The sequence below is a fragment of the Acinetobacter vivianii genome (assembly GCF_014635885.1).
Classification (GTDB): domain Bacteria; phylum Pseudomonadota; class Gammaproteobacteria; order Pseudomonadales; family Moraxellaceae; genus Acinetobacter; species Acinetobacter vivianii.
Genome location: NZ_BMDR01000007.1, coordinates 115,343 through 173,013 on the forward strand (window position 1 = coordinate 115,343; position 57,671 = coordinate 173,013).

A 57,671-nucleotide genomic window follows, 5' to 3' on the forward strand; every position below is an offset into this window, starting at 1 on the left:
TAGGTAACTCTGCTACATCCAATACCGATAGTGCGACTGACCGTGCCGCACGTGCAGGCTCATCTGCAGTTCTTACCAATCCATTTATTGAGTTCGCAATCAAAAATCCTGATAAAGCTTCCACACGTCAAATTGTTGGACTGAACTTAAGCGCGGAAAAGGCTTTGGGTTTAATTACTTTTGGTTTGGAAAATGGTGCGGGAAAAAGTGGTATTAACTCACTTAGTGGTTATATGGAAATTGCTGCAACCACTGGTATTGCTAATGTAAATGGATTTGGAACAAGTCTAGTCGCAGGAGAGGCAGCAAAAGGAACCTTAAATCAGTCTGATGGCTATAATGCGATTACGGGTAGGGCTTGTTGTGTGATCGGGTTTCCAATCGGTTTCACGACAACCGCTTATGCTCTCAATTTAAGAGATAAGGCAACAGGTAGTAATATCTTAAAAGGAGATTTGGTTTTAGGGCAACAGCCTATTACTGGAAAACGTATTACCAGTGCAAATCTTACTGCTACTGCAAAGGTTCGTGATATTGAACTGAGTGGTAAACTGAGTGCAAAGGCGGCAGGAATAATCAATTTAGATAATAAAGATGCAAGTGGCCTTATTAAAAATTTAACGGTCGATGTAGCGATCAATGAGGATTTAGGCTTTTTCCACAAAGCCAACCTTAATGGTACGGCCGCATCACTCTCTTTACAGTCGCAGAATATTCAATGGAGTAATAATAAGTCTGTTTCGCAAAATGGCTGGTGGCTTGAGTTTACCAATCCAATCGATATCGGATTTATTCAGCCTACGCTGGCAGTCGATATCCCTAAAGCAACTTTAAATGAAGCATTTAAACAAGTTAGTGATTTCTTATATGCTAATCCTGTCCAATGTGGTGGAGTTCTTGCAGAAAACTGTTTGCTTGGCAATGCTATCCCTGTTGGTACAGTTGATTTAATTAATGCAACCCGCCCACAAATGGCGTTGACGAATTTAGAACTAGCCACTCAAAAATTTACGCCGAATTGCTATGGTACTTTGAAGTTCTGTTAGTTTAATTCGAAAAATAACTTAAGCAGCTCAGGCTGCTTTTCATCTATGCACTCATCGGAAAAATGTAACATATAGCCAGTTTGTTTTGCATTTGTGTAATTATTCGGCATAATAAATTGTGATGAGATAGACATGATTCGTCTATAGCTTGAGTGATGCTAGGAAGCAGTTTTTAAATCACTCAGAAGGATGAAAGAAAAAATATAACGTAGGTGCGGAGCATCGGGTATTTAGGAAGGTCAAGATGGCTATACTCCATATGGATTCATTTCAAAAGACTGTTTTAGCAAGTTTTATTGGACTATGTATCAGTCAATCTGCTTTTGCATTACAAGAACTCTCCGATGAAGGCTTAAGCCAAACGACGGGTGAAGGCATCGCGCTACTCCCACAAAATACATATATGATTTTTCAGGGTGAAAAAAATACCACAACAGGCACAGATTTACTTAATCGCCAATTAGATACGGGTTATATTAACTATGTTCCAGTCGGGCCTTTATCCCTTGCAGCAACAGATACAAATAAAAGTGGTAGTGTAGATGCGGGAGACCGCGCAGTAGGTAAAGCCGATTTATTTCTATACGGATTGGCGCTTTCTGCCTCAAATGCTGGTCGTTCAACCAATAATAATGAACGTGTAGGTTTAAATACTGCTGGAAATGCGATTAATGCAATTAGTAGCTGGGGATCGGCAAGTAATCCATGGATCTTAAAAGTGCAGTCGCAAGCCAATGTTCCTACCTTTACGCCAGATGGAAGTACACCGAATACCGATACAGGGCAAGTCACCTACATGGCTTTAGAAGCACCTTTGTATGAATATTATAATGATAATGCAACAGGTACGGGTGCCCCCACTGTGATTAAAACAGGGGCAGATCCTGTTGGTGCAAATGCTTATAACTTAAAACTTGGCTTATGGGCGGATGCCTTTGTTCGCAATCCAAATAAAGCGGATGGTGCCGCAGACCAGTTCCAGTATGGAAATAATGCTGGTTTAGTCGGCACGAGTATTGATCCTACTCGTGCGAATCGTCTGCGTTTGCAAGGGATATGGAATGGCTTTAGTTTAAATGGTAGTAATGTAAAAATATTCCAGACCTTAAATGGTGCGGGCAGCACGGGGGGCTTAAGTCCTTTTTATAACAACACATTGGGTATATCAGGTATTTTCCGTTTAAATAGTGGTGATGGTGCTAATTTAAAAGCAGGTATGACGATTAATACACCTACTTCTACAAAAATGGATACTTTGCCTACGCTGAGTGCTGGTCAAACTTGTACCGCTTGTGGGTCAGGAACAGACATCTGGACACCTCGTTATAGCCCAGAAGAAACCAGTAACCCTGGTGGAACAGGAGTGACGGAGTATCGTATCCGTAGTCAGACCACTAAAATAACATCAACGGGTAACTGGACTGCACCAACAGGCTTAAATGATCGTGTACTCCGTTTAAGTACTCGAGAGACAGCAGATACTGCGAATTTATCAACACCTGCGATTCAAGGTGGCAATGCACCTAGTTTTGATGCAAATGAAGGGATTTTTATTTATAACCTAAATACCAATCTAGTGTTGGGTAATTTATATCAGCCTGTGATTTTAGGTTCAGATGGCAAGAACTTTAGTCTGGAAGTTGCGCGTATTCCGAATAAAGAAAGTATTTATAAGCAAATCTATACCGATTACACAGGTGCAGATACGAGTTATAAAGGGTCTACCTGTAACGTTTATCAATGTGGTAGCAATATCAGCTTGGGTGGAAAAACTTATCAGGGTTCAAATGCTACACACAGTAGTATTGGCATTGGTACTGTCTATAGTAATGACGGTGGTAAAACACTTCAGGCATTTAAAGGGAATAGTACTCAGGATGCAGTTGGTATTTCTTTTGGGTCTTTAAACTCAGGCACAGTATCAAAAGATCAGTATTTCTATCAGTTACAAAATCAGCAACGGACCAGTGTTGGCTGTAGTGGATTTCTTTGTAGTGGTTATCGTTGGCAATATCGGACGAGTAGTGGTAGTACTACAGGAAATAATAGGGATTATGGTCTGAGATTTGATTCAACCAGCGGCGTAAATTGGGTCAACATTGATAGTACATCACTTTATGATCCATCTGTTTTAAATGCAGGTTATACACGCCAAGATGCAGGGAATAATAATCAAAAATTTGTGGTTCCAAATACTGGAGCATTACCTGATGCACGTATTGTAGATGGACGTTGGTATTCAACTACACCAAATGCGGATATTAATACTTATAAATTAAATACTGCTTCGCCAATCAATAATATGGGCTCGGCTGTAATTGATGGTGTCTTGATTCAGCATCTTAAAATTACGACAACTGGACTATAAAAGGAGTAATACGATGAAAAAAATCACAACTTTACTTCTTGTATTAGCCACAACGTTAACGCATGCCGAATTACAAAGTCTGGATAATGAGGCTTTACAGGCTGTTGAAGGTCAGGCAGGGGCGGATTTATCTCTCAAATTATCATTGAACCAGATTTATAACAGCACCACTGGAAAATATGAGTTTGATAATGGTCTGGGTGGTGTGTGTGAAAACTTGGCCTTTTGTCATCTTGGGATTTCGGTCAATAAACGTTTTGTCCAAAATGGCAATCAGCCTGTTAGTGATCCGACCCAAGCTAATCCAGCGAATAAAGTCTGGTTGGTCTTTAAAGGGATACAAGGAACTATTGATTTGCAAAAGTTAGGTCTGGATGGTGTTGACCTGATTTATAATGATGATGGTGGAGTTGCAAGAACTAAACCAGCAATGCAATTAAGCTTTGACCCAACCAAGCCAATTTTGATTCGTAATTTTGGTTTTAATGCCCTTGCCATCGAGCAAGATGATTTTACCAGTTACTATGATAGTAATGGAAAACTGGTCGAAGGGAATAATCCGACTACACCGCCAGCAAATGGCTATGGTTATTTAAAAGCACCGACATACGCTGCTGATCATCCTTCTGTGTATGACCGTAATAAAGAAACGGGATTTATGGGGTTAAAAATGAATGGTAATTTGGCGATTCAAGGAAATGTAATGATGTTTTCTTGCGATGCAAGCCATCCACGTTGCTAACCGGATATAAATTTCAAAGGATTGAAGCGATGAAAAAAAATAATGAAAATGCTAGGAATATAAGTTTTGCACTCAATACTTTAGCTGCAAGTATATTTTTTATTAGTCATTCTGCTTATGCCTTACAAGCGTTGGATGATAGTGCCTTACGTAGTGTAAATGGACAAGATGGTGTTCATATTGAAACCACCTATGACAAGATCCATGTAGATCAGTTTTTTTGGCAGGATGATGCAGGACGAGGAAGTTCTGATGCAGCGGGCACGACCTTAAAAGCAGTCGCTAATAATTTTAACATTCAGCAAAATGCATTAGGCAATCCACTTGGGACAACCTATAAGCTGAATACTGGTAGCAATGGCAATAAAACGGGTCTAGACATAGAGCTATCCTCAAATCCGTCTCTTATTACGATTGATTCATTTCAGATTTGTGACACCAATAGATGTAGTAGTGATATTGGTAATTTAGCCATTCAAACAACATCACCGCTGGACTTGAAGTTTAAAACGACGGACGGACTGTTTAGTAAAAGTAGTCAGGCTTCGTTAGAGTTAGGCCTTAAAAATGCCAATATTTATTTGGGTCAGACTTCAAATAATGAGTTGAATCAACTAGTTCTGAAAAATCTGAATTTTAACTTCTTGGGTAAAGGCGTGATGTTTGTCGATTCTGTTGAAGGGATCAAGCTACAAACCAATAATGCATTACTTACTGGCAATGCAGCAAATGCTTCATTGACCCAGACGCCGACGACTGATTATGGTTATGTCGATTTTACGCGTGTTAAAGATACAGGCAATGTTACAGCTGGAACCTACGCAGATGGAGGCGTAGCGACCAATGCTGGATTAAATTTAGAGTTTTTATTGAATAAAAAAGCAAATCCAGCTTCTCCTTATACGCTGGATGCAACCAATACGCCGTTAAATCAGCAAGCCAGTCCTGATAATAAGGCTAAAGGTTTAATTCGTGTCGGAGCCAATGGTCGTATGATCAATGGTTCTCTACAGTTACGTGGTATCAATGCAAGTAATGCAGCGAATCCTGCTTATGGAAGCAGCTATGGTAATCCTGAGGGAACCAATATTCTCGGCAGTACCACTGACGGAAATGCCATTATGGGGAAAACGGGTGTTGCATTCCGCATGAAGGCTGAATTTACTAAAGATAATGACTCCATGTTGGGGAGTGACGGAAAGGCGACAACGTTAGAAATTGGCGGTGCAGGATTAAATACCTATGGTTTTGAATTCGGTAATTTAACGGGTTTACAGTTAGGTAGCCGAGGCTCATTTGATACAGGGAATGTATATATCAATCTGGTTGATGCCCGTTCGGTATTTCTACCAGCAAACTATGTTTTCCAGACTTCTAAATTTGGTAATGGTAGTTTCTTAACTCGAGATGTGGATTATACGCAAAGTCTTCATACCCAAACAGGTACCACAAATCCTTATAGTCTGCTTGTGGCAATTCGGGGCGCAGAGTTTCAGGCAATTTCTCGACGTGGACGTTTTACCAACAGTGCAACCAGTAACCCTGAAAGTGGATATGCACCAATCACCAATCACACGGATAATAACTGGGGCTTAGCATTACCTTTTTATAACCTGAATGCCAATATGGCAATGTATGGGACTAAGGTAAATGCCAATGAGGCTTTCTATTTTGATAAAAATGGTGTGAAACATAGTGTTGGAAGCACGGGTGAAACGCCAAGATTGGGTTTTTCATTGGGTATGAGTACCACAGGCGTAGATCGTGATAGCAACTACAAGGCTTTGGGAAATAAAACCACTTCTATTCTGGTAATTGATGGCGCTCGAAACTATTACATGGGATTGCGTAATATTGATATGTTATTAAAAGGAACGGGAAGTCTCGGCCTCGAAAATGGCAGTTTTAACGCAACCCTCAAAGATATGCTCATCGTGATGGCAGCAGAAGTCGCCGCGGGTTATTTACCTGGTGCAACTTATACGGGTGGTGTTTCACCAAATAATAACTTTGCACTGAGTAATGATGTTTTATTTGGTTTAAAACTTCGTATCGGCGGAGATATGAATCTGTCTCTTATTCCAAATAACGAATATAAAGCGGATGGCTCAGGCAATGCCTTGAATATTGTCGGTGATCTTAAATTAAATGCAGCAAGCAATAACACGATTCAAATTAGTGATCCTGTGGATGGTTCAACTTTAGGCCTAGATAATATTCAGGGTGATGTTGCGTTTAACAACGCCATTAAGATCAGTCGAGATAGTTCAGGAGAAGGGGTAGCAAGCTTTAATGCTGGGCTAACGTTTAACCCGAATCGTACCACTGACGGTGTCTTTAGAACTCGAGATATTAACCTTTATGGCCCGAGTGGCGGTGCTCAGCGTTTAGGTGAAATGGCAATTACTGGTGGACGCTTAACCAGCCAATTTTCAATTATGCCTCGAAACTAAGGCATTTGATGGTGTAACAGTTGATGCTTCCACTTATCTGTCTAACGATAAAGTGATTGTGCGACGAGTGGGTTATGTTAAGCTGTAGTATATATTTTAAACATTTGTCTATGGATGAGGACAATGAATAAAAACAAGAAACTAGCGTGTTTGTCATTATTATTGTTAAGTCCATTAACAATGGCGATGCAACCGATGGATGATCAGAGTCTTTCAGCAACGACTGGACAAGACGGGTTGACCATTGGTGTACAGTCTAATGTCCAGTTCAATCAAATAGCAATCATTGATAATGATGGTCTGCCAAGTGGTGGCTATACGGGTCGTGCAGGTCTGGTGATTGCTGGGGTGGCAGGACAAGCTGTTGCAGCACCTGTAAAAGTGTCTGGATTAAATGGCAGTACCGAGACCACTTTCGGCTTGAAAGCAACCATTGATACAGATAAGGGGAATGCTGCTGCAAAAGGCGCTTTTGCGAATATTGGTTTGACTTTCGATAATAGTATTACAGGACTTCGAATTTCACCTTTTTCTATTTATACCGCAGGATCAAATTCGCTTTCTAATTTAAATGGAAGTAGCTATACACGTAATTCCATTTTTACGGCAGGGACTTTACTGAAAAATGATGTTAAAGAACTGTTGCGTGTAGGTGGTATCGATATCGTTTTTGCATCAAATAAACCAAGTATGAACATCCAGCTGGGTGCGGCACCACAAGGGCATATGATTATGTTTGATGGCGCAATTGAGTCCATCTGTGGTTCAGGGAATGGTTGTAATATTATGCTGGTTTCTGATTATACAACCTCTGGAAACGCAGCAACGACCGCTGTTGGCGCAAGTTTTAACTTTAAATTGACAGGACATAATGGTAGTCCTTTTGGGCTTAAAGGTTTCTATGCTGGTGTGTATGGTACAGAGGGAGCTGATAAGGGGGGGATTATTTTTGGCAATGCAGGTACAACAGATAAGTTTGATTTACAGTTGAATAATGTCCTGTTGGGTTCAAATGCAGCTCAACAGTCAGGTGTTTTTAATAATTTACCAAATGCTTCGATTGGAAATATTGGTATGACAGGGGCTTCAGTAACGAATTTAAAAATGAAAGTGAGTGGAATGTAATCTTGAATTGATTTTGGGTTTTCCAAAGCGGCTTAGGCCGCTTTTTTTAATTTAAAATCGAATTTCAGCCTTAGCTTTGCTTTAAGTGCTGAAGGATGTCTTCGAGTTGTTTGATCTTCTTTACCTGTCCCCAGAGTTGCTGGGCTTCAGGATACGCCTTGGTCATCATACCGAGCCATTGCTTATAACGTCCGACCATGCCAATTTCAGTCTTGTATTGTCCGCTTAGGAAGCGTAGCTGCAGGTCCACCAATTCAGGCCAAGACAGCAGCGCCTGATCCATATTTTGACGAATACATAAGGTTAAATCTGGTGTGGTTACTGCACCCCGACCAATCATTAAATCTTGGCAATGAGATTGTTCCAGACAGGCTTTTGCATGGGCATTGTTCCAGATTTCACCATTGGCAATAACATTGATTTTTAAGGCTTCGGTAATCGGTTGGATCTTTTCCCAATAGGCGGGTGGAGTATAACCATCTGCTTTGGTGCGTGCATGTACGGTGAGCCAGCTCGCACCTGCATCTTCAATGGCATGGGCATTATCCAAGGTGTGATTTTCATCAAGATAGCCCAAACGCATTTTTGCTGAAACTGGAATATGTGCAGGTACAGCATCACGAACGGCTTTGACTAATAGATGTACGGTTTCTGGCTCATCCAGTAACACAGAACCCCCACGATGGCGGTTTACTGTTTTGGCTGGACAACCAAAATTCAGATCAATCGCAGGTGCGCCCAGTTCAACCACTTTGGCTGCATTGGCAGCGAGCATCTCTGGGTTGTTGCCCAGAAATTGCACATGTACAGGCGTGCCAGCTGCGGTTTTACCGCCATTTTTTAGTTCTGGACAAAAGCTATAGTAGATATGATCTGGCTGAATGCTATCGGTAATACGGATAAACTCGGTCACGCACCAATCAAAACTGCCAACATGAGTGAGCACATCACGCATGATTGGATCAGTAAGACCTTCCATCGGAGCGAGTACAAGTTTCACGATTTTTACCTAGTTAAGCGAAAACAGCGTTATACGCATTTTCAGATAAGCTGTCTAGTTTTTATTAGCGTAGAAAAACTTAACGTCCTAATATCATTTCTAAAACAAATTTACTGCCCATAAAACCGATTGCAAGTAGGACAAAACCAGTAATGGTGAAACGAATTGCTTTACGTCCACGCCAGCCAAACTTGTAATGTCCGATCAATAATGCGCCGTATAAGAACCATGAAATGATACTAAATGCAGTTTTATGTGCGAGATGTTGGGCAAAAAAGTTATCAATGGTAAAGAAGCCGAACAATAATGCGGCTGTAAGCAGGCCAAATCCAGTAATAATCAAGTCAAATAATAATGACTCCATGACCTGAAATGGTGGAAGCAAATTCACCCAGATACGACGTTTTTGTTTCTTTTTTAGTTCTCGATCCTGAAACCAGAGCAGAACGGCATGAATGGTTGCCATGAGCAGCACAGCATAAGCAGACAGGGACAAAATGATATGTAAGTCCAGACCAAAACTATGTTGTTCAATAATTTGATTTGGCTGACTAAAAGCGAAACCCAAGATTAAGCCAAAAGCGGCTACAGGCGTTCCAATCAGGTTCAATGGCAGGATCGGGCGAATCAGGCTCAGGATCAGACTGAGTGCCAACATGAGTCCAGAAGTGAAGGACATTAGGTTGAATACATCATAATTCACCCCAATAGATGTCAGCATGTCTTGGGAAAGGACAGTTGCATGCAGCACCAGCCCTAAACCGACCATCAGGCCATAACACCAAAGATTTGGAGTACGTTTTGACATTAAACGAATAAACAAATACCAGAATGAACTGGTATAGGCGATAAGTGCCAAAATTGTGTAAACCAAGGGGAGACTGATCATGTCAAACCTTTTATAGGAGGATGAATAATATTCACCATATAAGATATAAATTCGCTTCGAACTACAGTATCCTATAGCATCTTATGCATAAATTTTCTATTTTAAGAAAGATTTTTTTGCAACTAGCCATTTTAAGCGGATTTCGCAATGTTTGATACCTTAACAGAACGACTCACACAGAGTTTAAGAAATGTTACTGGCTCAGGGCAGCTGACCGAAGACAATATTAAAGATACCCTACGTGAAGTACGTATGGCACTTCTTGAAGCCGATGTGGCGTTACCTGTAACTCGTGAATTTATCGCGAAGGTTAAGGAAGAAGCGCTCGGTCAAGAAGTCATGACTCAGCTTTCTCCTGGTCAGGCATTTGTAAAGATTGTCTATGATGAACTCACCAAGATGATGGGTGAGGCAAATGAAACATTAGATTTAAGTGCAAAACCACCAGTTGTTGTGCTTCTTGCCGGTTTGCAAGGTGCAGGTAAAACCACGACTGCTGCAAAATTGGCACGTTTCTTAAAAGAACGCCAAAAGAAAAAAGTAATGACGGTGTCTGCCGACGTTTATCGTCCAGCAGCGATCAAGCAGTTAGAAACAGTATCGAATGAAGTCGGTGTTGGTTTCATTCCATCTGAAGCATCTGAAAAGCCGATTGATATTGTGAATCGTGCGATTGAGCAGGCGAAAATCCAGTTTGCTGATGTTCTGATTGTCGATACAGCAGGTCGTTTACATGTCGATGAAGACATGATGGACGAGATCAAAGAATTACATGCGGCGGTGAAACCAACCGAGACCTTATTCGTTGTTGATGCAATGACGGGTCAGGATGCTGCCAATACTGCAAAAGCGTTTAATGATGCTTTAGCTTTAACTGGTGTGATTCTGACTAAAACGGATGGTGATGCACGCGGTGGTGCAGCACTTTCTGTTCGTGCCATTACTGGTAAGCCAATCAAGTTCTTGGGTATTGGTGAAAAACTGGATGCACTTGAGCCATTCCATCCAGATCGTGTTGCACAACGTATCTTGGGTATGGGTGACGTCCTTTCTTTAGTCGAAGAAGTTGAACGCAAAATCGACAAAGAAAAAGCCGAGAAAATGGCGAAAAAACTGCAAAAAGGCGGCAACTTCAACTTTGAAGATATGCTGATGCAGTTTGAGCAAATGAGTAAAATGGGCGGCATGATGGGCTTCCTCGACAAATTACCAGGCATGAGCAATGCGGGTATTCAGGACGCGATTGAAAAAGCCAATCCTGAAAAGCAAGTAAAGCGTATGGAAGCCATCATTCAGTCAATGACGATCAAAGAGCGTCGTAACCCTGATTTGATTAACCCAAGTCGTAAAAAACGTATTGCTGCCGGTTGTGGTATGGACGTTGCTGAAGTGAATAAACTGATCAAGCAACAGGCACAAATGGCGAAAATGATGAAGAAATTTGCGAATCCATCTGGTATGAGCAAAATGCTAAAATCATTGGGCAATATGCAAAAACAATTTGGTGGCGGTGGTGGTATGGGCCCTTTATTTGGTAGTAATGACCAGAAAAAGTAAGTTCTATCGACTTCCTGAAAAGGCGCGTAATGCGCCTTTTTTTATCCCCCTATTTTGAGTGGTGTTGTATAAAATTGATACAAAATATTAATGTTAAGAATAATTAAAAAAGCGCAATATATATTTCTAAGTTTATGTTTTTATTGAAAAATAGTGTTAAATATGTCACATAATTCAAAAAATAGTGTATTTATTCTGCATTGTGAAAATGCCGATCCAGATCAGCATTGGTATGGCTGGTTAGAACAACAACTGAAAAGCGATGAGCTTAGGGTTGAGCGTGTATTTCTTGCAGATGCCAGTCATCCAGAAGCAGAGATTTGGCAAACTTGTCTGGAAGCGCAATTAAAAGGGCTGAATGAGCGAAGTATCGTGGTGGCACATGGGCTTTCTTGTGTGGCGCTCTCACGATTTTTGGCTCAGAAATTGAAGCAAATGACCATCAAAGCGGGAATTTTTATTGCTGGTTTTAATGACCCGATTGCTCAACATCCAGAATTTAATGCTTTTATTCAAAATGCCCAGTTTGAGAGCGGCATTCTGAGAGCGAATATTCAGCGACGTCTGGTTTTCTTTTCCAGTAATGATCCTATGATTCCTGTGCCATTGATGTTTAAATTTTCAAACCTGCTCAATGCCCAGCTGATTGAGGTTGCTCAAGCTGGACATTTTCGTACAGAAGATGGCTTTAAGGAATTTCCACAGTTATTGCAGGCACTTCAAACTTTGCTTAAAGCTGAATTTAGCTGAACATAGTGTTTTAAACCTTGTAGAAGTAAATCTGATTCAACTTGAGGTTGATAATGACTGAGGAATTTAGCAAATAAAGCGGCGTCACCACCTGTTAAGATCAACTTTTTCGGGGATTGCTGCATGATTTGATCAATGGTACTGATCAGACCCAGCAATATACCGTGATGGACTGCATCGACCGTGTTATGACCCGGTTTTAAATTATCAAAGGCAGAGTCTGGAATTTTGATCCCTTTGGTATTCTGGATCAGCGAATCCCGTTGCAGATAGAGATTTGGCAGAATATAACCGCCGAGATGCTGTAAACCCTCAACTAGATCGATGGTCAGGGCAGTCCCGCAACCAATTACACAAAAGTTCTCATCTGGCTTTGCCATTGCCAAGACTTGCAACCAGCGGTCAATCCCGAGCTGACTGGGTACCTCATAACCACATTTCAGACCAGCATACTCTGCATGAACTTTGGCAAAGATAATCGGAATATCCAGAATATCAAGAATCATCTGGATACGTTGATTATTCTCTGAATCCAGTACGGAAGAAATACCAACCTGCGTCAGATTCTGATGACGAAAAAGCTGGATTAAACCCAGCAATAAATCGGCAGGCGATTGTAGGTGTAACTCGGCTGCGTGCTCAAGCACCTGATCGTTCTGTGTAATCCAGTATTTTAAACGGGTATTTCCAATATCAAGCCATAAACTTTTCATGAGCTCTTCCTATTCTCAAACTGAAGCGAGGCGTAAGCGACCTTGATAGAATTGCTGGATTTGATCGGTCTTGATCAATACCGCGCCTTCATTGGAGATACCTTGGAACAGTCCCTGAACTTTGCCTTGGGTATGCTCAAATTCCACGTGTTGATTGAGCCAAATCGCGTGGTGGTTAAAACGTTCTGCCAGATTATAACTGCCATGTTCAAACCATTGAGCAGCTTGCTGGATTGCCGTATAGAGTTCAGCAATTAATCCGATTCGGTCGATTGGATCTAAACCGAGCATTTGTAATGAGGTAATTTGCTGGTCAGCATTTTCCACAGGTGGCGTGGTTAAGTTGATGCCCACCCCAATAATCGCTTGATGAGTCGAAAGCGGCTCTACCAGAATGCCGCCCCATTTCCCTTGAGGACTATATAAATCGTTGGGCCATTTCACTTGTAGTTGAAGACCGTGTAAGCTCGGCATCTGTAGAATATTTAACGCAATTTCCAATGCCAGACGACCGTCTAGTGCTGTCTTGGTCTGGATCAGTGTGCTTAAATAAATGTTTCCTTCAGGAGAGGACCATGGTCGTTGATGTTGACCTCGACCTTGTGTTTGCTGCGCACTGCAAACCAGTCCTGTCGTAATGCCTTTTTCTGCAATTTCACGCATATCATCATTGGTTGATGTCGTGGTGGTCTTGAGTAAAACCACTTCGGGAAACTGATTTTTTGCGTTCAATAATTGTTGAAGCTGGCGGGTTGCGAAATCATCCATCATTTTTACAAGTAGCGTGGTCATTTGTTTATGGAGTTAATCATATATTTGCTGATTGGTGCAATTGCCGGATTTGCTGCGGGGCTATTTGGTGTGGGCGGTGGCTTAATTATTGTGCCGATTTTATATATTGTCTTCACGCAAATGAATTATGACCCGAATGTCATTATGCATATTGCAGTGGGTACATCGTTAGCAACCATTATTGTGACTTCAATCAGTTCGGTAACGGCCCATCATAAGAAAGGTGCAGTGCTTTGGCGTGTGTTCCGTAATCTTGCACCGGGGTTGGTGATAGGATCATTTTTGGGCGCTGGTATTGCCGACTTGATGTCAGGGCAGCATTTGCAACTGGTGATCGGTGTATTTGCAGTCTGGATGGCCTATAAGATGTTTAAAGGGGCCAATTCTGTGGTTGATCCAAATCGACACTTACCATCCGCACCGTTACAACTGGCTGCGGGTGGTGGCATTGGGGTAGCATCGGCGATTTTTGGTATCGGTGGTGGCAGCTTGACCGTTCCTTATCTGAATCGTCATGGTGTGGTGATGCAAAAAGCAGTGGCGACTTCGGCAGCGTGTGGATTGCCGATCGCTGTAGCAGGTGCATTGGGCTTTATGTGGTTTGGCGCCAAAGAACAGATTGAAGTACCGAATACCATTGGCTATGTTCATGTTTATGCATTTTTGGGCATTAGTGTCATGAGCTTTATCACCGCGAAATTTGGTGCCAAGGTTGCTCATCTTTTATCGCCAGCCATGTTGAAAAAATGCTTTGCAGGCTTATTGGTGGTGGTTGGGTGTTATTTCATCTACAAAGGGCTGATGTAGATATTAATTTGTTTTGTTAGTCATGAACTTCAAGAATGGATGAAGACGCTTATGTGCGTATTCATCCATGATTAAATTGCGATTGATTTAATATAAATAATATTTTTTGTGATTTATTCCATAAAGTTGTTTTCTGATCAGATGGATGGTTGGTGACTCATGGAAAATATAAATATTTGATAATAAAAATAGAAAAAATGATTTTTCATCTATTTTGAGAATGAATGGGTGCTTTTTCAGGACGATTGGCTTAAAAAGCAATAAAATTGTCAGACAATGATATAGAATTTATAGGGTGAGATCAGTTAAAACAAAAAAGCGTAAATAGCATTGGACAATGCGTATAACAAAGATAGCGAGGCGCTCATGAATCTCGAAGAGGCTGATAGTCTTTCTGAACAGATTGCAAAATATATTAGTGAACAAATTATTAGCGGTGAGCTGGTTGAAGGCGAACGTATTCAAGAGTTGCGCATTGCGAAAGAATTAGATGTCAGTCGCGGTTCTGTCCGTGAAGCATTGTTATTACTGGAACGTACTTATTTAATTGAGATTTTTCCAAGACGTGGTGCGATTGTATCTGAAATGTCGGCGCAACAGGTCAAAGCGCTATTTGATACTAATGTGATGGTTCTGGGGCATATCGTGCAACGCATTAGTGAAACTTGGCGTGTCAATGAAGCTGAGCATTTACAAGCTTTACTGGATCAATTGGTGGAGTTCGTCAGGGCGGGTGACATTGAAAAATTTTACGATGCAATCTTTAAATATTTAGCTGAACAACATGAAATGGTGGCAAATCCATATCTCATGCAATTTTATAAAGAACTGTTGCCTTCATTGCGCCGTAGCTATTTTCTCACCTTGAATACCTCGCGTCGGGAGCTACAAGAGTCATTTACCCTGTTTAAGCTGGTGATTGATGCTATTTTGATCCGAAAATCACAACAAGCTGCTTTATTTATGGAAGATTTTTGTCGACACTTGCGTAACCTTGTGTTGGAATCTCTGACACGTATGAAACAGATTGAATTGGCTTGGGCTAGACGCTCACGCCGCTAGTTAGGGCAGTATGCGTTTAAGTAGTTTAAAACTTTCAGGCTTTAAATCTTTCGCCGATAGTACAACATTAAATTTTAAGGCGAACCGAACTGCGGTTGTGGGGCCGAACGGTTGCGGTAAATCCAATGTTATTGATGCGATTCGCTGGGTCATGGGCGAGTCCAACGCACGTCAATTGCGTGGCGGCAGTATGCAGGATGTCATCTTTACAGGGACAGCCAAGCGTAAACCTGTCGGTGTTGCCAGTGTAGAACTTCGTTTTGACAATACCTATGGCAAATTGGGTGGGGCATATAACGCCTATAATGAGCTGGCCGTCCGTCGTCAGGTGACGCGTGAAGGGAAGTCGGAGTATTTCCTGAATGGTACGCGTTGTCGTCGTCGTGATATTACCGATATTTTCTTGGGTACAGGTTTAGGGCCGCGCTCTTATGCGGTGATTGAACAGGGCATGATTAACCGTCTGGTGGATGCCAAGCCTGAAGAAATGCGGGTCTTTATTGAAGAAGCCGCTGGGGTATCGCGTTATCAGGCACGTCGTCGCGAGACTTTACAGCACTTAGAACATACTGAACAAAATCTGGCACGTTTAGATGACATTGCCGCGGAATTGAAATCACAGCTGAGAAGCTTGAAGCGTCAATCTGAAGCTGCAATTCAATACAAAACCTTAGAAGGTCAGATCCGTACTTTAAAAATTGAGATTCTGTCTTTCCAAGCCAATCAAAGCCAAAAATTACAACAAGAATATACCCTTGAAATGACGGCATTGGGCGAACAATTTAAATTGGTTCGTTCTGAGTCACAGACGATTGAACATGATCTGGAAGCGACCAGTGCTTTATTTCAGCGCTTAATTCAGCAGTCTTCGCCATTGCAACAGGAGTGGCAGCAGGCAGAGAAAAAATTGGCTGAGTTGAAAATGACATTGGAACAAAAGCAGAGCCTGTTCCAGCAGAATAGCAGTAGTCTGGTACAGCTTGAACAGCAGAAAGTACAGACCAAAGAACGTTTACAGTTGTCTGAACTCCAGATCGAAACTTTATCTGCCCAGTTTGATGAGCAAAATGAAACATTATTGGCATTAGAACAGCAAACACAAACGGCCGAACAAAACGTGAGTGATGTTCAGGCCCAGCAAAAACAAGCACAACAGCAGTTTGAACAGCTCAAAGCACAGGTCGATAAGCAACAACAGCAAAAGTTGCAGATGGCCGCGCAAATTGAGCAGCTTGCCAAAAATGTGTTGCGAATCGAACAGCAAAAGCAAACGCTACAATCGCAAAGTGGTCAGATCCGAGCGCAGGTTCAAGATGAAGAACAGGCACAACTGGAACAATTGCAGCAACAACTTCATCAAGAGATAGTTGAGCTGGAAGCCGCTATTGAAGAACTACAGCAAAATTTACAGACGCAACAAGAACAACAACAGCTGGATAAGGCGGATGTGCAGACGCTTAAAACCGAAATACAAGTTTTACTGGCTGAACAAAAGAATTTGAATCAACTGGTAGCGAAACAAAGTCCAAAGCATCAGCAGAATACGCTTCGCTTGATGCAAAGCCTGCGTTTAACAGCGCAAGGTAAAAGCCATGCCAGTATCATTGAAAAGTTCTTAGCCAAATGGTTACAAGCGCATTTACTGGATGATGAACAGTCATTTCAAGAAGGTGTGGCTCGACAATTAAAGAATCCCTCCCAACCTCCCTTTGATAAAGGGAGGAGTTCCCCTCTTTTTCAAAGAGGGGTTAGGGGAGATTTAAAATATCTATCAGACTGGATTGAAGCCCCACAATCTTCATTATGGGCAAATGTTGCTGTGGCTGAGAGTCTGGCAATCGCCTTAGCGCATCAAGCAGAACTCCAGCAGACACAGTCGATTTTAACGCTGGATGGTTATCATGTTGGCGCAGATTGGGTGATTGGTCTGCATTACGATGAAGATAGCCAAAGTGCGCAAGGTATGTTGAGCCATCAAGTGCGTTTAGAGGAAATTGAGCTGCAACTTGCGGAGAAACAACCCAAGCTGCTTGAGCTGGAACAGCAATTTTCTCAACAGCAGCACACCTTGCAACAGCAACAACAACAGTTACAGCAACAACAGCAAAGTCTGAAACAAAAACAGAAAGAGCTGCAACAGTTAGATGTGCAAATTGCCAAATTGCAAAGTACAGCGCAGGCTTTTGTATTGCAGCAACAGCAACTGGCAGATCAACTTAAACAACTGGATCTACAGCTTGAAGAAGATGCGATGCAGCGTGATGATCTGGAAATTGATTTACATGCGCTTGCACTCAAATTAGAAGCGGTATTGCCGAATTATAAAACCTTGCAGTTTCAGGTAGAAAACCTGAATGAACAACTGGATGAACAACAACAACAGTTGCTTCAGCAGCAACAGCAACGTGAAAGTCTACGTCGCCAAACATCTCAGGCCAATCAGCAAATTGAGCTGTTAGAGAAAGATATTTCATTCTTAAAAACGCAGTATCATCAAATTATTGAACAAATTGAACAGGCAAAGAAATTTGTTGATCCGATTCAACTGGAACTGCCAAATTTAGAATCACAATTTCAGGAACAATTTCATCAAACTGAAAAATTGCAAAAAAACTGGAATGAATGGCAACTTGAACTGAATCAGATTCAAGAGAAACAGCAGCAGTTGACTGAACAGCGTCATCAAGCCCAGCAAAAAGATGAGCAGGTACGTGAACAGTTAGAGCAAAAGCGTTTGGCTTGGCAGGCAGCTAAATCGGATCGTGAACACTATCTGGAACAACTGAAAGAGTTGAATGCAGAAGCTTTATCTGATCTGTCGATTGAAATAAAAGATCATCAACAGAAACTGGAAAAAGCACAGCAGCAATTCGAAAAAATTGGTGCGGTCAATCTGGCAGCTTCGCAAGAATATGAGGAAGTATCACAGCGTTTTGATGAACTCAGTCATCAGATGCAGGACTTGCAGAATACGGTTGATCAACTGAAAGATGCCATGAAAAGCATTGATCAGGAAACCCGTAAGTTATTCATGACGACTTTTGATCAGGTCAATCAAGAGATGCAAGTCCTTTTCCCTAAAGTCTTTAATGGCGGGGAAGCGAGCTTAAGTCTTGAAGATGACTGGCAATCTGGTGTGAAATTGATGGCGCGTCCACCAGGTAAACGAAACAGTTCATTGGCTCTCTTATCGGGTGGTGAAAAAACCTTGACGGCATTGGCGCTGGTGTTTGCGATCTTTAGATTAAACCCTGCACCATTCTGTGTTTTGGATGAAGTTGATGCGCCTTTGGATGATGCCAACGTTCAGCGGTATTGTAATTTGGTAAAAGAGCTTTCTGAACAGGTGCAATTCATTTACATTACACATAATAAATTGGCGATGACAATGGCAACTGACTTACTGGGAGTGACCATGCCAGAGCCAGGCACATCAAAATTAGTGACTGTCGATTTAGAGCAGGCAAAAGAATACGGGTTAGTTGCGGAGTCATAGTATGGAAATGAATACAATAATAGGCATTGTTATCGCCGTTGTGATTATGCTCGTTGGTTTAATGATGCTTTTAAGAAAACCGAAACCAGTCGAGCCGTCATTAGAAGCGGATTTATATATTAATCCTGAAAGTCAGCAGCCTGTCATCCCTCGTCATGTACGAGATCAAGTTTTACCAGATGAAGTGGTCACCACAACTGAACGTGTTGAACCAAGTCTGAATACAGACGCGGTTGCGGTAGAGCCCTCAGTAGAAAAAACGGTTGAGACTGCAAATACCGCAGAAAAAACAGAAGCTGTGGTTTCAACAGAAGAAGTGGCTAAAGAAGAAACTGTTGAAGCAGTTGTAGAAACTGAAACTGTTCAAAAAGATGAGACCGTGACTGCTGAAGCAGAAACAACAGTCCTCTCTGAAAATGCAGAAGCTACAGAGAAAGCTGAGGAAAAGAAAACCGAAGCAGAACTCAGCTTGAACCCAAATATCGAAACGGTCGCAATTGAAGAGTTTGATGGCGAAAGTAATATTCTGGACGTGCATTTACACGAACAGCAACGCTACGACGATGAAAGTGCTTTAGCCACCGCAGAGCAGATCATTGCTCTGAATGTTTATCCGAATCCACGCCGTGCATTATCGGGTGATAAAGCACTCAAAGTCTTATTAAAATATGGCTTACGTTTCGGTGAAATGTCGTGCTTCCATCGTTATGAAAATACCGATGAACCAAGTGCCTTGATGTTCTCTGTATTGCGTATGACGGATAATGGCCCAGCTGGTTTTGATCTGGAAACCCTATCTGGTGAGCAGGTGCAAGGTCTTGCATTCTTCTTGGCATTACCAAACAGTAAGGCTGTTACGGGTTATGACATGATGACCAGTATTGCGGGTTTAATTGCGCGTGAAGTTGATGGTAAGGTCTATGATGAAAATAATCTGGAATTTACGCCGCAGTTAAAAGAACATTGGCGTCATCACGTGATTGATTATCGTCCAAATCAGGCGGCAGTTTAATTAGTTGTTTATTCAAAACTGATTAACATGTTTTTAAATTTGAAAATAAAGAACTTAACGGAGTCATGTTCGGTTCTCATCCTATTTTAGGTTAAACCTTCGGTCCGACTTACTTTTGTTTCGGCAAAAGTAAGCAAAACCATTGTCATCTGCAAAACCTGTTTACTTCTTTCATCAAAATTCTTTTATTGCAAAAACATTATTTTGCTTAAACCACGCAGGTTGCAGATGACATTTCTGAGTATCATATTTCATGTCTAACTCAGGTTCGATATACTAAATTTAGTAAAAATTATAGGGCGGTTTTTCCGCCCTTTTATATGGTGAAATTTAAATGGAACACAACTCAGTTATTGAGCAAATGCGTCAGTTAATTCAACTGATTGCAAAACATAATCATGCTTACTATGTGATGGATCAGCCTTCCATTTCAGACAGTGAATATGACCATTTATTTCATCAGCTGAAAGCTTTAGAACAACAATATCCAGACTGTATTCAAGCGGATACCCCCACCAATAAAGTCGGTGGACAAGCCTTATCAAAATTTGAAAGTGTCACTCATGCAGTGCCAATGTTGTCATTGGGCAATGTGTTTAATCAGGAAGACCTGTTTGCTTTTGCCCGTCGTATAGATGAACGTTTACCGAACCAGAAAGTCCAGTATGAAGTAGAGCTGAAACTGGATGGTTTAGCGATTTCACTGTGGTATGAAAATGGTGTGTTGGTTCGTGGTGTCACTCGTGGCGATGGCGAGACAGGCGAAGATATTACCCAGAATGTCAAAACCATTCGTAATTTACCCAAAGTATTATCAAGTCAGCATCAGGCGATTCCACAGTTTCTAGAAGTACGTGGTGAAGTATTGATGCCGAAGCAAGGCTTTGAAAAGCTCAATGCGGATCAGGAAGCCAAAGGCGATAAAACCTTTGCGAACCCACGTAATGCAGCGGCAGGTAGCTTAAGACAGCTCGATCCGAATATTGCAGCCTCACGTCCATTGGCGTTCTATGCCTATGGAATTGCGCAGTGTGTACCGAATCATGGATTGGAGACTATGCACGATAGTCTGCATTGGTTGACCAAGTTTGGTTTTGAAATTGCAGAACGTCAATTCCTGTGTGCTTCGATTGAGGAAGTACAACAACGCTATGAACAGATTCAACAAGAACGTCCAGATCTCAAGGTTGAAATTGATGGCATGGTGATTAAGGTCGACAGCCTTAAACAGCAACAACAATTAGGCTTCTTGAGTCGTGAACCGCGTTGGGCAACGGCCTATAAATTCCCAGCTCAGGCTGCACTCACCAAAGTTGAAAATATTGACTGGCAAGTGGGGCGTACAGGAACGCTAACGCCTGTTGCACGTTTAGCGCCAGTCTTTGTTGGTGGCGTGACGGTATCGAATGTGACCTTACATAACATTGGGGAAATTCACCGTTTAGATGTACGTGTTGGCGATACCGTAAGTGTTTACCGTACTGGCGATGTGATTCCAAAGGTCGAGAAGGTCTGGGCGGAGTTTCGTCCTGTGGATGCCGAGATGGTGCATCTTCCAGAAAATTGTCCAGTCTGTGATTCGCCTGTGGTCATGCCAGAAGGTGAGGCATTGGCACGTTGTTCAGGTGGTTTGTATTGTGCGGCACAGCGTATTGAAGCGATTCGTCATTTTGTATCACGTAAAGCCTTGGATATAGAGGGCTTAGGTGATCGTTGGGTAGAGTCACTTCTACATCTCGATCTACTCAAAGATGTCGCTGATATTTATCATTTGCATGAGCATCGTGACACTTTATTAACCATTGAAAAAATGGGTGAGAAATCGGTTCAGAACCTGATTGATGCGATTGAAGCCAGTAAGAAAACCACTTTGGCACGCTTTATTTATGCTTTGGGGATTCGTGGGGTGGGTGAGACCACTGCGCGTATGCTGGCGAATACGTTCCAGACGCTTGAGGCTCTGAAATCAGCGGATATTGAAGCGCTCAAGAAAACCCCTGATGTCGGTGATATTACTGCTGAATGGATTGCGGACTTCTTTCAGGCACCGCATAACATTGAGGTACTTGATCGTTTAATGGCAGCAGGTATTCATTGGGATGCACCAACCGCACCAACACGCCAACCCTTGAATGGTGAGAGTTGGGTGGTGACTGGAACGCTGGAAACCATGGGACGTGATGAGGCGACACAAAAGCTTCAAGCCTTGGGTGCTCGTGTGAGTGGTAGTGTTTCTAGCAAAACCAAATGTGTGGTTGCAGGCGAGAAAGCAGGTAGTAAGCTGGATAAAGCGCAGAAGTTAGATATTCGCGTGTTGAATGAACAAGAGTTCTTGGAATTTTTGGCGCAATACGAGGCTTAGATTTTAAAATAACAGATGAGGAAAATAACGGTGTCTTACTGAGTTCTCATCATATTTATAGATAAACCTTCGGTTCGACCTACTTTTGTTTTGGCAAAAGTAGGCAAAACCATTGTCATCCACAAAACCTGTTCATTTCCTACAATTGATCAATCAATCGCAGAAAAAATCTCTTTTCTTTATCACGCAGGTTGTGGATGACGTCTCCGAGTACCAAGTTTTAATTAGCTTTGAATGAATATATTGTTTTGAATCAAATATATTTTTTTACAATGCCGTCATCCAGCAATTGTTGGAAATGTTCACAGACACTTTCGCGCACATCGCGATATTCAATCCCTAAATCTTTCACGCTACGTTGTGAATTAAAATAGATGGGATAACCCATATTCAACTTTACAAATTGACGTGAATGACCGAGGATTGGCGCAACAAAAGAAAAAGCTGTTTTTGGCACAGTAAAGTGTGGGAATGGAAATTTATAGCCAAACTTCTGAGTAAGTGCCTTGCCCATATCCAATAAGCTTAATGTTCCACCACAAATAATATAGCGGCCGTGTGCATTTGGATTTAATGCCGCAGCGACATGTGCATCGGCAACATCACGAACATCGACAATCCCATTCCACATTGGCGGAACACCGAACAAGGTGGTGCCATTACCGAACTGTTGTAGTACTTCAATACTACCTGACTGACTGGCATCGGTCAGGGATGGCCCCATCACTAAAGCCGGGTTAATGCATACCAGATCCCAACGGTTTTGTTGCTCGGCCATTTCCCATGCTTTACGCTCGGCCATGACTTTTGAATAAGGATAGGGCTGGTGTGTTTCGCTACTGGTTGTGTTCCAGTGATTTTCATCAAACTCATTATTAGCGGTGTCTTGAATCTCAACTGCATCGCCATAGGTTGAGGCAATGCTTGATGTGAGTACGACACGTTTAACTGATTCAGTGCGATTAACGCTGTTCAAAACATTTTCTGTGCCTTTCACCGCAGGCTCAATGATATCTTTAACAGCATCTTTATAATTGGTGACAACGAAAGGCGATGCGGTATGAATCACGATCTCGCAATCTTTCATCGCTTCATCAAATGAACCTGATTCAAGCAAATCTGCTTTGAAAAACTGGATTTGTCCAGCTGATTGCTCTGCCAGATCATATAAATGCTGGATCTTATTTTTCTTTGATGGGTCACGTACAGTTGCATGAACTGTATGACCTTGATTCAACAGACGTTCAATAATCCAGCCTGCAATATAACCCGTCGCGCCAGTGACCAAAATTGGTTTGCTTTTATCCATTGTGGTTTCCACATTATGTTTTTGTGATTGCTGTTATTTACCGAATTTCGCTTAAACAAACAACAGCTGAGCAGTCATTTTTTATGATTTTTTGATCAAAACATCGGCGAAATAAGAAGCATTGCTAATGGTTACAAAAAATCAAACAAATGATTTTCAATAGAATTATCTCTTTTTAATGTGACAAATGATATGCAAAGGCTTATTTTATTTACATAAATTCAGTCAATTCGAACTGTAAATGCGTATGCTTCTCATTTTAATTTTATAAAAATCATAAACTTACACATATTTGTTTTTGCAATTCTGTTCTAACTTGACCATAATATTGTCATTCGATAGGAGTAAGTATTATGCGTGGCAATCCAGAAGTCATCGACTATTTAAATATGCTCATTGGCGGTGAATTGGCTGCTCGTGATCAATATTTAATTCATTCAAGAATGTACGAAGATTGGGGTCTGAACAAGATCTATGAGCGTATCGATCATGAAATGCAAGAAGAAGCATCTCATGCTGACGCAATCATTCGTCGTGTTTTGTTCCTTGGTGCTCAACCGAATATGAATCGTGAAGATATCAATGTCGGTACAGATGTTGTGAGTTGCTTAAAGGCCGATTTAGCACTTGAATATCATGTACGTGAAAAACTTGCGATTGGTATCAAACTATGTGAAGAAAAAGGCGACTTTATCAGCCGTGATATGTTACGCCAGCAACTTTCTGACACAGAAGAAGATCATACGTATTGGTTAGAAAAGCAATTACGTTTAATTGAATTGATTGGTCTACAAAATTATATTCAATCACAAATCTAATAAATTTCTGCACATGCAGTAATTAAAAAGGGAGCTTGCAATAAAGTTCCCTTTTTTATTTTGATCTGAAAAAATGCTGAAATGAAGGTTTAAAACTTTTTACTATAATTCACAAATAGGCGATCTTCACCAAAGTCATTGCCATGTTTCACGTTATAGTCAATACGGATGTATTGTAGCGAAACACCTTTAAGATAAGGCTGTTGCAATGCATAGTTGAGAATGAGATTGGACTCAGATTCATGATTTTTCTCACCATTGGCAGCTTTAAAATCATGTCCATAGACATATTTCACCATTGCATTTAGACCTGGCACATAATCTTTAAAATCGTAGCCATACATCAGGTGATAAGACTTTTCATTCTTTTTAAAGAAGCCTGTCGCGTTCCAGTTGATAAAATAGGTTTCCGGCAGAAAACCATCAGGTAACGGATAAGCTGACTCACCAATAATTTGTTGATAACCCATACCAAAAGACTGGTTATTCACTTTCAGCATTTCAAGCAAACCAATATTTTGAGCATCGATATCGAAGTTGTGACCATCATTCTTGGCATTAAAATATTTAAACTTGGAACTGAGACTAAAATTAGGCTGTTTCCACTGATGTTCTAATCCAACATAATGCTTGTTGTATAAGTCTTCTAAATTGCCAAAATAGTATTCTGCCTTCAATGATGGTGTGAGTTGATAACGCAAATCTAGATAATTTAGACCATCCGAATAAACGGTTTTGCCATTTGCGGTAAAGGAAAACTTTTTAAAATCTTCTTCATTGCGGGGTGACACTTTGGTCACTCGACCAATTTCGGCATAGAGCTGATCAGAAATTTGCGATTTTAAATTTGTCCCCCAATAAGAGGTGAGTAACTGGCGACTGGCATCCACCGCAGTTACAGGTAAGTCTAGCCAGAGTTCGCCCACACTTAATAAGGTTTTGTCATAACCAAGTTTCAGGGTCGCGCCATATTTTAAATAGTTAGATGCCTGTGATTGTGTTTGAACGTCAAAGGGCAGAACAGTATCAGCGACATGTTTATCTTTACTTAAGCGCACCGCATATTGCACCGAAGCATCTGCACCAATGGTGATCGGCTTATCTGCGATCTGTAGTGGTGTCTCCTGCATTTTGGATTTATAAAATAGGGATGCCGCTTGGGACCAACTGCCAGTATCTTTGAGATTTGGATTGTCAAAGTCTCGATTGATATAGGCATTCTTCAGGGTAAATTTCCATTCATCTTGAACAGTTTGAGTCGATTCTGCGGCAGCGAGTAGCGGGCTGTAAAAGCTCCCCATCACAAGCAGTGTAGAGGCCGTTAAGCCATGTGGTTTAAAGCGTGGTAATAAAGTCATAATCCATATCCAACGTAGGTGCGCCAGTCCTCGGCGCACTTATTTTTATTGCTGAGTCAGTGAAGCTTGTGTATCAAAGTTCGGTGCAGATTGTGCTGTCACTGAGGCTTTTAAATTGACCATAAAGATGGCAAGCGCAGCGATAATGCCTGGGATGGCAATCGCGAGAAAGTTCATTTGGTGAGGCAGTTCAAAGGTGAGCAAGGCACCCGTTAAGACAGGGCCAATGATGGCACCAATTCGTCCAATGCCTGAAGCCCAGCCCATGCCTGTTGAGCGTAATGCCGTCGGGTAGAATTGAGCGACAAAAGTATAGAGTAGAATTTGTGAGCCAATGGTTGCGGCACCAGCGATTGCAATCAAGCTATATAAAATAAATTGTGGACTATTAAAACCAAGCAGGATCAGGGCAGCCGCGCCAATCACGAACATACTGGTAATTACAGGTTTCAAATGGAATTTATCTGCCAGTGCACCGCCGCCAATCGCACCCACCATGCCTCCAATATTCAGTGCAAACAGGAATAACATACTGGCACCTAAAGAATAGCCTGCCTGTAACATCAGTTTTGGTAACCAGCTTCCCAAAGCATAGACCATCAATAAACACATAAAGAAGGCAATCCAAAACATGAAAGTACTAAAGCTACGACCTTGTTGGAACAGTGCACGGACAGGTGCTTCGGTGGTGGTACTTTCATTGAGAACCAGTTGGGTGTTGTTGGTTAATTCAGTTTCAGGTGCAATTTTAATGACGATCATTTTAGCTTGATCGTGATGATTCGATTTCACTAAAAATGCCAGAGATTCAGGCAGGAACTTCCAGATCACAGGCAACAGTAACAGGGGAATACCCGCAATTAAAAACATGATTTGCCAGCCCATATCTTTGACCAGCCATGCACCTAGTAAGGCTGAACTCATACCACCAATGGCATAGCCACTAAACATCAATGCAACCAAAGTGCTGCGGATTTTCTTCGGGGCATATTCAGTCATAAGGGCCACGACATTCGGCATCACACCACCAATGCCTAAGCCTGCAATAAAACGTAAAATTGCAAATTCAACTGGATTACTGGCAAAAGCACCGAGAAAGGTAAATCCGCTGAATAAGGTGACACAGATCAGAATGGTTTTCTTACGGCCCAGTTTGTCTGAGAGCGTGCCAAAAATCATGGCGCCAAACATCATACCAAAGAGTGCTGCACTGGCAAGCAATCCAGCTTGCACGGCAGTCAGTGACCATTGCTGCATCAGTAATGGCAGCGCCACACCATAAATCACCAGATCGTATCCATCAAAAATAATAATGATTAAACACCAAATTAAGACTTTCCAATGAAAAGCTGCAAAACGAGCTTTATCAATAATGTCATTAATATTGACCTTGTTTGTATCCATTGCTTCACCTCCGATTTGTGAAGTACAGGTTATTTTTTATTAAGCTATTTTGTTATTGGATCGGAGTCAAAAACCTAATTGATATATCTTTATGTCATTAAAGTATTGTGATTTTATTAATATAAACCATTGATAATTATTGTTTAAATTTAATTATTTGATTAGCTGTTAAAATTGAATTAAATATTAAATAGTGAGAATTTTGATGATTTTTTATGGCTTTTTAGCTGATTTTTAAATTGGGAAATCATGAGGTAAATAAACCCTCTGCTTTTAAATAAGGACATATTTTTATTTGAGTTGTTGAGATAAAAATACAGAAAATTTTATTTAGGGAGAAGATTTTATATTTGAAGGGGAATTTTTTGAGATGACTTGCTAACGCTTAAAAGTTTAACTTCATGATCAAAGTCTCTTTTATTCGCCAGCAAGCAGCAAGATCGTGTATTTATGAGTTGCTTTTGGTCGATTGTAGTGGGGAGGATTGAGAGAGAATAAGATGAGCAATGATCCCAATACAGATCCCCCAAAACACTGAACTTAAGCCTAGAAAATGCATCCCAGAAGCGGTAGAAAGAAAGGTAATCAGTGCAGCATCGCGGTGTTGAGGATTTTGCATGGCAGCAGTGATATTGGTTGCAATCGCTCCCAGCAAGGCTAAGCCTGCCAAAGCCGCAACCAGTTCTTTGGGCAATAAACTAAACAGCATGACAATACTACCAGCAAACAGTCCGCCGAGAATATAAAAAATCCCATTGGCGATCCCAGCGATATAACGCTTTTCTTTCAGTTCATGTGCATCTTTACCCATGCATAATGCCGCGGTAATCGAGGCGAGGACGATGGTAATACCGCCAACACAGGCAACCGCTAAAGAGGCAATACTGGTTGCACTGATAATGGGTTTGGCTGGCGTGTCATAACCACTCAGTTTCATGATCGCCATACCCGGCAAAAACTGACCTGACAGGCTGACCAAAATCAAGGGCAGGGCCAGATTTAAGGTGGAGTTCCATGACCATTCTGGGCTGATCCATTGTGGAACTGCCAGATTAAAACTCACTTCAACAGGATTCATTTTTCCCAAAAATAAACTGAGTAAGATTCCAGCTGCCAATACCCAGATCATAGTATAGCGAGGCATCAGCCGTTTTGCAATCAGAAATACCATCAGCATGCTAAACACAATCAAAGGCATACTATCTGAAGCAGTAAACAGATTGATCCCGAACTGGAACAGGATACCTGCCATCATTCCCGCAGCAACATCTTGAGGAATCCATTTCAGTAGTTTGTCGAAACAGCCTGTAATCCCAATCAGAAAAATCACAATTGCAGAAGTGATATAGGCCGCGACTGCTTCATTCAATGAAATATCAGGAAATAACGTGACCAATAACGCCGTCCCCGGTGCAGACCAAGCAGTAATGACGGGTGTTTTATATTTAATGGAGAGATAAATCCCCGCAACTGCCGCACCGATGGAAATGCCCCAAATCCATGACACCATCATGTCTGTAGAAACATTAGCGCGTTGCGCTGCCTGAAAGAAAATAATCAGTGGGCCAGAATAAGAAATTAGCACGGCAAGAAAGCCTGCAACCGTAGCTGAAATAGACCAGTCTTGTTTTAATGTTCTGAGTAAAGTTGTCATTCGGTGATGGCCTCCTTGCACATCTGAAACGAAAAAGATCAGGACTAACCCTGATCTCCACCTCCCACTGGGATGACGCTGCCAGTGATATAAGATGCATCATCAGATGCAAGAAAAACAATGGCTTTGACCTGTTCCTCGATACTGCCATAACGGCCCATAAAGGTACGGTCTATGGTTTGGTCGACGACCTGTTGCATCCAGTCTTTTTCATCCTGACTCAGTGGATTGCTATTGCGAGGCACTTTGCGAGGCGGTGCTTCAGTTCCACCTGTGGCAATGGCATTGACACGAATCCCGTCTTGGGCATGTTCAAATGCCAGCGATGCCGTTAGTGCATTAACTCCACCTTTGGCTGCTGAGTAGGGAATACGGTTAATCCCGCGAGTCGCAATTGAGGAAACATTTACAATCACACCAGCTTGTTGCTTGATCATTTCGGGTAACACTGCTCGACAACACCATAATGTTGGAAACAGCGAGCGATTCACTTCCTTGATAATTTCCTCTTCAGAAAACTCCTGAAAAGGTTTCATCCAGATTGCGCCACCGACATTGTTGATCAATACATCGACTCGACCAAAATGTTCAATCGCTTTTGCTACAACTGCTTGTGCACCCGCAAAGCTTTCAAGATCAGCTTGGATGGTGATGGCATCAGCACCCAATGCTTTGACTTCGATTAACACCTCTTCGACATAATCAGAACGATCTGCCAGAATCAGTTGCGCACCTTCGGCAGCCAGTTGTAGTGCAACTCCACGGCCAATGCCTTGAGCACTGCCAGTCACAATCACCACTTTATGCTTAAATCTTTGTGCTTGAGACATAAGTTAATTCTCCAGTAATCATCAATTCGCAGAGAACTTTTCGAACAGAAAATTGGCAGGTTTGATTTGTTCCGCATCTAACCAGCCACGGACTGCTTCGACCATTGGCACAGGGCCGCATAGGTAAATATCGACATCGCCCTTGTTTAGCCATTCAGTCTCAATATGTCCTGTGACATAGCCTTTACGTTCATGTTGACTATCTGGATGTGCAACCACAGTTCGATATTCAAACCAAGGGAATTTCGCTTGTAATTCAGCTAGTTTTTCCAAAGCCACCAGATCAAAATCGTTGGTCACGCCAAACACTAAACGGATCGGTTGGGCTGAACCTTTTTCTTCCAGTACGTGTAACATCGACATAAAGGGAGCGATACCCGTACCGCCTGCCAGCATCAGCACAGGGCGTGTCACATTACGTAGATAGAAACTACCGAATGGGCCTGTAAAAGTCATCTTGTCGCCCGCTTGTGCAGTTTTACTCAAGAAGTCGCTCATTTTGCCATTTGGGACATTACGAACCACAAAGCCTGTTAAACGGTTACCCGGCTTGGAACTAAAGGAATATGAACGGGTTTCGCCTGTTGCTGGAATACCAACATTGACATATTGTCCTGCAAGGAAATGGATATCGGGCTGGCCTTCATCCAGTTGAATATCAAAGGTAATAGTGGAATCAGATAGATTTTCAACGCGGGCTAAAGTCCCTTGAAAACTATGAATTTCAGTTTTACAAACATCAGATGATGCTTGAATCTGAAAGACTGCATCTGAGCTTGGGCGGCATTGGCACGCCAGAATATAACCTTGTTCCGCTTCTTCAGGCGTCAAGGCATCTTCAATATATGTTTCTTCTGGCATGTCGTAACTGCCAGATTCGCAGAAGGCACGGCAGGTACCACAGGCACCGTCACGACAGTCCAAAGGAATATTAATTTTTTGGCGATAAGCTGCATCGGATAGGGTTTCACCTTGCGCGACACTAATAAAACGTGTCACACCATCTTCAAATTGAAGTGCTACATTGTGGTTTGACATGAGACGTATCCTACAAAAATAATTTAAATTTGGGACCTCAGCCAAGAGTCCGTTTGACTGAGGAGACCTATTCTTTTAGAGGTGATAGATATCAATCACTTGATTGATATAGTCATTTTTAAGCACCACATATTTGCTCAGGATTTTCGGTTCATCACCCGAACAATCAATCACATAACGTGACATGCCAAAGTAGCTATAGGTGGTTTTATAGCGGAAGCTCAAGGTGTTCCAATTGAAGCGAACCGTGAGTTTATCTCCGTCACGCGCTACGATTTCAACGTTGGCAATATTGTGGCAAGTACGGGTATCAGGCATGGTGGCAGAGGAGCGTTCAGTTTTGATACGGAATACGCGGTCTTCCAAACCTTGACGATCTGGGTAATAAATCAGTGAGATTTCTGACTGCGGATCTTCGGTGAGTTGATCATTGTCATCCCAAGCTGGCATCCAGAAACTCGCTTCTGGCGCATAGCAACTGAGCCAGTCATCCCATTGTTCGTCATCTAAAAAACGTGCCTCGCGGTAGAGAAACTGGGCAATATTTTCCAAGCTGGTTTTGTCTTGATTGCTCATGCATTTTCTCCTTGAGCTGCGATTTCCTTCTCTGCGACAATGGCGTGTTTCATGGTATGCAACCAGTATTGATGTTGCGCAAGATACAAGCCTTCATCTTCGGTTTTGATTCCGCTCAACATCGGTTTGAGACCAATTTCATTGGCTGCATCATCAGGGCCATAAATCCAGTGTTTTGAACCGCGGCACATGTCATTCCATTCCAGCGCGATACCTGCATAACCTGCCTGACAGGCACGGAATTCTTCCAGATCATCAGGCGTGGCCATACCTGAGGCATTAAAGAAATCTTCATACTGGCGAATACGACGTGCGCGTGCTTCTGGGGCTTCACCTTTTGGTGCTATACAGTAAATCGTCACTTCAGTGCGATCGACTGAAATAGGACGCAATACACGAATTTGCGAACCGAATTGATCCATCAAATACACGTTTGGATAAAGACATAAGTTGCGCGAACGTTCGATCATCCATTTCGACATCGCTGCACCATATTTCTCGGTATATTCGTCTGCCTTCGGAAAGTTCGGACGATCTTCAGGATTGGCCCATTGTGTCCAAAGCAGCATATGACCATTTTCAAAACCATAAGAACCACCGCCTTGCTTACCCCAAGACCCAGCACTCATGGCACGAATGTTATCGGCAGCTTGTGTCTCTTTGCGGTGTTGCGTGGTTGCGGCATAGTTCCAGTGCACTGCTGAAACGTGATAACCATCGGCACCATTTTCAGCCGTTAGTTTCCAGTTTCCTTCATAGGTATAAGAGGAGGTGCCGCGTAGCACTTCTAGGCCATGGTCAGATTGATCAACAATCATGTCGATAATTTTGCTGGTTTCACCTAAGAACTCTTCAAGCGAAGGTACATCTGGATTGAGGCTGCCAAACAAGAAGCCTTTGTAATTCTCAAAACGGGCAACTTTTTTCAGGTCATGCGAACCATCCTGATTAAAGCAATCTGAGTAGCCCGCTTCACTTGGATCTTTGACTTTGAGCAATTTACCCGAATTGTTAAAAGTCCAGCCGTGGAAAGGACAAGTATAGGTTGCCTTGTTACCGCGCTTATGACGACAGAGTTGTGCGCCGCGGTGTGAGCAGGCGTTAATCATGGCATTCAGTTCGCCATTACGATTGCGGGCAATAATGATCGGTTGACGACCAATATGGGTGGTGTAGAAATCGTTGTTATTAGGAATCTGGCTTTCGTGCGCAAGATAAACCCAATTACCTTCGAAGATGTATTTCATTTCAAGATCAAATAAGGCTTGATCGGTAAACACTGAGCGATGAAGTTTAAATTCACCTGTGTCGATATTGTCTACAAGTAGTTCATCAATACGGTCAAGGTGGCTGGTATTGATTACAGGAATACGTGGCATGTCCGTTCTCCGACTTTCCAGATCTGTGGAAGTCACCGAGATGCTTTCAAAAGTCTCTCGATATCCTAAAGGGTTAAATTCTGTGTGAGTCTTTTCACTTGAACCGATAATGATGAATACGGGGCAGCAATCTCAGCGGGGCGATTCATATTTCATCGGTTTATCTCTTGTTTATACCTTAAAAGAATGAGTAAACTCTGTCTAAGACTGAATTTATATTTTTATATATCTTAAAGGTATGGAAACCGCATGGAATTACGTCATTTACGGTATTTTGTTGCTGTTGTTGAAGAGCAAAGCTTTACCAAGGCAGCAGAAAAATTATTTATTGCTCAACCGCCTTTGAGCCGACAGATCCAGAATCTGGAAGGTGAGCTGGGTATTCAATTATTTGAGCGTGGAAGTAGACCATTACAGACCACACCTGCTGGGCATTTCTTTTATCAGCACGCCGTTAAACTTTTGTCTAATGCTGAAGAAATTAAGAGTATGGCGAAACGTATTGGACTGATCGATCGCAGTGTCACGATTGGTTTTGTGGGATCGTTACTGTATGGCTTATTACCTCGAATCATCTATTTGTTTCGGCAGCAGCAACCTCATTTAAATATTCAACTGGTGGAAATGAGCACCACGGAGCAGTTGCAAGCTTTAAAAGAGGGCCGAATTGATGTGGGCTTTGGACGTCTGCGGATTAGTGATCCTGCGGTAAGACGGATTTTATTGCGTAAAGAGCGCTTGGTTGTGGCAGCACATACCAGCCATCCGATTGCGCAGCGGACGGAAGGGGTTTATCTGGCTGATCTGATTGATGAAAAGATGTTTATGTATCCCACATCTCCGAAGCCTAATTTTTCGACTCAACTGCTGAATATCTTTGCCGAGCATAGTTTAGTACCGAAAAATATGCATGAAGTGCGTGAAATCCAGCTGGCTTTAGGACTGGTGGCAGCGGGTGAAGGCTTGTGTGTGATTCCTGCCAGTGCCGATACTATTCGTTTTCCTCATTTAAATTATATTCCGATTCTGGACAATGGCGCGGTCAGCCCAATTTTTCTGACTGCACGGGCAATGGATCGTAGCGAAGACTTACAGCTGTTATTTGATTGCGTTTATCAGGTCTATGATCTGGAAGGGATTCCATATCAACGGACGGTGTTTACACTTGATCAAAATCCCATTGATGATTCGGTTGGTATTGATTTTTAAAGGATTAATGGTGAATAGTTTATAAAAATTAGTTTATTTTTCTGCCAATAAAATTTGCAATTTCTGGATAGAGATTGCAGATATTGACCTGTTTAACTGATTTTAATCTTTGCATGATAGGGATAACAACCAGCAAGGATGAAGAACATGGCAGGACAATATATTCAAGTAAAAACAGCGACTGGTAATCAATTTAAAGCTTATCTGGCAACTTCTGTAGATGGTAAAGGTCCAGGTATTGTGTTGTGCCAAGAAATCTTTGGTGTAAATCAGGCGATGCGGGAAAAGGCCGATTTACTTGCAGAAGAAGGTTATAGCGTTTTAGTACCCGACCTGTATTGGAGAATTGAGCCTGAAATTGAATTAGGTTATGGGAACGAAGATTTTCAACGCGCATTTGAGTTATATCAACAGTTTGATGAAAACTTAGGTGTTCAGGATATTCAAGATAGCCTCAATTTCTTAAAAACTCTGGATGTTTGTGATACCAACGTAGAACAGGCCGTGATTGGTTTTTGCTTAGGTGGAAAACTTGCTTATTTAGCTGCCTGCCGTATTCCTGAGCTTGCCTGCTCGGTGGCTTATTATGGGGTGGGCATCGAAAAAGCATTGGATGAAAGCCAGAATATTCAAGGAAAGTTGGTATTACATATCGCTGAACTAGATCAGTTCTCCCCAGAAAATGTCCGTACCACCATCCAAAACACGTTGCAGAAAGTGGCTAAAGCAGAGGTTTATGTTTACCCTCAAGTTGACCATGCTTTTGCCCGTCCAGCAGGTGAGCATTTTAATAAAGTTGCTGCACAATTTGCGCATGAAAGAACGATAACTGCGTTACGTAAAACAATTGGACCATCTTATGATCTGGCGGCACTCTGGGAAGAGCATATCCGTCATGAGTTTGATACCAGAGACGTTCCTGCAACGATGGCGACCATGGTTGCAGAGCCTTATGTTAACCATATCCCGACAATGACTGGTGGAGTGGGATACAAACAATTATCTCGTTTTTACCAATATCATTTTGTACATCAAAATCCCAAAGATATGAGTCTGACTCCAATTTCCCGTACAGTTGGAGCAACGCAAGTGGTCGATGAATTTATTATGAGTTTTACTCATGATGAAGAAATTGACTGGTTAATTCCAGGTATCGCTCCAACAGGAAAAAAGGTTCAAATTCCGATGCTTGGAATAATAAAATTCCGTGGACCGAAACTATGTCATGAACATATTTATTGGGATCAAGCCAGTGTTCTTGTGCAATTAGGGATTTTAAATCCACAAGGTTTACCCGTTGCTGGTGTTGAAACAGCACAAAAACTCATTGATGAATCCTTAGCTTCAAATACCTTGATGCCATCTTGGTCTTCAAGCGAAAGTAAATCTGTAGCTTAAGGAGAAGATGATGAATATTGATTTTGTAGGAAAAACGATCGTCGTTAGCGGTGGCGCTACGCTAATAGGGCAAGCCGTAGTAGACGCATTTATCCGTGCAGGCGCAAAGATTGCCATTCTTGATATTGACCCAGCAGGACAACAAATAGCAGATCTTCATATTGGCAAGGTTTTGTTTATCCAGACAGATTTAACAGATGATCAACAACTGAAAAAAGCCATTGAACAAGTCCAACAAAAATTTGGACAGATTCATGTTTTAGTTAATTTAGCTTGTACTTATTTAGATGATGGTTTTCAGTCTAGTCGACAAGACTGGCTGCAAGCTTTAGATATCAATTTAGTTTCTGCTGTTGAGTTAACGCGAGCCGTGTATTCCGATCTTAAAGAAACACAGGGTTCTATCGTTAATTTCACTTCAATTTCTGCTCAGTGTGCGCAAACAGGACGATGGCTATATCCCGTCTCAAAAGCAGCCATGCAAGCTTTAACTAAAAGTATGGCAATGGATTTTGCGAGTGATGGGGTACGTGTAAATTCTGTTTCCCCAGGTTGGACGTGGTCTCGTGTAATTGCAGAGGTCAGTGGTCAGGATCGTAAAAAAGCGGATCAAGTTGCGGCAGATTACCATCTTCTCGGACGTTTAGGTCATCCCGAGGAAGTTGCCAATGTGGTGTTATTCCTCAGTTCTACAGCAGCGAGTTTCGTAACAGGGGCAGATTACGCCGTGGATGGAGGCTACAGCGTGATGGGACCAGAACAAAATCGGCCTGCTATCCCGCGTTTAGCCAGCTGAATAGAGTTGAGTTAACGCATCTCAAGTTTAAACAAAATAAAGATTTTTCATGGAATGAATAAGGAATAAACACATGCGCAAAATAGCAATTGTTGGTGCTGGTCAAGCAGGTTTACAACTCGGTCTGGGGCTTTTGGATAAAGGCTATGAAGTGAGTTTATATACCAATCGCACTGCCGAACAAGTAAAAAATGGCAAAGTCATGTCGAGTCAATGTATGTTTCATACAGCCCTACAAACTGAACGGGATTTGGGACTAAACCAATGGGAGGAGCAGTGTCCTTCAGTTGAAGGAATCAGTATTACGTTGGTCCAGCCTGATAAGAAAGAAAAGGTTTTTAGTTGGAGTGCCCGTTTACAACGTTACGCACAGTCTGTAGATCAACGTGTCAAAATGCCTGTATGGATGGAAGAGTTTGAACGTCGAGGTGGTCGTCTGGTCATTCAGGATATTGGGCTGCCCGAGTTAGAGCAATTGGCAGATCAATATGAATTGGTGTTGCTGGCTGCTGGTAAAGGCGAGATTGTTAATCAGTTTAAACGCAATGATCAGCATAGCCCATTTCAACAACCTCAACGTGCATTGGCTTTGACCTATGTAAAGGGGATGAAGCCGATGTCTCCATACTCTCGCGTTGCATTTAACCTGATTCCCGGAGTAGGTGAGTATTTCTGCTTCCCAGCTCTGACAACGAGTGGGCCATGTGAAATCATGGTTTTTGAAGGGATTCCAAATGGCCCAATGGATTGCTGGCAGGATGTGAAAACACCAGACCAACATTTAGCAAAAAGTTTGGAAATTTTAGAAAAATATCTGCCATGGGAAGCTGAACGTTGTCGTCAAGTAGAGCTGACTGATGATGGTGGATGTATTGCAGGACGCTTTACTCCGACCGTACGTCATCCAGTATTGACCCTAGCTTCAGGCAAAAAAGTTTTTGGTATGGCTGATGCATTGGTGGTGAATGATCCGATTACAGGACAAGGTTCAAATAACGCAGCCAAGTGTAGCAAAGTTTATTATGAGGCAATTTTATCCCATGGTGATCAGATCTTTGATGAGACATGGATGACTCAAACTTTTGAGCACTATTGGGATTATGCACAAGATGTCGTGAATTGGACGAACAGTATGTTGCGCCCACCAGAACCACAAATGGTCGAGGCTTTAGTGGCTGCTTCTCAAAATCAAAGTATTGCTTCGCATATTGTGAATAATTTTGATGACCCTCGTGGTTTCTCTCCGTGGTGGTTTGACTCAACAGCAAGCGAACAGTTTTTAATGCAATTTAAACTTAATTGTGTAGCTTAAAAGGGGAGTTCAGCATGACGTACTCAGCCACTGATTTAGGTTTAAAAACAATAAATTGTAAAGAGCCTCGCAATATTCGTAATTTACTTGGACAGTTTGCTACAGGCGTCACTGTGATTACCACAAGAGGCCAAGATGGACGCAAGATTGGCATGACTGCAAACTCATTTTCTTCCTTGTCCTTAGATCCACCTTTAATCTTATGGAGCTTATCTAAAACTGCACCCAGCTTACCTGACTTTGTGGCAGCTTCACATTTTGCGATTCATGTATTAGGTCATCAACAGCATGATGTATCAGGACACTTTTCCAAAGGTGCCGAAGACAAATTTGCAAATATTGCCCACCAGATGTGTGATTTAGGGCTACCAATCCTTGAAGAAAGCTTGGCTACGCTGGTATGTCGGAATGTGAATCAATATGAAGGTGGTGACCATTTAATTTTTATCGGTGAAATCGAACATTACCGACAGACACAGGGTGATCCATTGGTTTTCCATGCGGGAAAATATCGTATTGCAGCCGAGCACCCTCAAACACTTTAGTGAAACAAGGGACTTTAAATGAATGAAATGTATTTGCTGATTTAGAGTTCCTTTAATTCATGCATTGATATGGTTGGAAAAATGCAATGCATCATATTTATACTAGGAAAATAGCGAATGGAAAAAGTATTGCAAAATAAAGTAGAAACAATTGATCTCTGGATTGGTGGTAAACGAATTACACCGATCAAAAATAATTACTTTAATGATTTAAATCCAGAAGATGATTCAATTTTTGCCAGAGTAGCCGAAGGTGAAAAGAACGATATTGAATATGCTGTACTCAATGCGCATGAGGCATTCAAAACATATCGTCATAGTCTGGCAAAAGAGCGAGAAGAATATTTACTGAAAACAGCTTTATTGGTAGAAAAATATCAAAAAGATTTTGTGAATATTTTAATCAAAGAGGTGGGTTCTCCGATAGGTAAAGCATTGTATGAAGTTGAATATGCAATAAATTGTCTCCGTGCGGCTGCTGGTATTGCCAGACGTATTAATGGGCAAACCTTGCCTTCTGATAATGTTGGTCGCTTCGCATTAACGATGCGTCAGCCTCTTGGAGTTGTTGGGGCCATTACGCCTTTTAATGTACCGTTATTAAAAAGTACCAAACTTAGTTCATCTCCATTAGCAACAGGCAATACAGTCGTACTTTTACCTTCTGAAGAAGCGCCTATGATTACTAGCTTATTGGTTGATATGTATCACGAAGCTGGCCTTCCACCAGGCACTGTAAATATGGTAACAGGTAAAGGCGCAATAATAGGGGATAGCCTAACAACTCATCCACTTGTTAAGGCGGTAATGTTCACGGGTTCCTCTCGTGTAGGGAAACATATTGGCGAATTGTGCGGTTCACGCATGAAGCGTTGTTTGTTAGAGCTAGGAGGGAAAAGTCCTTTAGTTATTCTTGAGGATGCTGATATTGAAGCCGCGGTAGATGCTGCCGTTTCTGGTCAATTTTTCTTTCAGGGACAGGCATGTATGGCTTCAAGCCGAATATATGTTGATAAAAAAATAGAGGCAAAATTTCTAAGTCGCTTTATTGAAAAAACCGAAGCACTGACTTTGGGCGATTTAGATGACCCAAATACTTTTGTTGGCCCGATTATTTCACAACGCCAACGTGATCGCATACAGCATCATATTCAGGATGCTTTTGAGAAAGGTGCAAAAATTCACACAGGTGGAGAATGGATTGGAAATCGTTGTAAACCGACGATTTTATCTGGAGTGAATGACACCATGAAAGTATTTCAAGAGGAGACATTTGGTCCAGTGACTTCAGTCTATTCAATCGATGGCTTAGATGAGGCAATTGAATGGGCAAATAAGAGTAACTATGGGTTATCTTCTGCGATTTTTACCAAGAATTTAAATCATGCATTTCGTTTTATGCAAGAAATTGAAGCTGGCATGGTGCATGTCAATGCCCCAACCATACTGGATGAGCCTCATGTTCCATTTGGTGGTGTAAAAGACAGTGGGTTTGGTCGTGAAGGAACAGATATCGATGTTGAAACATTGACAGAGTTAAAATGGGCAACTATAAATTTAACCTGATTGGATAATAACAGAATTTATGTGAATAAACTAAATCCAATAATTGGAAACTGAAAGTTTTATTATTAATTTTATTAAAACCAAGAGAGCTTTTTTATAGAAACTCTCTTTTGGTTTTTATATTAAAAGAATATTTGCTCTTTTAAAAGCTAAGATGTTGTTTAGTTTCAGAAGGAGTATGACCATAACGTTTTTTATATTCTTGAGAAAAACGTCCTAAATGGGTAAATCCCCATTTTAAGGCGATATCTGTAATACTTTGATTACCTTTAATGAGTTCGGAATGAACTTTTTTAAAACGTAGGTCTTTTAAATATTGCATAGGTGTCATATTTAAATATTTTTGAAAGCCTAAAAATAAACTTCGTACACTGACACCAGAGTGACGTGCTAATATTTCAGTGCTGATATTTTCATTTAAATGGTTGTGAATATAATCTTTTGCTAATTTTATAAAATGTGGGGAAATATATTTATCCTGAGTGTGGCATAGTTGAGAGTAATAACTGTGTGATTGCCCATATAACAATGCATTATAGATATTTGATTCAAACTGTTGCATGGCTAATGGATGATTTAAAGGGTGAGTTTCTGAATTAATGGCTTGTAATAACTGATGAAATAGCTGTAAAAAATATTGTCCATTGATATTGGAGAAATCTAATTGGGGAGCAAAAATAGGGGCATTTAAACTGTAATTTGCCAGATGATGTTGACAGTGGAGTAGAAGTTTATTTTTACAAATTTTCAAAACTATTTGGGGAGAATTTGCTTTCCACTTCATACGTAAAGGAAGGTCTGGTGATAATAAGGCTGCAATTTGCGGATAAGAAATAAACTTTTGTTGTTCATATTCAATTTCTGCATAACCATGACATGGGATCTGAATTAAATAAAAGTCCGTAAGGCTGTCAGGTTCAATATAGACATCTAAACCATATTCAAGACGGCTAATGGATAAATTTCCATATTGGAGATGATGTAATGACGAAACTGTTGAAGAAGACGAACAGGGCTTTAAGCGATGAGGCTTAAAAATATGAGAAACATTACGGTGAGTTTCGGATAAATCTGTATTTTGACAAATGAGTGATTTTTGAGAAAAATGCATATTTGACAAAGGGTCTAAAGATTGGATTCCATAACAAAGATTTAGAGACATAGCTTGTTCCTTTAGCTAAGTATTTATTTTTTCAATCAGCTTATCTAAAAATTAAAACTCCATGATAATTCAAGGTTTAGCTTTCAATAGGCTGATAGGATCGGTCAGGCATTTCGGTAGAATCTAGGTGAAATTAAAAGATTAAAAAAGGAGCTAAGATATAGCTCCAGTTACTTAGTTAACTTATAGATCGTAGCTACTTTTCTTCCAAATACCTCGATCTAACATTTTCTGGATTTGTGGTTCAATCACTTGAGTTTTATAGTCTGCGTGGTTACTTTGAGCCTGATGAAGATAAAGATTTTTTGGATAAATATTTTCTTTGTAAATTAATTGGGCACATTCAGTGCGTATGTCTTTCATCCAGTTGGAAACTTGAGAATGTGTCCGGTGATAGCGTAAAGCCTCAATATCAACGACACCAGAAACATAGGTTGAGCCATTCGTATCGCTTTGTTTACCCACAATACGACCTTTATAATCAACTATTTTTGATAAGCCTCCACCACAATCAATTGGCGCTAGGGTATTTTGATCTAAATACATCCCACCGATATTCGGTGCAACGACATACATATTATTTTCAAGTGCACGGGCACGATTTGAAATTTCAAAGATATCATTTTCTGTAAATGGTGTTGGCAAAGAAGCTCGATAGACAACCTCGGCACCATTCATTGCAAGGCCGCGTCCATTTTCAGGAAAGTTACCTTCCATGGCCATCATGATACCTAGACGGCCAATTTCAGTATCAACGACAGGCCAGAAAGACTGTAAGTTATAACCGTATTTTTCAACCCAGGCATCAAATAAATCATGTGGTGAAGCTGAACGCTCACAAGGTAAGAGGGCAGACATTTTATGATGTTTTAAAATAATCTTGCCTTGAGGATTAATAATAAATCCTACATTAAACATAATGCCAGGCCATTCAGGATCTTTGACTTTTGCTTGAGCCATAATAAACACATTGTGATGTTTAGCTAAGTTACCTAAGCGGTCAGTTTCTGGGCCTGGAATTTCTATAGCTCCGTCTTCTAGAAAATCAGCAATTGGTATGTCTAAGGCTTCATCATTAAACCCTTGTAATGCACCTTCTGGTAGAACTAATAGTTTGACGGGTAAGTCTAGAGAACTTAGCCATAATGCACCTGCAGTCAATTCTTCTAAATGTGAAATATTTTTCATTATATCTGCACGGGTTTTAATTCCCCAGATCGTTGGCACTAAACCGACTACACCATAAGGTTTAATCATAATAAACATCCTGTTTAAAATAAGAGTAAATAATATTTTTGGTTGAAAATTCATCATCCTGATAGTTAAGATATCAGCATGCTGATAATATTTCAAATGCTGGGAACAAAAAAAATATATCTTTATGTAAGTGGGTGAAAATGCTTAAGAGATAGAATTTTATTTTCATGTAAATAGGATTTTATTTAAAAAATAGTCTAAATATTTTGTTGTTAATTAAAGAGAAATTATAATGAAGTGGTTTTTCATGTTGGAGTTAATTTTTTATAGGCATGTTTAGGCAATGGAGTAGAAACTAAAAAGTTAAACAATATGGTTTTTTATGTCTAAAAATGTTGAGGGTGAGTATGTCTATAGGGTTTTAAGCATAGTTTCTATAAAATTTGACCGAAAATAATGGGTAAGTTTTTGATATATGGATGAATAATAAGTCTAAATCAAACTCTATAGCTGTAGTTAACCTTATTTTTGAATAAAAGCGAACCATTTACGCAATGTGTAAATTTCTTCTGAGGAAAAATGATGTTCCAGTTGTGCTTCCAGTTGTTCTATCGCATCAGATGATTGTTCTAAAATATGTAGACCATCTTTAGTAATTTCAATGCATTGCACTTTTTTGTTATGAGGATGAGCACTTTTTATAACAAACTCTAATTTTTCTAGTTTATTGATCATTAAGTTGACCGTTTGTGGCGTTAACGATGCATAACGTGCAATTTCTGCATTAGAGCAACCTGAGTAAACAGACACAATTTTTAGAATAGTAAATTGTGGGGGAGTCAATCCATAGTCTGATAATGCTTTTTCCATTTTTAAATGATAGGTATGGGCTGCTTGTCTGAGAAGAAAACCAAGATAGCCATGTTCAGGGCTAAACATATCTGTCGTGGTAGAGAATTTCTTTGCCATAATGTGAGTAAGCTCTTTCTTTTTAAATCAGTAATATAAGAATAAGAATGAATTGTCGTGCATTTTAGATTATTTTTTATTTAATACGATAGCGTTGTTGTAATAGATCATCTATTTAGAATAGCAACTAAGTGAATATGTTAAATGTGATTTTTAATAAATTACTATAATAAACAAATTCTTATATTGAGAGATTGTGGATGGTCTTCTGACCAAGATATGCCTTGAAGATTTGGCTCATTACAAAAGCTTTAAGAATATTGGAAGAAATTGCCCAAAATTTTTGAGCAATTTAAATAAGGCTCTAAACGAGATTTCATTGCCAGACAAAGTATAAAGAATGCTGCTATTTAACTTGTAAGCTTTTTAAATCCTTCAATACCTGATCTGCATGAGTTTGGGTATTAACGCTAGTATAGTGATACATTACTGCGCCTTGAGGACTAATTAGAAAACTCTCACGTTTGGCAATTTTGGTGATCCCCAAGTTACGAACAATGCCAAATTTAGTTGCAAGTTCACCTTTATCATCGGCAAGGATTGGGAAGGGTAAACCGAGTTTTTCTGAGAATTTTTGATGTGATGCAACATCATCCAGACTGACACCGAGTACCACGGCATTCGATTTTGTAAACTGTGGGTACAGCGACTTAAATTGGTTGGCTTCTTGAGTGCATCCTGCAGTGTTATCTTTAGGATAGAAATAAAGCACGACCCATTTACCTTTATATTGATTCAAGGTATGCCATTTGCCATTTTGGTCCTGTAATTTGAAGTCCGGTGCAGATTGCCCAACCCATTCTTTTTGTGCAGTATCTTGCTTTGAGAACAGCGTATTTTGTGCTGTACTGAGGGTCGGTGAAGCGAGTAGAAAAAGTGAACTGCATACTACTAGAACTTTGGACTTTATCGTATTCATCATTCTATTCTCAAAGTGTAATAGGCTTACTGTAGCAAATTTAAAACCTAAATGTGTTAGGAAATTCTTTATAGAACTTTTTTGATTGGTTCGACAATGCATAGTGAGTTGGGAACATGCATCAATAAAGTTAGAATTTAGGCCAATTGATTTACTTTATTGCAATTCACTTCACTAAAAATCACTGATTTTGGTTAGATCAATGAAACCCAGCTTATTGGTATGCTGGGTTTTTCTACCTTATACATTGATATTTAAAGCTGTTTCAGTTTTAGGCTTTTGTCCTTTGGCTTTTAAACTCAGTGCAATAAAGGCAATAAAAGTAGGTAATGAGAGAAGATAGAAAATACCACCAAGACTGATTTCATATGTAAAGATATAAGAACCGAAAAAGGCGCCTAGAATTGCTCCGAGGCGACCAATACCATGCATCCATGATACGCCTACTGCACGACAAACGGATGGATAGAAAAGTGCAGCGAGCGGTAATATTGAAGACTGAGCCCCTGTCAGTAATATACCGACTAAGAAAATACTGATACCTAGTAATAAAATACTGGAGCTAACGAAACCCGCAACAATAAACAAAATAAAAGCCATGAGATATGCATATTTTATCACTATAGTTGGGTTGAGCTTATCCATATACCAGCCCAAGATAACAGCACCAACCACACCACCTAAGGGAAAGAGAGATGCAATTAGACTAAACTGTTGTGTACTGAATCCAGCTGTTTTTAAGATCGTTGGCATCCAGCTGGTTAATAAATAAAATACTAACAGTCCCATGAAGCAGCACAGCCACAACATAACGGATCCCCATAGATATTGACCTAAAACAATTTTTATAGGACTTCCAGAATTATTTTTATCAACTTGAGCTAATTCAATGTTTACTTTCTCGGAAAAAGGTTGTCCTTGAATCTTTGCCAAGATATGTCGGGCTTTATGTTGTTGTCCTTTTTTCAACAGATAGGGTACGGATTCAGGGAGTTTGAATAGTAGGGCGATCACTAGAAATAATGGTGTAATCCCTCCTAAAATTAAAACTTTAGCCCAACCCAAACCTTCTAATAAATAAGCTGATAATAGGCCCCCACAAGAGATACCTAACATAAAGCCACAACCCACTAGCCCTGTTAGAAAAGCTTTACGTTTTGCAGGCATGTATTCTGAAACAATGGTACTGATATTGGGGGTAGCAGAACCTAAACCGATACCTGTAATAAAACGATAAATCATCAATTCCTGTGTAGAGGACGCAAACCCACAAAGAATCGTAAATATAGAAAATAGCAGGGTAGTAAACACAATGACGCCTTTGCGCCCAAACTTATCCGCCATTGGCCCTGAAATAATTGCGCCAATTGCCATCCCTACCAGTGCTGCACTTAATACAGGCGCTAACTCAGGTTTGGTAATGCTCCAGTCATCAAGTAAAGCAGGTGCAATAAAACCGATGATGCCTGTATCAAGACCATCGAAAAAAAATACTAGGAAACCCAGTACAAACACTAGCCATTGGAGTGGTGATAAATGATCACGATTAATGATCGTATTAACTTCAATTGTTTTCATATTTATTCCCTTAAATTAAAAAAACTGTTAACACTGTTGTGCAGGTGAAAATTAATTGCCTGAAATACATCATTTCCTTGTTGAGTATTTGGGTTACCTGATTGCGTTGAGTTTTTTATTTGTTAGAAGAACTGATCAAGCGACTTAAATATTTTGTTATCGCTGTTTTAGCTTTGGCTAATAAATAAAAACTTTCTAAGATTGAAACGTGGTTCAGCTTTTAGATCTATCCACTTTTTTTGAGTGCTATCCGTTTTGTGTAGTATTTTATTTGGAAAATAAAGCGGTTTGTGCTGTGCAGAGGCTAAATGTTTTGATTAAAAAGTGAGCTGGTAGGTGTTGAAACTTTAGACTTTACTGTATTTATCATGTTGATCTCAAAGTGCAATCATTCGTACGTTAGTAAATTTAAAAATCGTCTGATTATTTAAAAAGAAAAGGAAAATCAATGGATGTTGGTGCGGTTCTCATTAAATTAAAAATAAATACACAGGCAGAGGTCGAGGCTTGGCAGCAAGAAATTGAAAAACGCAAAGCAGAAGCAATTCAAACGCTTCAAGCTGAAGGTGTGAAAGTGGAATCGTGGTTTCAACTTGAGTTGAATGGAGAAAATTATTTACTTGCCTATACGCGAGCTAAAGATATTGCTCAGGCGCAACAGGTCGCGAAAAACAGTTCATTTGAAATTGATAGATATCATCAGCAATTTAAACAGCATTGGGAACAAGTCATTCCAACAAGATTATTGATCGATTTGGAAAATAATGATGAGAAAGAAACAGGTTATACTTCGAAGCAAGTTTGAATAATTAGGCAACAATGTGGAACAAAAGATTTTACTGATTACAGGATGGGGCGGTGGTGCCGAATTATTAAAACCGTTACATGAGGCTTTAGAGAAACAAGGACATGTGGTTGAGCGGATTGATATTTTTAATGCCTTGAATGATGACGTTTTACAACAGCATGTCGAACTTGCAGTGAAGTTTGATGTGATTATCGGATGGTCGCTTGGTGGACAACTGGCAACCATCTTGGTCAATCAAATACAACAACAATATGCTCAACAGAAAGTTTTAATCACTTTGGCTTCAAATCCCTGTTTTGTTGTTCAATCGGATTGGTCGGCAGCCATGCCTGTAGACACCTTTATGCAGTTTAAGCAGTCATTTGAACAGGATGCGATTACTACGCTAAAACGGTTTGGCTTATTGGTGTGTCAAGGTGCAAGTTCCGCAAAAAAAGACTTTTTAGCCATGCAGAAATTGATTCGCCCACAACCGATTGCATTGCTTAGGGATGGGTTACAGTTGCTGGAGCAATTAAATCTGGTTGAAATGTATAAAAATAATCAGGGTAGGCAGTTGCATGTGTTTGCTGAGCATGATGCTTTAGTTCCTTACCAAGTTATGTGTAATTTTGATAATTTGTCTGCAAAGAATTTATCTGTCGTTTCTTTTGAAGGGGCTTCACACGGTTTTCCATGCTTTATGGTTGAGCAGACTATGCAAATAATTGAGGATTTTCTGAATAAGAAGGTTTAATCTTGCTTGAATTGAGAGTTCTCGCAATTTATTTTAGATTTTGACAAGTTTAAGATATTTGCGAATTCTTTTTATAAGAGTTTATCCAAAAATTTGATACTCGATACGTCATTCACAACCTGCGTGGTTATTGTAAAAGTGATGAAGGTAGATGAGTAGATAAAATTAGATGGGTTTAAGAAGAGAACAGGTTTTGTGGATGACAAATGGTTTTGCCTACTTTTCCCGAAAGAAAAGTAGGTCGAGCCGAAGGCTTATACTGAAGAATGAGTTAGCTCTCGGTAAGACTCCGCTGTAACCAATATTTAATCTGACAAATGAGGATGGATGGATGACCGATTTATTTGATTTAGAACATATATGGCATCCTTATACTTCGATGTTAAATCCTCTGCCAACTTTTAAAGTCAAACGTGCCTATGGTGCGACCATCGAACTAGAAGATGGGCGAACTTTAGTCGATGGCATGTCGTCATGGTGGTGTGCGATTCATGGCTATAACCATCCTGAACTGAACCAAGCGGTTACAGATCAATTACAGAAGATGGCGCATATCATGTTCGGTGGTTTGACCCACGAACCTGCAATTGAATTAGGCAAATTATTATTAAAAATTACGCCGCCAAATTTGGACAAAATTTTCTATGCTGATTCAGGCTCGGTTTCAGTAGAAGTGGCTTTAAAAATGGCAGTTCAATACTGGACAGCACTGAATCAACCAGCGAAAGCCAACTTTATTACCACGCGTTCTGGATATCATGGTGATACCTGGAATGCGATGTCTGTGTGTGATCCAGTCACAGGGATGCATCAGATTTTTGGCACGAGTTTACCGAATCGAATTTTTGTCCCTGCGCCACAAAGTCGATTTGATGGAGAGTGGAATCCTCAAGATATTCAGGAACTGAAGCAACAGATTGAACAGCATCATCACAGTATTGCTGCACTGATTATTGAGCCGATTGTACAAGGTGCAGGCGGCATGCGTTTTTATCATCCTGAATATTTACGTCAAGCCAAAGCTTTATGTGAGCAATATAATTTATTGTTGATCTTTGATGAAATCGCAACAGGCTTTGGGCGTACAGGTAAAATGTTTGCTTGGGAACATGCACAAGTTGAACCCGATATTATGTGTATCGGTAAAGGTTTGACTGGTGGCTATATGACATTATCCGCAACATTAACCACCAAGCAGGTAGCTGAAACCATCAGTCGTGGTGAAGCGGGTGTATTTATGCATGGCCCCACCTTTATGGCAAATCCATTGGCTTGTGCGGTTGCATTAAGAAGTACCCAGTTATTGGTAGAGCAAGATTGGCAAGCGAATATTCAACGGATTGAAAAGATTCTGGCTGAACAATTAACCGATTTAGCTCAGCTTGACCATGTTGCAGATGTACGGGTTTTAGGGGCGATTGGGGTGGTGGAGTTAACCGCCAATGTTGATATGAAAACCTTACAGCAACAGTTTGTAGAACGTGGTATCTGGGTACGTCCATTTGGAAAATTGGTCTATGTGATGCCGCCGTATGTGATTAGCAATGATGAACTGAACTATTTATTAGCACAGCTGATTGAAGTGGTGAGAAATATGCAGGGAGTCAATACCAATGTCCTTGCTTGATCATTATGCCGAGCAGCTTGACCAGCTCAAACAACAAGGGAATTTCCGTCAATTTACGTCAAATCAACAGCAGGGAAAATGGATAACCATCCAAGATCGGACCATGTTGAATTTGGCATCCAATGATTATTTGGGCTTGGCTGCTGATTTAAGTTTAAGAGAAGAATTTCTCGATACATTGAAAATCGAACGTGCATTATTTAGTTCATCTTCTTCGCGCTTACTGACTGGTAATTTTGCAGAATATGAACAATTTGAAAATAGCCTAAGCAAAGCATTTGGTCGTGTTGCCTTATTATTCAACAGTGGCTATCACATGAATATCGGCATCCTACCTGCTTTGGCGGATAGTAAAACTGTGATTCTGGCTGATAAATTAGTGCATGCCAGTATGATTGATGGGATTCGGCTATCAACCGCTCAATATGTGCGTTACCAGCATAATGATTTACAGCATCTGGAACAATTATTGCAAAAGTATCATCAAGATGAGCAAATTGAACGCATTATTGTGGTGACTGAAAGTATCTTTAGTATGGATGGTGATGAGACTGATTTAGCGGCATTGGCTCAGCTAAAACAACGCTTTGCTAAAACTATGTTGTATGTGGATGAGGCGCATGCCATTGGCATAAGAGGCGAGCAAGGACTTGGCTGTGCCGAACAATATGGCGTACTGGATCAGATTGATTTTCTGGTGGGAACTTTCGGTAAAGCGATTGCTTCGGTGGGTGGTTATCTTATTTGTGATCCAATTATCCGTGACTATCTCATCAATAAAATGCGTCCACTGATTTTTAGTACCGCATTGCCGCCAATTTCAATGGCGTGGTCTGATTTTATCTTTAACAAAGTTTTGAACATGCAGAAACAGCGGCAGCACTTGGCTGAAATCAGTCAGTATTTACAGCAGGCAGTGATTGCAAAAGGTTTTTCAAGCCCGTCGAGTAGCCATATCATTCCGATTATTGTCGGGGAAAGCCAAGCTGCAATTGAAAAAGCTCGCTATGTGCAGCAACAGGGTTTTTATGCCATGCCAGTACGACCACCAACCGTACCGCAGAATAGTTCACGTTTACGTATCTCGTTGACCTCTATGGTACAAAAAAATGAATTGGAACAATTGGTGGAGTGTTTGTGAGCATTAATAAAGCACTGGTTGCGCAGCGTTTTGCCAAAGCAGGACAAAGCTATGTTGAGCATGCAGTTATACAAAAGCAAATTAGTGCACAGCTATTTGAATATCTCAAAGTTTATTGTCCGCAATCTTTAGCTTCTGTACTTGAGATTGGCTGTGGTTCAGGCAATTTAACCCATCTGTTTCAGTCTCATTTTCAAGTTGAACAACTGTTTTTAAATGACTTGTATGACGATGTTGAGCAGCATTTTTCAAGCGTCGACAAGATTAATTGGTTGATCGGTGATATTGAGCAACTGATTTTACCTCAGTCCTTGGATACTGTAATTTCCAGTTCAGCATTACAGTGGATGATTGATTTACCTGCTTTATTGCAGCGGATTCATTCTGCGTTAAAACCGAATGCCTATTTTTGTTTTTCTAGCTTTGGCCCTGACAATTTGACCGAAATTAAGCAGTTAACAGGACAAGGTTTAAATTATGTCGATTTGGATACTTTGCGACAGCAGCTTGAACAACAAGGTTTTGAAGTGCTGTTCATGCACCAAGATCATAAGCAGCGTTATTTTGATCATCCGAAATCGATATTGCAGCATTTAAAGGCGACAGGTGTAACGGCAACCGCAAAGTCGCATCGCTGGACCAAGCAATCCTTACAACAATTTTATTCAGATTATGAACAGTTTCATGATGAGCAGGGTTTTAGTCTGACTTATCATCCGATTTATGTGATTGCGCGGAGAACAGCATGAGTGCAGCAATTTATTTTGTCAGTGGTATTGATACTGAGATTGGTAAAACTTATGCCACAGGCTATCTCGCCAAGCTCTGGACAGAACGGGGGCAACGTGTCATTACCCAAAAGCTGGTACAAACGGGTAATGTCGATATCTCGGAAGATATCGAAAAACATCGTGAAATTATGGGGAGTGGCTGGTTTCAAGAAGACCATGACAAACTGACCATGCCTGAAATTTTTACTTATCCAGCCTCGCCCCATTTAGCGACGCGGTTGGACGGGCGAGATTTAGATTTTGCCAAGATTGAAGCAGCGACTAAACAACTTGCCCAGCGTTTTGATGTGGTACTTTTGGAAGGTGCGGGTGGTTTGATGGTGCCTTTAACCACTGAATTGTTGACCATTGATTATATTGTGCAACATCAATTTCCTGTGATTTTGGTGACTTCTGGGCGTTTGGGCAGTATTAATCATACTTTACTGAGTTTAGAGGCTTTAAAGCAGCGTGGTTTGAGCTTGCATGCTTTGGTGTATAACTTAAAGGATGAGTCGAAAGACCCGCTTATTTCAAAAGATACCGCAGATTATTTAAAGACTTATTTAGCAAAGCATTTTCCTGATGCTCAATGGGTTGAATTGGAAAAATTCTAATTTAATTCATTAAGTTTAGAATCTTATTCAATAGGGGAAACCGCAGTGTCTTCCCGAGTTTTCTCAAATGAATACCGCATGATCTTACTTTTCGAGGATGAAAAGTAACAAAAATCCTTTGTAGGGCTGACGGTATATCCTTATACCGCAGCCCTACGGGCGGCATCCATGCCGCCGTCACGATAGCTAATAGATTTTGGAAGCCATTTAACTAATAAATTTAAGGTGACTAACAATGAATAAAAATAATTTTATCTGTATGGCTCTGTGCCTATCAGGCCTAATCTCGACAACTCATGCTGCCGTACCAACAGATAAAACCATTATTAGTTGGATTACTAATTTTCAGGATTCAAATGCCAATCCACCTCAATCCATTCAGATCGATTCTACCGAAGCAGTGAAATTGATCTCGGGAGAAGAAGCTTATCTATCAGGTGTGAGTTTTGAAAATGCGGGACGTAATTTTTGGGCAGGTTATGTATTAACCCGTCCGAAATTAAAGCAGGCGCGAATCCTAAAAGCATTTGGTGGTCAATCGAATAGCTTCACAGTACATTCCACCGTGTATAAAGGTAAATCGATTCAGTTGGTGGAAATTGAAAGTGCAGGTTCAGGTCAGGGGACAGTTGAATCGAGTAAAAGTCTGGTTTATTTAAATCAATGGACGAGTAAGCTGATTGCAGAGGTCGAAGAATCTTCCTATGAAGGACGCTATGACGACAAGTTAGGTGCAGAGGATTGTAGAACTGGTCGGGATAATTCAGGCTATTTAAATGTGATGCCTTATTCGCCTTATGTGATTCAGACTACAGTCACAGGCAATGCCTGCAATAATAAACCGCAAGGCTATAAAGTAAGCAGCAAGCTGATTCCGATTGTGATCAGTGAAATAAAATAAAAAAAGCCAACAAGCGAACTTGTTAGCGCAGGAGTAAAATCTCATTATTGGAATAATTTCTTGTTTTTATTATCTAGTTATTACTGACGATGCCAATTTTAGTGACATTGGTTTGTTGAGCTAATGCCATCACCATCGCAATATTTTTATATTCCGCTTGAGCATCAGGTTTAAATTTAATTTGATCCTGATCGGCTTTTTGAGCTACAGATTCGAATAAAGCCTTAAGTGCCTGACGGTCAGCCACTGCTTGATCATTCCAGAAAATATGCCCTTGTGCATCGACACGCAGGTTAATGGTTTCTGGTGGTTTCTGATTCGTTGGCGGCGGCGGCGTACCATTTGGCAAGTTGATATTAATGGCATTATTCGGAATCGGGATGGTGATAATGAACATGATCAACAGGACCAACATGACATCAATCAAAGGTGTCATGTTGACGTCGAGCATCACATCTTCTTCATCATTTTTTGAACCCACATTCATACCCATGTGTGATTCCTCCTGTTATGGTGAAGTCGCAGGTGGAGTGGTGACAAATGCAATTTTGCCAATACCTGCTTGCTGAGTTGTACTAATTACCTGATCAATTGCTTCGTAATGGGTTAGTTGATCGCCACGAATATGAACTTCAGGCTGCGGACGTTTTTGCGCTTCAGCCTGTAAACGAGCAAGTAAAGTTTCTTTATTCGCCACATGTTGTTCATTCCAGAAAATATCGCCTGTTTTATTCACTGAAAGCTGAATATTTTGTGGTGTCGTGGCATAAGGCGTATTTTTCTCTTCAGGTAGTTTTACCGGAACCGTATGTGTGACCACTGGGACTGTGATTAAAAAGATAATCAGCAGCACCAGCATGATGTCGACCAGCGGCGTCGTGTTAATCGTTCCGATCACATCATCATCACTTTGATCTGAATTTATCATCATGCCCATAATGATGTTCCTTATTTAGAATCACGGTTTGGGTGATTACCGTTTAATTCACCGCTGAGTAAGACGGCGTGTAGATCTGATCCAAATGAACGGACATTGTCCATGACTGCTTTATTGCGACGGGTTAACCAGTTATAGCCCAGTACAGCAGGCACTGCGACTGCAAGACCAATCGCAGTCATAATCAATGCTTCGCCCACAGGGCCAGCCACTTTATCAATGGATGCTTGGCCTGAAATACCAATTGCAGTAAGGGCATGATAAATTCCCCAAACCGTTCCGAATAAGCCAACAAATGGCGCTGTTGAACCAACCGTTGCAAGGAAAGCTAGGCCATTACTGAGATGACTTTGCACCTTTTCAATGGCGCGCTGAATTGAAATGGTCACCCATGTATTGAAATCAATACGTTCTAATAAAGTGCCGTCATGATGTTTGGTCGAGCGAATACCTTTTTCTGCAATATAACGATAGCTACTGTTTGCATTTAAGCTGTCTGCCGCACTATTTAAAGATTCTGCTTCCCAGAAGTTACGTTCAGCTTCAGTGGCATGACGCTTGATTTTACTTTGCTGAAAGACTTTAGACAGAATGATGTACCACGTGCCAATCGACATCAGTACCAAGATAAATAAAGTCGATTTTGCAACTAAATCACCTTCACGCCAGAGCGCTTCTAAACCATAAGGGTTATGTACTTTTTCAGCTGTTGCTGGTAATGGCGGTGGTGTCGGTGCCGCTTGGTTTGTAGCATCTGTACTGACGCTGGTGACGGCTGTGGTTTGCGTGGTTTCATCTGCCCACACTGTTGCAACTGGGAGTAAGGTGGTACCTGCGATGAGGCCAATTGCTGCGATTCGTGAAATACGTTTTGCTGTGTTTTTCATCTTAAAATTCTCCAAAAAATTGTTTGTTCAATGCATTTATTTAGGAAATCGTGAATGGATATTCGATTTCGTACCATTCTTGTTGTGGTACACCATCTTTCATGGCTGCTTTAAAAGTACACAGGCTATAAGCCTTGATTGCTGCTTTATCTAAACTTTTACTGCCACTCGATTTTTTAACTTTTGAGTCAATCACCTTGCCAGAGGCATCGACCAATACACGAATACGTACAGTGCCTTCTTCCTCATTCATTAAGGCTTCACGCGGATATTCAGGTTTTTGACAACCCGCTTCACCTTCTGAAACACCACGTGAAATCCCTGCGGGTTTGGCAGGAGCAGCAGGCGCGGCTGATGCGACAGGCGCTGCAACTGGACTCGGGCTTGGTGTTGCGGGGGCAGGCGTTGGTGTTGCAACTGCTGTTTGGGTTGGTTGCGCTGGTGCCGGTTTTTGCACAGGCGTGGCTTTCTCCACCTGCTTTGGTTGATCTGGTATTTTTGCCACTTTCTCTACCATTTTCGGTGGCTCGGGTGGCTTTTCTTTTGGTTTTGGTTCCTCTGGTTTTGGAGGTGGTGGTTTGATGTCCTGAATAATCTGTAGTTCTACAGGCTTATCGACAGGCTTGGTAAAGTCAGTCGCTAAACTTGTCATCAGAATATAGGCGATAATGAGATGTAGAAATAACACCAGACCAATGCCAACTAGGCGTTTGGCAGGTTGATTTTCATTCTCAGAAAAGGGGATGCCCATAATTACTCCTGAAATTGCAATCATGGATTCATCGTTGTTTGGAGAAGAGCATCAATTTAAAAACTGATGCGGACCACTTTAATTTTTGATGAATCAGAGGATTACGGTGAACCACTGCGACATAAGCAATTTATGTTGCAGTGGAGAAACTTATTAAAATTTGTAGGTGCCTCTCAGGAAATATGCTCGACCCGTTACATCGCTATAGCGAGGGTCATAACCATATTGGAAGTTGTCTAATACATTCGATGCTGATGGTTCTGCATCAAATATATTTTTTATACCTGCGGTAAGCTCTAGATTTTTAAAGCCTTTATAGGTTCCTGAAACGTTGTACAAGGTATAGTCACTGACACGGTGGTTGTCATATTTATCATCACCCGTTTCATTCTGGTCTTTATAACCTCGGTAGAACTCTTGCTCGAATACCATTTTCCAGTTTTCATAGCTCCAATTTATATTTGCAACATGCTTCCAGCGTAAAATTGCAGGATCATCGTACTTGCCTGCATAGCTGTCCCAAACGCCACCTTTTTCTTCTTGTCGGTCATATTTAATAATATAGGTACCATCGATTCCGAAGCCAAAGCGGCCTGTTACCGTCATTGGAGTGAGGTAATTTAGGGCAAGGTCAATCCCTTGGGTTTTAACCCCACCCATATTGGTTAATGCACTATTGATATATTGAAGACGACCATCTTCTCCACGAATGAAGCGATCTGCATATTTTTCTGGATCACCAAAAATCATGGCTTCACCAATACTATTAACCAGACCGTCAATTTTGATGTTGTAATAGTCGGCAGAGAAAACCAGATTTTTAATCGGCTCTACTACAAAACCAGCCGTGATCGAGGTAGATTCTTCGGGTTGTAAGCCTTTGGTTCCGCCCTGAGTACGATAAAATTGCGTATTACATTCGGTCTTATATTGGTCTGAGATTGCTTGTCCATTCGGGCAAAGCACAGGATCATCGTATTTTGCTCCTGTATAGGTTTTACTTTGAGGTGCATTGATGTCATACAAACTTGGTGCACGGAAACCTGTACTGTAGGAGGTGCGGAACATTAATTGTTTTAAAGGTTCCCAACGGAAAGCTACTTTGGGATTGAAAGTGTCACCAAAATCACTGTATTTGTCATAACGAGCAGCAAGTTGGGCTTCTAGTGTTTTGGTAACAGGGATATGTAGCTCAGTAAAGAGGGCGGTGATATCGCGTTTGCCCTTACTTTCTGGTTTATCTGGATCAATACCACTTCCTGGAACTTGTCTCACAATCTCTGAGTTAACATTTGCTTTCCAGTCCTGAGAACTAAAGCTTCCCCCGAATGCAAAACCAACATCGCCAGCGGGAAGGGTATAAATTGGACGACTGACATTAAAGTCAAATGTCGTTGCAGTTAGAGTACCTTTATTGGTATCTCCCTTAACTTCGAATGATTGCCATATATTTTGATCTGCACTTGGACCAAATGGGTTCAGTTTCCCTGCATTTAAAGCAGCCTGTACTTGGCTCTGATTGAGATAGCCGCCAGCAAAACCATCTGTTGCTTCACTGCGTGCATAGGAGATTCCCGTGTTGATATCCCATCCATACGCTTCACCTTCTAAAGCAAGTAGCGCTCGATGTGATTCATTGACAGGATTGGATACACGATTGCCCGCTTGTGAACGTAAATAAAGTTCTAAAGGTTCTCCACTTAAACCACTGACAGCAGGAGTAATGCCATTTCCTGGGTAATAAGGACTTGTTGAGGGAAGCGTAACTGAACGACTGTAAACATCAGGAGCAATAGAAGTTGTCACTTCGTTACGTGAATAAATATATTCACCAATGGCATTAAAATTATCATTTAATTTGAATGTACCGCGTCCGAGTGCAGAAATCGTTTCTGATTTTGGAACGATACCGATCAATGCTTGCGTATTGAGATAGCACAGCTCACCATCTGAAACGGTATTCGGAGCATTATTACATTGAGTATTTGCATAAGGATTGCCTAGTTTTCCTGTTTTGGGATCACGAAAATTGGCTGGAAAACCATTGGCTGAACTTGCATCAATTCCTAATTCAGGAAGAAGTCCGCCTCGTTTACTGGCTTTACGATCACTTGCCATGATGTCATTTGAACGGCGGTAATCAATAACGCCCATCACATTAAAACCCTGCTCCTCCAAATCCCCATAGCCACCAAATATTGAGACATCTTGTTTATCACCGCCACTTTCTTCAGGCTGGATTAAACCCGCGCTGATATTTAATCCTTCAAAGGACTTTTTGGTAATGAAGTTGATTACACCTGCAATCGCATCTGCTCCATAAATTGCAGAAGCTCCATCACGGAGGATCTCAATACGATCAACCATCGCCATTGGAATAATATTCAGGTTGGTCGTTGATGTACTAAATGGGCTATACGCTAAACGGCGACCATTCAATAAAATCAAGGTCTTATCAGTACCTAAAGCACGTAAATTGGCCGATGAACCTTCGGTATTACTTGCACCCACATTTTGGGCGGTTGCGAAACCAGCTTGGTTAGCACTGACTTTGGTTAAAGCTTCTTCAACAGTGGTCACCCCTTGCTTGGCAAGGTCGTCGGCTTTAATAATTGTAATAGGCGAGGCGCTTTGTGCCGCAACGCCTTTGATCGAAGATCCTGTTACGGCGACCTTAACAACCTTGGTTGGTTTTTCCTCAGTGGTGGTTTCCGTATCGGCAGCATGTGCCATGGTCAGGCATAGCATACTTAAGCTCAATGTACTGAGTTTAAGCAGGGTTTTACCCGATTTTTGTGTGAAGTCTGGTGCAGCGAAGTTGGCTTTTTTCATTGTTTATTGAACCCCTAAATGGTTTGCCACTCTAAAATTAGATAAATCCGTTTTAGCAAGACCTGTGCCAAGCCCTATTTTTAGATTTCGCTTAATGTAGAATAAATTATGTAAAAGTGTTTTAGTTTTTATATATAAGCTTTTCATATTTTTACTAAATATTAAAAAACCAAAAATAATGAAGCGAGTGGAAGGTTGTCATAAAGTTACAAAATGAAGGTTCACAGATGATGCATTAAAATGAATCATAAAGTTTTATTTTTGCTTTTTTGTAGTGCAAATACTTTCCTATTTCAATAAAACATGTATTTTATTATTCTGATTTCATTGAAATAGGAAATAATATAAAAAAATATGATTTGGCATAAAGTTACTTTTATTTAAGATGCCTGAAAACCAGATTTGCTTTAAATAAGTATTGGTTAAAAAATAATCATGATTTTTTTATTTGAAAAGTGGCATGAAATTAGCAA

48 protein-coding genes (1 of these 48 cut by a window edge) are annotated in these 57,671 nt (G+C 40.9%); 26 read left to right on the forward strand and 22 right to left on the reverse strand.

Features of this window, described 5'->3' with window-relative positions; translation table 11 throughout:
• The 5 genes from IEV36_RS14535 to IEV36_RS14555 form a co-directional block, all read left to right on the forward strand.
• Positions 1 to 1,046: the 3' portion of a hypothetical protein gene (locus IEV36_RS14535; protein WP_005256216.1), read on the forward strand. The gene continues 340 nt to the left of window position 1, outside the view; only the last 1,046 of its 1,386 coding nucleotides appear in the window; its start codon lies off the left edge, out of view; its stop codon occupies positions 1,044 to 1,046.
• A gap of 244 nt (positions 1,047 to 1,290) precedes the next feature.
• On the forward strand, positions 1,291 to 3,414 hold the full coding sequence (locus IEV36_RS14540; protein WP_005256218.1) for a hypothetical protein: 2,124 nt from the start codon (positions 1,291 to 1,293) through the stop codon (positions 3,412 to 3,414).
• A 13-nt stretch (positions 3,415 to 3,427) separates the two neighbouring features.
• Positions 3,428 to 4,156, forward strand: a complete 729-nt coding sequence (locus tag IEV36_RS14545) for a DUF6160 family protein (RefSeq protein ID WP_005256220.1) — start codon at positions 3,428 to 3,430, stop codon at positions 4,154 to 4,156.
• A 29-nt stretch (positions 4,157 to 4,185) separates the two neighbouring features.
• A complete protein-coding gene (locus IEV36_RS14550; protein ID WP_005256222.1) occupies positions 4,186 to 6,609 on the forward strand; it encodes a DUF6160 family protein in 2,424 nt (807 codons plus the stop codon).
• A 123-nt stretch (positions 6,610 to 6,732) separates the two neighbouring features.
• Positions 6,733 to 7,734 carry a DUF6160 family protein gene (locus tag IEV36_RS14555; RefSeq protein ID WP_005256224.1) on the forward strand — a complete coding sequence of 334 codons (1,002 nt, stop codon included), beginning with the start codon at positions 6,733 to 6,735 and terminating at the stop codon, positions 7,732 to 7,734.
• A 70-nt stretch (positions 7,735 to 7,804) separates the two neighbouring features.
• On the opposite strand, the gene IEV36_RS14560 is transcribed toward IEV36_RS14555, so the two are convergent.
• Positions 7,805 to 8,734: a tRNA dihydrouridine synthase gene (locus IEV36_RS14560; protein ID WP_005256226.1), complete on the reverse strand. Its 930-nt coding sequence runs from the start codon at positions 8,732 to 8,734 to the stop codon at positions 7,805 to 7,807.
• Positions 8,735 to 8,813: 79 nt separating this feature from the next.
• Positions 8,814 to 9,623 carry a cytochrome C assembly family protein gene (locus IEV36_RS14565; protein ID WP_005256228.1) on the reverse strand — a complete coding sequence of 270 codons (810 nt, stop codon included), beginning with the start codon at positions 9,621 to 9,623 and terminating at the stop codon, positions 8,814 to 8,816.
• A gap of 147 nt (positions 9,624 to 9,770) precedes the next feature.
• Between IEV36_RS14565 and ffh the strand changes: the two genes are divergently transcribed.
• Both ffh and IEV36_RS14575 read left to right on the forward strand, forming a co-directional pair.
• Positions 9,771 to 11,180: a signal recognition particle protein gene (ffh, locus tag IEV36_RS14570; RefSeq protein ID WP_004770827.1), complete on the forward strand. Its 1,410-nt coding sequence runs from the start codon at positions 9,771 to 9,773 to the stop codon at positions 11,178 to 11,180.
• Positions 11,181 to 11,342: 162 nt separating this feature from the next.
• Complete coding sequence (locus tag IEV36_RS14575) at positions 11,343 to 11,930, forward strand: RBBP9/YdeN family alpha/beta hydrolase (protein WP_005256230.1); 588 nt, start codon at positions 11,343 to 11,345, stop codon at positions 11,928 to 11,930.
• On the opposite strand, the gene IEV36_RS14580 is transcribed toward IEV36_RS14575, so the two are convergent.
• Positions 11,900 to 12,643, reverse strand: coding sequence for a pantothenate kinase (locus IEV36_RS14580; RefSeq protein ID WP_005256231.1), 744 nt, complete (start codon positions 12,641 to 12,643; stop codon positions 11,900 to 11,902). The two genes, IEV36_RS14575 and IEV36_RS14580, sit on opposite strands and share 31 nt — an antisense overlap.
• 15 nt (positions 12,644 to 12,658) lie before the next feature.
• Positions 12,659 to 13,435: a biotin--[acetyl-CoA-carboxylase] ligase gene (locus tag IEV36_RS14585; RefSeq protein WP_004770833.1), complete on the reverse strand. Its 777-nt coding sequence runs from the start codon at positions 13,433 to 13,435 to the stop codon at positions 12,659 to 12,661.
• A 6-nt stretch (positions 13,436 to 13,441) separates the two neighbouring features.
• Here IEV36_RS14585 and IEV36_RS14590 point away from each other — a divergent pair, with 6 nt between their 5' ends.
• From IEV36_RS14590 to ligA, 5 genes are all read left to right on the forward strand, one after another.
• Positions 13,442 to 14,242, forward strand: a complete 801-nt coding sequence (locus IEV36_RS14590) for a sulfite exporter TauE/SafE family protein (protein WP_032863844.1) — start codon at positions 13,442 to 13,444, stop codon at positions 14,240 to 14,242.
• A 366-nt stretch (positions 14,243 to 14,608) separates the two neighbouring features.
• Entirely contained in the window at positions 14,609 to 15,304 is a 696-nt protein-coding gene (locus IEV36_RS14595; RefSeq protein WP_004770835.1) for a GntR family transcriptional regulator, read from the forward strand.
• 10 nt (positions 15,305 to 15,314) lie between these two features.
• Positions 15,315 to 18,800, forward strand: coding sequence for a chromosome segregation protein SMC (gene smc, locus IEV36_RS14600; protein ID WP_005256233.1), 3,486 nt, complete (start codon positions 15,315 to 15,317; stop codon positions 18,798 to 18,800).
• Between the two features lies 1 nt (position 18,801).
• Positions 18,802 to 19,812: a cell division protein ZipA C-terminal FtsZ-binding domain-containing protein gene (locus IEV36_RS14605; RefSeq protein WP_005256234.1), complete on the forward strand. Its 1,011-nt coding sequence runs from the start codon at positions 18,802 to 18,804 to the stop codon at positions 19,810 to 19,812.
• 334 nt (positions 19,813 to 20,146) lie between these two features.
• Positions 20,147 to 22,174, forward strand: a complete 2,028-nt coding sequence (gene ligA / locus IEV36_RS14610; protein WP_005256235.1) for an NAD-dependent DNA ligase LigA — start codon at positions 20,147 to 20,149, stop codon at positions 22,172 to 22,174.
• 253 nt (positions 22,175 to 22,427) lie between these two features.
• Here ligA and IEV36_RS14615 read toward each other — a convergent pair whose 3' ends face one another.
• Positions 22,428 to 23,483: an SDR family oxidoreductase gene (locus tag IEV36_RS14615; RefSeq protein WP_005256236.1), complete on the reverse strand. Its 1,056-nt coding sequence runs from the start codon at positions 23,481 to 23,483 to the stop codon at positions 22,428 to 22,430.
• A 353-nt stretch (positions 23,484 to 23,836) separates the two neighbouring features.
• Here IEV36_RS14615 and ftn point away from each other — a divergent pair, with 353 nt between their 5' ends.
• The gene (gene ftn, locus IEV36_RS14620; RefSeq protein WP_004770842.1) at positions 23,837 to 24,301 is read left to right on the forward strand and encodes a heteropolymeric bacterioferritin subunit Ftn; all 465 of its coding nucleotides are present in this window, start codon (positions 23,837 to 23,839) and stop codon (positions 24,299 to 24,301) included.
• 89 nt (positions 24,302 to 24,390) lie between these two features.
• On the opposite strand, the gene IEV36_RS14625 is transcribed toward ftn, so the two are convergent.
• From IEV36_RS14625 to benA, 7 genes are all read right to left on the reverse strand, one after another.
• Positions 24,391 to 25,659, reverse strand: a complete 1,269-nt coding sequence (locus IEV36_RS14625) for an OprD family outer membrane porin (protein WP_005256239.1) — start codon at positions 25,657 to 25,659, stop codon at positions 24,391 to 24,393.
• 45 nt (positions 25,660 to 25,704) lie between these two features.
• Positions 25,705 to 27,063, reverse strand: coding sequence for an aromatic acid/H+ symport family MFS transporter (locus tag IEV36_RS14630; RefSeq protein ID WP_005256240.1), 1,359 nt, complete (start codon positions 27,061 to 27,063; stop codon positions 25,705 to 25,707).
• 448 nt (positions 27,064 to 27,511) lie between these two features.
• Complete coding sequence (benE, locus tag IEV36_RS14635; protein WP_005256242.1) at positions 27,512 to 28,717, reverse strand: benzoate/H(+) symporter BenE; 1,206 nt, start codon at positions 28,715 to 28,717, stop codon at positions 27,512 to 27,514.
• A 44-nt stretch (positions 28,718 to 28,761) separates the two neighbouring features.
• The gene (benD, locus tag IEV36_RS14640; protein ID WP_005256244.1) at positions 28,762 to 29,547 is read right to left on the reverse strand and encodes a benzoate diol dehydrogenase BenD; all 786 of its coding nucleotides are present in this window, start codon (positions 29,545 to 29,547) and stop codon (positions 28,762 to 28,764) included.
• A gap of 21 nt (positions 29,548 to 29,568) precedes the next feature.
• Positions 29,569 to 30,585 (reverse strand): benzoate 1,2-dioxygenase electron transfer component BenC, encoded by a 1,017-nt coding sequence (benC, locus tag IEV36_RS14645; protein WP_005256251.1) that lies wholly within the window; start codon positions 30,583 to 30,585, stop codon positions 29,569 to 29,571.
• A gap of 75 nt (positions 30,586 to 30,660) precedes the next feature.
• Positions 30,661 to 31,161, reverse strand: a complete 501-nt coding sequence (gene benB, locus IEV36_RS14650) for a benzoate 1,2-dioxygenase small subunit (protein WP_005256253.1) — start codon at positions 31,159 to 31,161, stop codon at positions 30,661 to 30,663.
• Positions 31,158 to 32,540, reverse strand: coding sequence for a benzoate 1,2-dioxygenase large subunit (benA, locus tag IEV36_RS14655; protein WP_005256256.1), 1,383 nt, complete (start codon positions 32,538 to 32,540; stop codon positions 31,158 to 31,160). The genes benB and benA overlap by 4 nt, the downstream gene beginning before the upstream one ends.
• Positions 32,541 to 32,789: 249 nt before the next feature.
• Here benA and IEV36_RS14660 point away from each other — a divergent pair, with 249 nt between their 5' ends.
• The 6 genes from IEV36_RS14660 to IEV36_RS14685 all read left to right on the forward strand — a co-directional run bounded on the left by IEV36_RS14660 (position 32,790) and on the right by IEV36_RS14685 (position 39,366).
• Positions 32,790 to 33,749 (forward strand): LysR family transcriptional regulator, encoded by a 960-nt coding sequence (locus tag IEV36_RS14660; protein ID WP_004770853.1) that lies wholly within the window; start codon positions 32,790 to 32,792, stop codon positions 33,747 to 33,749.
• A 147-nt stretch (positions 33,750 to 33,896) separates the two neighbouring features.
• Positions 33,897 to 35,147 (forward strand): dienelactone hydrolase family protein, encoded by a 1,251-nt coding sequence (locus IEV36_RS14665; RefSeq protein WP_005256259.1) that lies wholly within the window; start codon positions 33,897 to 33,899, stop codon positions 35,145 to 35,147.
• Positions 35,148 to 35,157: 10 nt separating this feature from the next.
• Positions 35,158 to 35,943, forward strand: coding sequence for an SDR family oxidoreductase (locus IEV36_RS14670; protein WP_005256263.1), 786 nt, complete (start codon positions 35,158 to 35,160; stop codon positions 35,941 to 35,943).
• Between the two features lie 73 nt (positions 35,944 to 36,016).
• Entirely contained in the window at positions 36,017 to 37,255 is a 1,239-nt protein-coding gene (locus IEV36_RS14675; protein WP_005256264.1) for a styrene monooxygenase/indole monooxygenase family protein, read from the forward strand.
• Positions 37,256 to 37,269: 14 nt separating this feature from the next.
• Complete coding sequence (locus IEV36_RS14680) at positions 37,270 to 37,800, forward strand: flavin reductase family protein (RefSeq protein ID WP_005256266.1); 531 nt, start codon at positions 37,270 to 37,272, stop codon at positions 37,798 to 37,800.
• A 117-nt stretch (positions 37,801 to 37,917) separates the two neighbouring features.
• Positions 37,918 to 39,366, forward strand: coding sequence for an aldehyde dehydrogenase family protein (locus tag IEV36_RS14685; protein ID WP_005256268.1), 1,449 nt, complete (start codon positions 37,918 to 37,920; stop codon positions 39,364 to 39,366).
• Positions 39,367 to 39,508: 142 nt separating this feature from the next.
• Here the strand turns inward: IEV36_RS14685 and IEV36_RS14690 are convergent, their stop codons facing one another.
• The 5 genes from IEV36_RS14690 to IEV36_RS14710 all read right to left on the reverse strand — a co-directional run bounded on the left by IEV36_RS14690 (position 39,509) and on the right by IEV36_RS14710 (position 45,191).
• The gene (locus IEV36_RS14690; protein WP_005256269.1) at positions 39,509 to 40,528 is read right to left on the reverse strand and encodes an AraC family transcriptional regulator; all 1,020 of its coding nucleotides are present in this window, start codon (positions 40,526 to 40,528) and stop codon (positions 39,509 to 39,511) included.
• 183 nt (positions 40,529 to 40,711) lie between these two features.
• Positions 40,712 to 41,785, reverse strand: coding sequence for a nitrilase-related carbon-nitrogen hydrolase (locus IEV36_RS14695; RefSeq protein WP_005256270.1), 1,074 nt, complete (start codon positions 41,783 to 41,785; stop codon positions 40,712 to 40,714).
• A gap of 462 nt (positions 41,786 to 42,247) precedes the next feature.
• Positions 42,248 to 42,694: a MarR family winged helix-turn-helix transcriptional regulator gene (locus IEV36_RS14700; protein ID WP_005256271.1), complete on the reverse strand. Its 447-nt coding sequence runs from the start codon at positions 42,692 to 42,694 to the stop codon at positions 42,248 to 42,250.
• Between the two features lie 346 nt (positions 42,695 to 43,040).
• Positions 43,041 to 43,616, reverse strand: coding sequence for a peroxiredoxin (locus IEV36_RS14705; protein WP_032863846.1), 576 nt, complete (start codon positions 43,614 to 43,616; stop codon positions 43,041 to 43,043).
• Positions 43,617 to 43,853: 237 nt separating this feature from the next.
• Complete coding sequence (locus IEV36_RS14710) at positions 43,854 to 45,191, reverse strand: MFS transporter (protein ID WP_005256273.1); 1,338 nt, start codon at positions 45,189 to 45,191, stop codon at positions 43,854 to 43,856.
• 448 nt (positions 45,192 to 45,639) lie between these two features.
• Between IEV36_RS14710 and IEV36_RS14715 the strand changes: the two genes are divergently transcribed.
• The 7 genes from IEV36_RS14715 to IEV36_RS14745 all read left to right on the forward strand — a co-directional run bounded on the left by IEV36_RS14715 (position 45,640) and on the right by IEV36_RS14745 (position 51,791).
• Positions 45,640 to 45,996, forward strand: coding sequence for a DUF6176 family protein (locus tag IEV36_RS14715; protein ID WP_005256274.1), 357 nt, complete (start codon positions 45,640 to 45,642; stop codon positions 45,994 to 45,996).
• A 16-nt stretch (positions 45,997 to 46,012) separates the two neighbouring features.
• Positions 46,013 to 46,735, forward strand: coding sequence for an alpha/beta hydrolase family protein (locus IEV36_RS14720; protein ID WP_005256275.1), 723 nt, complete (start codon positions 46,013 to 46,015; stop codon positions 46,733 to 46,735).
• Between the two features lie 331 nt (positions 46,736 to 47,066).
• Positions 47,067 to 48,362: an adenosylmethionine--8-amino-7-oxononanoate transaminase gene (gene bioA / locus IEV36_RS14725; RefSeq protein ID WP_005256283.1), complete on the forward strand. Its 1,296-nt coding sequence runs from the start codon at positions 47,067 to 47,069 to the stop codon at positions 48,360 to 48,362.
• Positions 48,349 to 49,503, forward strand: coding sequence for an 8-amino-7-oxononanoate synthase (locus tag IEV36_RS14730; RefSeq protein WP_005256285.1), 1,155 nt, complete (start codon positions 48,349 to 48,351; stop codon positions 49,501 to 49,503). The genes bioA and IEV36_RS14730 overlap by 14 nt, the downstream gene beginning before the upstream one ends.
• Positions 49,500 to 50,252 carry a malonyl-ACP O-methyltransferase BioC gene (gene bioC, locus IEV36_RS14735; protein WP_005256286.1) on the forward strand — a complete coding sequence of 251 codons (753 nt, stop codon included), beginning with the start codon at positions 49,500 to 49,502 and terminating at the stop codon, positions 50,250 to 50,252. Before IEV36_RS14730 ends, bioC begins: the two co-directional genes overlap by 4 nt.
• On the forward strand, positions 50,249 to 50,890 hold the full coding sequence (gene bioD, locus IEV36_RS14740; protein ID WP_005256289.1) for a dethiobiotin synthase: 642 nt from the start codon (positions 50,249 to 50,251) through the stop codon (positions 50,888 to 50,890). The genes bioC and bioD overlap by 4 nt, the downstream gene beginning before the upstream one ends.
• Positions 50,891 to 51,125: 235 nt before the next feature.
• Positions 51,126 to 51,791, forward strand: coding sequence for a hypothetical protein (locus IEV36_RS14745; protein ID WP_005256290.1), 666 nt, complete (start codon positions 51,126 to 51,128; stop codon positions 51,789 to 51,791).
• Positions 51,792 to 51,864: 73 nt separating this feature from the next.
• Here IEV36_RS14745 and IEV36_RS14750 read toward each other — a convergent pair whose 3' ends face one another.
• From IEV36_RS14750 to IEV36_RS14770, 5 genes are all read right to left on the reverse strand, one after another.
• The gene (locus IEV36_RS14750; protein WP_005256292.1) at positions 51,865 to 52,284 is read right to left on the reverse strand and encodes an ExbD/TolR family protein; all 420 of its coding nucleotides are present in this window, start codon (positions 52,282 to 52,284) and stop codon (positions 51,865 to 51,867) included.
• Between the two features lie 15 nt (positions 52,285 to 52,299).
• Positions 52,300 to 52,728: an ExbD/TolR family protein gene (locus tag IEV36_RS14755; protein WP_005151095.1), complete on the reverse strand. Its 429-nt coding sequence runs from the start codon at positions 52,726 to 52,728 to the stop codon at positions 52,300 to 52,302.
• Positions 52,729 to 52,739: 11 nt separating this feature from the next.
• Positions 52,740 to 53,615, reverse strand: coding sequence for a MotA/TolQ/ExbB proton channel family protein (locus tag IEV36_RS14760; RefSeq protein ID WP_005256293.1), 876 nt, complete (start codon positions 53,613 to 53,615; stop codon positions 52,740 to 52,742).
• 40 nt (positions 53,616 to 53,655) lie between these two features.
• Positions 53,656 to 54,366: an energy transducer TonB gene (locus IEV36_RS14765; protein ID WP_005256295.1), complete on the reverse strand. Its 711-nt coding sequence runs from the start codon at positions 54,364 to 54,366 to the stop codon at positions 53,656 to 53,658.
• Between the two features lie 153 nt (positions 54,367 to 54,519).
• Positions 54,520 to 57,198 carry a TonB-dependent receptor gene (locus IEV36_RS14770; protein WP_005256297.1) on the reverse strand — a complete coding sequence of 893 codons (2,679 nt, stop codon included), beginning with the start codon at positions 57,196 to 57,198 and terminating at the stop codon, positions 54,520 to 54,522.
• Positions 57,199 to 57,671: the final 473 nt, after the last annotated feature.

Bases quoted from the DNA above. Each gene is read 5' to 3' on its own strand.
- IEV36_RS14540 (WP_005256218.1), top strand. From the start codon at position 1,291: ATGGCTATACTCCATATGGATTCATTTCAAAAGACTGTTTTAGCAAGT.
- IEV36_RS14545 (WP_005256220.1), top strand. From the start codon at position 3,428: ATGAAAAAAATCACAACTTTACTTCTTGTATTAGCCACAACGTTAACG.
- IEV36_RS14550 (WP_005256222.1), top strand. From the start codon at position 4,186: ATGAAAAAAAATAATGAAAATGCTAGGAATATAAGTTTTGCACTCAAT.
- IEV36_RS14555 (WP_005256224.1), top strand. From the start codon at position 6,733: ATGAATAAAAACAAGAAACTAGCGTGTTTGTCATTATTATTGTTAAGT.
- IEV36_RS14565 (WP_005256228.1), bottom strand. From the start codon at position 9,623: ATGATCAGTCTCCCCTTGGTTTACACAATTTTGGCACTTATCGCCTAT.
- ffh (WP_004770827.1), top strand. From the start codon at position 9,771: ATGTTTGATACCTTAACAGAACGACTCACACAGAGTTTAAGAAATGTT.
- IEV36_RS14575 (WP_005256230.1), top strand. From the start codon at position 11,343: ATGTCACATAATTCAAAAAATAGTGTATTTATTCTGCATTGTGAAAAT.
- IEV36_RS14580 (WP_005256231.1), bottom strand. From the start codon at position 12,643: ATGAAAAGTTTATGGCTTGATATTGGAAATACCCGTTTAAAATACTGG.
- IEV36_RS14585 (WP_004770833.1), bottom strand. From the start codon at position 13,435: ATGACCACGCTACTTGTAAAAATGATGGATGATTTCGCAACCCGCCAG.
- IEV36_RS14590 (WP_032863844.1), top strand. From the start codon at position 13,442: ATGGAGTTAATCATATATTTGCTGATTGGTGCAATTGCCGGATTTGCT.
- IEV36_RS14595 (WP_004770835.1), top strand. From the start codon at position 14,609: ATGAATCTCGAAGAGGCTGATAGTCTTTCTGAACAGATTGCAAAATAT.
- smc (WP_005256233.1), top strand. From the start codon at position 15,315: ATGCGTTTAAGTAGTTTAAAACTTTCAGGCTTTAAATCTTTCGCCGAT.
- IEV36_RS14605 (WP_005256234.1), top strand. From the start codon at position 18,802: ATGGAAATGAATACAATAATAGGCATTGTTATCGCCGTTGTGATTATG.
- ligA (WP_005256235.1), top strand. From the start codon at position 20,147: ATGGAACACAACTCAGTTATTGAGCAAATGCGTCAGTTAATTCAACTG.
- IEV36_RS14615 (WP_005256236.1), bottom strand. From the start codon at position 23,483: ATGGATAAAAGCAAACCAATTTTGGTCACTGGCGCGACGGGTTATATT.
- ftn (WP_004770842.1), top strand. From the start codon at position 23,837: ATGCGTGGCAATCCAGAAGTCATCGACTATTTAAATATGCTCATTGGC.
- IEV36_RS14625 (WP_005256239.1), bottom strand. From the start codon at position 25,659: ATGACTTTATTACCACGCTTTAAACCACATGGCTTAACGGCCTCTACA.
- IEV36_RS14630 (WP_005256240.1), bottom strand. From the start codon at position 27,063: ATGGATACAAACAAGGTCAATATTAATGACATTATTGATAAAGCTCGT.
- benE (WP_005256242.1), bottom strand. From the start codon at position 28,717: ATGACAACTTTACTCAGAACATTAAAACAAGACTGGTCTATTTCAGCT.
- benD (WP_005256244.1), bottom strand. From the start codon at position 29,547: ATGTCTCAAGCACAAAGATTTAAGCATAAAGTGGTGATTGTGACTGGC.
- benC (WP_005256251.1), bottom strand. From the start codon at position 30,585: ATGTCAAACCACAATGTAGCACTTCAATTTGAAGATGGTGTGACACGT.
- benB (WP_005256253.1), bottom strand. From the start codon at position 31,161: ATGAGCAATCAAGACAAAACCAGCTTGGAAAATATTGCCCAGTTTCTC.
- benA (WP_005256256.1), bottom strand. From the start codon at position 32,540: ATGCCACGTATTCCTGTAATCAATACCAGCCACCTTGACCGTATTGAT.
- IEV36_RS14660 (WP_004770853.1), top strand. From the start codon at position 32,790: ATGGAATTACGTCATTTACGGTATTTTGTTGCTGTTGTTGAAGAGCAA.
- IEV36_RS14665 (WP_005256259.1), top strand. From the start codon at position 33,897: ATGGCAGGACAATATATTCAAGTAAAAACAGCGACTGGTAATCAATTT.
- IEV36_RS14670 (WP_005256263.1), top strand. From the start codon at position 35,158: ATGAATATTGATTTTGTAGGAAAAACGATCGTCGTTAGCGGTGGCGCT.
- IEV36_RS14675 (WP_005256264.1), top strand. From the start codon at position 36,017: ATGCGCAAAATAGCAATTGTTGGTGCTGGTCAAGCAGGTTTACAACTC.
- IEV36_RS14680 (WP_005256266.1), top strand. From the start codon at position 37,270: ATGACGTACTCAGCCACTGATTTAGGTTTAAAAACAATAAATTGTAAA.
- IEV36_RS14685 (WP_005256268.1), top strand. From the start codon at position 37,918: ATGGAAAAAGTATTGCAAAATAAAGTAGAAACAATTGATCTCTGGATT.
- IEV36_RS14690 (WP_005256269.1), bottom strand. From the start codon at position 40,528: ATGTCTCTAAATCTTTGTTATGGAATCCAATCTTTAGACCCTTTGTCA.
- IEV36_RS14695 (WP_005256270.1), bottom strand. From the start codon at position 41,785: ATGATTAAACCTTATGGTGTAGTCGGTTTAGTGCCAACGATCTGGGGA.
- IEV36_RS14700 (WP_005256271.1), bottom strand. From the start codon at position 42,694: ATGGCAAAGAAATTCTCTACCACGACAGATATGTTTAGCCCTGAACAT.
- IEV36_RS14705 (WP_032863846.1), bottom strand. From the start codon at position 43,616: ATGATGAATACGATAAAGTCCAAAGTTCTAGTAGTATGCAGTTCACTT.
- IEV36_RS14710 (WP_005256273.1), bottom strand. From the start codon at position 45,191: ATGAAAACAATTGAAGTTAATACGATCATTAATCGTGATCATTTATCA.
- IEV36_RS14715 (WP_005256274.1), top strand. From the start codon at position 45,640: ATGGATGTTGGTGCGGTTCTCATTAAATTAAAAATAAATACACAGGCA.
- bioA (WP_005256283.1), top strand. From the start codon at position 47,067: ATGACCGATTTATTTGATTTAGAACATATATGGCATCCTTATACTTCG.
- IEV36_RS14730 (WP_005256285.1), top strand. From the start codon at position 48,349: ATGTCCTTGCTTGATCATTATGCCGAGCAGCTTGACCAGCTCAAACAA.
- bioD (WP_005256289.1), top strand. From the start codon at position 50,249: ATGAGTGCAGCAATTTATTTTGTCAGTGGTATTGATACTGAGATTGGT.
- IEV36_RS14745 (WP_005256290.1), top strand. From the start codon at position 51,126: ATGAATAAAAATAATTTTATCTGTATGGCTCTGTGCCTATCAGGCCTA.
- IEV36_RS14750 (WP_005256292.1), bottom strand. From the start codon at position 52,284: ATGGGTATGAATGTGGGTTCAAAAAATGATGAAGAAGATGTGATGCTC.
- IEV36_RS14755 (WP_005151095.1), bottom strand. From the start codon at position 52,728: ATGGGCATGATGATAAATTCAGATCAAAGTGATGATGATGTGATCGGA.
- IEV36_RS14760 (WP_005256293.1), bottom strand. From the start codon at position 53,615: ATGAAAAACACAGCAAAACGTATTTCACGAATCGCAGCAATTGGCCTC.
- IEV36_RS14765 (WP_005256295.1), bottom strand. From the start codon at position 54,366: ATGGGCATCCCCTTTTCTGAGAATGAAAATCAACCTGCCAAACGCCTA.
- IEV36_RS14770 (WP_005256297.1), bottom strand. From the start codon at position 57,198: ATGAAAAAAGCCAACTTCGCTGCACCAGACTTCACACAAAAATCGGGT.